The organism is Maricaulis sp. (assembly GCF_017642925.1).
Classification (GTDB): Bacteria; Pseudomonadota; Alphaproteobacteria; order Caulobacterales; family Maricaulaceae; genus Maricaulis.
Window position 1 is genome coordinate 1 of sequence record NZ_JAEPOL010000021.1, and the last position, 54334, is coordinate 54334.

The 54334-nt window shown below is 64.9% G+C and carries 59 protein-coding genes, 1 tRNA gene and 1 other RNA gene (1 of these 61 cut by a window edge); 35 read left to right on the forward strand and 26 right to left on the reverse strand.

Features of this window, described 5'->3' with window-relative positions; all coding sequences use genetic code 11:
• Positions 1–443: 443 nt before the first annotated feature.
• From JJ918_RS14805 to JJ918_RS14830, 6 genes are all read right to left on the reverse strand, one after another.
• Complete coding sequence (locus JJ918_RS14805) at positions 444–929, reverse strand: PaaI family thioesterase (RefSeq protein WP_291888975.1); 486 nt, start codon at positions 927–929, stop codon at positions 444–446.
• Positions 929–1426: an SspB family protein gene (locus tag JJ918_RS14810; RefSeq protein ID WP_291888978.1), complete on the reverse strand. Its 498-nt coding sequence runs from the start codon at positions 1424–1426 to the stop codon at positions 929–931. The genes JJ918_RS14805 and JJ918_RS14810 overlap by 1 nt, the downstream gene beginning before the upstream one ends.
• A 156-nt stretch (positions 1427–1582) precedes the next feature.
• Positions 1583–1957, reverse strand: a transfer-messenger RNA (tmRNA) gene (gene ssrA / locus JJ918_RS14815).
• 16 nt (positions 1958–1973) lie between these two features.
• Positions 1974–3032, reverse strand: a complete 1059-nt coding sequence (locus JJ918_RS14820; protein ID WP_291888981.1) for a DUF3667 domain-containing protein — start codon at positions 3030–3032, stop codon at positions 1974–1976.
• Positions 3033–3174: 142 nt separating this feature from the next.
• A complete protein-coding gene (locus JJ918_RS14825; RefSeq protein WP_291888984.1) occupies positions 3175–3546 on the reverse strand; it encodes a VOC family protein in 372 nt (123 codons plus the stop codon).
• Positions 3547–3687: 141 nt separating this feature from the next.
• The gene (locus tag JJ918_RS14830) at positions 3688–4140 is read right to left on the reverse strand and encodes a helix-turn-helix transcriptional regulator (RefSeq protein ID WP_291888986.1); all 453 of its coding nucleotides are present in this window, start codon (positions 4138–4140) and stop codon (positions 3688–3690) included.
• A gap of 288 nt (positions 4141–4428) precedes the next feature.
• On the opposite strand from JJ918_RS14830, the gene JJ918_RS14835 reads away from it, so the two are divergent.
• From JJ918_RS14835 to JJ918_RS14920, 18 genes are all read left to right on the forward strand, one after another.
• Positions 4429–5295, forward strand: a complete 867-nt coding sequence (locus JJ918_RS14835) for a thymidylate synthase (protein ID WP_291888989.1) — start codon at positions 4429–4431, stop codon at positions 5293–5295.
• A gap of 8 nt (positions 5296–5303) precedes the next feature.
• Positions 5304–5624, forward strand: a complete 321-nt coding sequence (locus JJ918_RS14840; RefSeq protein WP_291888992.1) for a MazG nucleotide pyrophosphohydrolase domain-containing protein — start codon at positions 5304–5306, stop codon at positions 5622–5624.
• Complete coding sequence (locus tag JJ918_RS14845; protein ID WP_291888994.1) at positions 5621–6145, forward strand: dihydrofolate reductase; 525 nt, start codon at positions 5621–5623, stop codon at positions 6143–6145. The genes JJ918_RS14840 and JJ918_RS14845 overlap by 4 nt, the downstream gene beginning before the upstream one ends.
• Positions 6146–6258: 113 nt before the next feature.
• The gene (gene hflK, locus JJ918_RS14850; RefSeq protein ID WP_291888998.1) at positions 6259–7410 is read left to right on the forward strand and encodes an FtsH protease activity modulator HflK; all 1152 of its coding nucleotides are present in this window, start codon (positions 6259–6261) and stop codon (positions 7408–7410) included.
• Positions 7407–8285: a protease modulator HflC gene (gene hflC, locus JJ918_RS14855; protein WP_291889002.1), complete on the forward strand. Its 879-nt coding sequence runs from the start codon at positions 7407–7409 to the stop codon at positions 8283–8285. Before hflK ends, hflC begins: the two co-directional genes overlap by 4 nt.
• Positions 8285–8473: a DUF2065 domain-containing protein gene (locus JJ918_RS14860; RefSeq protein ID WP_271185827.1), complete on the forward strand. Its 189-nt coding sequence runs from the start codon at positions 8285–8287 to the stop codon at positions 8471–8473. The genes hflC and JJ918_RS14860 overlap by 1 nt, the downstream gene beginning before the upstream one ends.
• A 107-nt stretch (positions 8474–8580) precedes the next feature.
• A complete protein-coding gene (locus tag JJ918_RS14865) occupies positions 8581–9972 on the forward strand; it encodes a Do family serine endopeptidase (RefSeq protein ID WP_291889005.1) in 1392 nt (463 codons plus the stop codon).
• On the forward strand, positions 9969–10895 hold the full coding sequence (miaA, locus tag JJ918_RS14870; protein WP_291889008.1) for a tRNA (adenosine(37)-N6)-dimethylallyltransferase MiaA: 927 nt from the start codon (positions 9969–9971) through the stop codon (positions 10893–10895). Before JJ918_RS14865 ends, miaA begins: the two co-directional genes overlap by 4 nt.
• A 1-nt stretch (position 10896) precedes the next feature.
• Entirely contained in the window at positions 10897–11406 is a 510-nt protein-coding gene (locus JJ918_RS14875; RefSeq protein ID WP_291889012.1) for a hypothetical protein, read from the forward strand.
• A complete protein-coding gene (gene ilvC / locus JJ918_RS14880; RefSeq protein ID WP_291889016.1) occupies positions 11399–12391 on the forward strand; it encodes a ketol-acid reductoisomerase in 993 nt (330 codons plus the stop codon). Before JJ918_RS14875 ends, ilvC begins: the two co-directional genes overlap by 8 nt.
• Positions 12392–12453: 62 nt before the next feature.
• Positions 12454–12978: a hypothetical protein gene (locus JJ918_RS14885; RefSeq protein ID WP_271185832.1), complete on the forward strand. Its 525-nt coding sequence runs from the start codon at positions 12454–12456 to the stop codon at positions 12976–12978.
• 60 nt (positions 12979–13038) lie between these two features.
• Positions 13039–13773 carry a TVP38/TMEM64 family protein gene (locus JJ918_RS14890; protein WP_291889021.1) on the forward strand — a complete coding sequence of 245 codons (735 nt, stop codon included), beginning with the start codon at positions 13039–13041 and terminating at the stop codon, positions 13771–13773.
• Between the two features lie 126 nt (positions 13774–13899).
• Positions 13900–14940, forward strand: coding sequence for a rod shape-determining protein (locus JJ918_RS14895; RefSeq protein WP_291889023.1), 1041 nt, complete (start codon positions 13900–13902; stop codon positions 14938–14940).
• A 35-nt stretch (positions 14941–14975) separates the two neighbouring features.
• Positions 14976–15968: a rod shape-determining protein MreC gene (gene mreC / locus JJ918_RS14900; RefSeq protein WP_291889026.1), complete on the forward strand. Its 993-nt coding sequence runs from the start codon at positions 14976–14978 to the stop codon at positions 15966–15968.
• Positions 15965–16486, forward strand: coding sequence for a rod shape-determining protein MreD (mreD, locus tag JJ918_RS14905; RefSeq protein WP_291889029.1), 522 nt, complete (start codon positions 15965–15967; stop codon positions 16484–16486). The genes mreC and mreD overlap by 4 nt, the downstream gene beginning before the upstream one ends.
• Before the next feature lie 12 nt (positions 16487–16498).
• Positions 16499–18376 carry a penicillin-binding protein 2 gene (gene mrdA / locus JJ918_RS14910; RefSeq protein ID WP_291889032.1) on the forward strand — a complete coding sequence of 626 codons (1878 nt, stop codon included), beginning with the start codon at positions 16499–16501 and terminating at the stop codon, positions 18374–18376.
• Positions 18376–19521, forward strand: coding sequence for a rod shape-determining protein RodA (gene rodA, locus JJ918_RS14915; protein ID WP_291889036.1), 1146 nt, complete (start codon positions 18376–18378; stop codon positions 19519–19521). The genes mrdA and rodA overlap by 1 nt, the downstream gene beginning before the upstream one ends.
• 168 nt (positions 19522–19689) lie before the next feature.
• Positions 19690–21042: a sodium-dependent transporter gene (locus tag JJ918_RS14920; RefSeq protein ID WP_291889039.1), complete on the forward strand. Its 1353-nt coding sequence runs from the start codon at positions 19690–19692 to the stop codon at positions 21040–21042.
• Positions 21043–21115: 73 nt separating this feature from the next.
• On the opposite strand, the gene pip is transcribed toward JJ918_RS14920, so the two are convergent.
• Positions 21116–22081 (reverse strand): prolyl aminopeptidase, encoded by a 966-nt coding sequence (gene pip / locus JJ918_RS14925; protein ID WP_291889042.1) that lies wholly within the window; start codon positions 22079–22081, stop codon positions 21116–21118.
• A 114-nt stretch (positions 22082–22195) separates the two neighbouring features.
• Between pip and JJ918_RS14930 the strand changes: the two genes are divergently transcribed.
• Both JJ918_RS14930 and JJ918_RS14935 read left to right on the forward strand, forming a co-directional pair.
• Positions 22196–22861: a hypothetical protein gene (locus JJ918_RS14930; protein WP_291889045.1), complete on the forward strand. Its 666-nt coding sequence runs from the start codon at positions 22196–22198 to the stop codon at positions 22859–22861.
• The gene (locus tag JJ918_RS14935; protein WP_291889048.1) at positions 22861–23466 is read left to right on the forward strand and encodes a class I SAM-dependent methyltransferase; all 606 of its coding nucleotides are present in this window, start codon (positions 22861–22863) and stop codon (positions 23464–23466) included. The genes JJ918_RS14930 and JJ918_RS14935 overlap by 1 nt, the downstream gene beginning before the upstream one ends.
• Here JJ918_RS14935 and JJ918_RS14940 read toward each other — a convergent pair.
• From JJ918_RS14940 to JJ918_RS14950, 3 genes are read right to left on the reverse strand one after another with little or no spacing between them, the layout of a single operon-like run.
• Entirely contained in the window at positions 23423–24520 is a 1098-nt protein-coding gene (locus JJ918_RS14940) for a hypothetical protein (protein ID WP_291889051.1), read from the reverse strand. The genes JJ918_RS14935 and JJ918_RS14940 overlap by 44 nt on opposite strands.
• Complete coding sequence (locus JJ918_RS14945) at positions 24520–25239, reverse strand: class I SAM-dependent methyltransferase (protein ID WP_291889053.1); 720 nt, start codon at positions 25237–25239, stop codon at positions 24520–24522. Before JJ918_RS14945 ends, JJ918_RS14940 begins: the two co-directional genes overlap by 1 nt.
• Positions 25233–26537 carry a glycosyltransferase family 4 protein gene (locus JJ918_RS14950; RefSeq protein ID WP_291889054.1) on the reverse strand — a complete coding sequence of 435 codons (1305 nt, stop codon included), beginning with the start codon at positions 26535–26537 and terminating at the stop codon, positions 25233–25235. Before JJ918_RS14950 ends, JJ918_RS14945 begins: the two co-directional genes overlap by 7 nt.
• A 121-nt stretch (positions 26538–26658) precedes the next feature.
• Here JJ918_RS14950 and JJ918_RS14955 point away from each other — a divergent pair, with 121 nt between their 5' ends.
• From JJ918_RS14955 to JJ918_RS14975, 5 genes are read left to right on the forward strand one after another with little or no spacing between them, the layout of a single operon-like run.
• Positions 26659–27831: an MFS transporter gene (locus tag JJ918_RS14955; protein WP_291889057.1), complete on the forward strand. Its 1173-nt coding sequence runs from the start codon at positions 26659–26661 to the stop codon at positions 27829–27831.
• Between the two features lie 10 nt (positions 27832–27841).
• Complete coding sequence (locus JJ918_RS14960) at positions 27842–28996, forward strand: MlaE family lipid ABC transporter permease subunit (RefSeq protein WP_291889060.1); 1155 nt, start codon at positions 27842–27844, stop codon at positions 28994–28996.
• On the forward strand, positions 28993–29769 hold the full coding sequence (locus JJ918_RS14965; protein WP_291889063.1) for an ABC transporter ATP-binding protein: 777 nt from the start codon (positions 28993–28995) through the stop codon (positions 29767–29769). The genes JJ918_RS14960 and JJ918_RS14965 overlap by 4 nt, the downstream gene beginning before the upstream one ends.
• Positions 29770–29771: 2 nt before the next feature.
• Positions 29772–30722 carry an MlaD family protein gene (locus JJ918_RS14970; protein ID WP_291889066.1) on the forward strand — a complete coding sequence of 317 codons (951 nt, stop codon included), beginning with the start codon at positions 29772–29774 and terminating at the stop codon, positions 30720–30722.
• Positions 30719–31369 carry an ABC-type transport auxiliary lipoprotein family protein gene (locus tag JJ918_RS14975; protein WP_291889068.1) on the forward strand — a complete coding sequence of 217 codons (651 nt, stop codon included), beginning with the start codon at positions 30719–30721 and terminating at the stop codon, positions 31367–31369. The genes JJ918_RS14970 and JJ918_RS14975 overlap by 4 nt, the downstream gene beginning before the upstream one ends.
• Positions 31370–31381: 12 nt before the next feature.
• Here the strand turns inward: JJ918_RS14975 and JJ918_RS14980 are convergent, their stop codons facing one another.
• Together JJ918_RS14980 and JJ918_RS14985 are read right to left on the reverse strand one after the other, a co-directional pair.
• Positions 31382–33391 (reverse strand): hypothetical protein, encoded by a 2010-nt coding sequence (locus JJ918_RS14980; RefSeq protein ID WP_291889071.1) that lies wholly within the window; start codon positions 33389–33391, stop codon positions 31382–31384.
• A 159-nt stretch (positions 33392–33550) separates the two neighbouring features.
• Positions 33551–33826: a hypothetical protein gene (locus tag JJ918_RS14985; RefSeq protein WP_291889074.1), complete on the reverse strand. Its 276-nt coding sequence runs from the start codon at positions 33824–33826 to the stop codon at positions 33551–33553.
• 144 nt (positions 33827–33970) lie between these two features.
• On the opposite strand from JJ918_RS14985, the gene JJ918_RS14990 reads away from it, so the two are divergent.
• Positions 33971–35152 carry a DUF418 domain-containing protein gene (locus tag JJ918_RS14990; protein ID WP_291889075.1) on the forward strand — a complete coding sequence of 394 codons (1182 nt, stop codon included), beginning with the start codon at positions 33971–33973 and terminating at the stop codon, positions 35150–35152.
• Here JJ918_RS14990 and maiA read toward each other — a convergent pair.
• Together maiA and JJ918_RS15000 are read right to left on the reverse strand one after the other, a co-directional pair.
• Positions 35149–35796 carry a maleylacetoacetate isomerase gene (gene maiA, locus JJ918_RS14995; RefSeq protein ID WP_291889077.1) on the reverse strand — a complete coding sequence of 216 codons (648 nt, stop codon included), beginning with the start codon at positions 35794–35796 and terminating at the stop codon, positions 35149–35151. The genes JJ918_RS14990 and maiA overlap by 4 nt on opposite strands.
• Positions 35793–36440 carry a fumarylacetoacetate hydrolase family protein gene (locus JJ918_RS15000; protein WP_291889079.1) on the reverse strand — a complete coding sequence of 216 codons (648 nt, stop codon included), beginning with the start codon at positions 36438–36440 and terminating at the stop codon, positions 35793–35795. Before JJ918_RS15000 ends, maiA begins: the two co-directional genes overlap by 4 nt.
• An 84-nt stretch (positions 36441–36524) precedes the next feature.
• Here JJ918_RS15000 and JJ918_RS15005 point away from each other — a divergent pair, with 84 nt between their 5' ends.
• The 4 genes from JJ918_RS15005 (at position 36525) to JJ918_RS15020 (ending at position 41524) form a co-directional block, all read left to right on the forward strand.
• Positions 36525–36998 (forward strand): MarR family winged helix-turn-helix transcriptional regulator, encoded by a 474-nt coding sequence (locus tag JJ918_RS15005; RefSeq protein WP_291889081.1) that lies wholly within the window; start codon positions 36525–36527, stop codon positions 36996–36998.
• A 201-nt stretch (positions 36999–37199) separates the two neighbouring features.
• Entirely contained in the window at positions 37200–37709 is a 510-nt protein-coding gene (locus tag JJ918_RS15010) for a hypothetical protein (protein WP_291889084.1), read from the forward strand.
• A gap of 29 nt (positions 37710–37738) precedes the next feature.
• A complete protein-coding gene (locus tag JJ918_RS15015; protein ID WP_291889088.1) occupies positions 37739–39754 on the forward strand; it encodes a TonB-dependent siderophore receptor in 2016 nt (671 codons plus the stop codon).
• Positions 39755–39826: 72 nt separating this feature from the next.
• Complete coding sequence (locus JJ918_RS15020; RefSeq protein ID WP_291889091.1) at positions 39827–41524, forward strand: methyl-accepting chemotaxis protein; 1698 nt, start codon at positions 39827–39829, stop codon at positions 41522–41524.
• A gap of 84 nt (positions 41525–41608) precedes the next feature.
• On the opposite strand, the gene JJ918_RS15025 is transcribed toward JJ918_RS15020, so the two are convergent.
• The gene (locus tag JJ918_RS15025) at positions 41609–42745 is read right to left on the reverse strand and encodes an alpha/beta fold hydrolase (protein WP_291889094.1); all 1137 of its coding nucleotides are present in this window, start codon (positions 42743–42745) and stop codon (positions 41609–41611) included.
• An 863-nt stretch (positions 42746–43608) separates the two neighbouring features.
• Here JJ918_RS15025 and JJ918_RS15030 point away from each other — a divergent pair.
• Complete coding sequence (locus JJ918_RS15030; protein ID WP_291889097.1) at positions 43609–43869, forward strand: hypothetical protein; 261 nt, start codon at positions 43609–43611, stop codon at positions 43867–43869.
• Positions 43851–44321, forward strand: a complete 471-nt coding sequence (locus JJ918_RS15035; RefSeq protein WP_291889100.1) for a hypothetical protein — start codon at positions 43851–43853, stop codon at positions 44319–44321. The genes JJ918_RS15030 and JJ918_RS15035 overlap by 19 nt, the downstream gene beginning before the upstream one ends.
• A gap of 19 nt (positions 44322–44340) precedes the next feature.
• On the opposite strand, the gene JJ918_RS15040 is transcribed toward JJ918_RS15035, so the two are convergent.
• Complete coding sequence (locus JJ918_RS15040) at positions 44341–45051, reverse strand: hypothetical protein (RefSeq protein ID WP_291889102.1); 711 nt, start codon at positions 45049–45051, stop codon at positions 44341–44343.
• A gap of 239 nt (positions 45052–45290) precedes the next feature.
• On the opposite strand from JJ918_RS15040, the gene JJ918_RS15045 reads away from it, so the two are divergent.
• The gene (locus tag JJ918_RS15045) at positions 45291–45971 is read left to right on the forward strand and encodes a hypothetical protein (protein ID WP_291889105.1); all 681 of its coding nucleotides are present in this window, start codon (positions 45291–45293) and stop codon (positions 45969–45971) included.
• Between the two features lie 101 nt (positions 45972–46072).
• On the opposite strand, the gene JJ918_RS15050 is transcribed toward JJ918_RS15045, so the two are convergent.
• Positions 46073–46148: transfer RNA gene (locus JJ918_RS15050), tRNA-Lys, on the reverse strand.
• 110 nt (positions 46149–46258) lie between these two features.
• On the reverse strand, positions 46259–47359 hold the full coding sequence (locus tag JJ918_RS15055; RefSeq protein WP_291889108.1) for a lyase: 1101 nt from the start codon (positions 47357–47359) through the stop codon (positions 46259–46261).
• A gap of 191 nt (positions 47360–47550) precedes the next feature.
• Here JJ918_RS15055 and JJ918_RS15060 point away from each other — a divergent pair, with 191 nt between their 5' ends.
• Entirely contained in the window at positions 47551–47889 is a 339-nt protein-coding gene (locus JJ918_RS15060) for an Hpt domain-containing protein (RefSeq protein ID WP_291889111.1), read from the forward strand.
• On the opposite strand, the gene JJ918_RS15065 is transcribed toward JJ918_RS15060, so the two are convergent.
• Positions 47886–48155, reverse strand: coding sequence for a chorismate mutase (locus JJ918_RS15065; protein WP_291889115.1), 270 nt, complete (start codon positions 48153–48155; stop codon positions 47886–47888). The genes JJ918_RS15060 and JJ918_RS15065 overlap by 4 nt on opposite strands.
• 199 nt (positions 48156–48354) lie before the next feature.
• On the opposite strand from JJ918_RS15065, the gene JJ918_RS15070 reads away from it, so the two are divergent.
• The gene (locus JJ918_RS15070) at positions 48355–48978 is read left to right on the forward strand and encodes a glutathione S-transferase family protein (protein ID WP_291889117.1); all 624 of its coding nucleotides are present in this window, start codon (positions 48355–48357) and stop codon (positions 48976–48978) included.
• Positions 48979–49133: 155 nt separating this feature from the next.
• Here JJ918_RS15070 and JJ918_RS15075 read toward each other — a convergent pair whose 3' ends face one another.
• The 7 genes from JJ918_RS15075 to pseI all read right to left on the reverse strand — a co-directional run.
• Positions 49134–49637, reverse strand: a complete 504-nt coding sequence (locus JJ918_RS15075) for a hypothetical protein (protein WP_291889120.1) — start codon at positions 49635–49637, stop codon at positions 49134–49136.
• Positions 49634–50191 (reverse strand): DUF1131 family protein, encoded by a 558-nt coding sequence (locus tag JJ918_RS15080; RefSeq protein WP_291889124.1) that lies wholly within the window; start codon positions 50189–50191, stop codon positions 49634–49636. The genes JJ918_RS15075 and JJ918_RS15080 overlap by 4 nt, the downstream gene beginning before the upstream one ends.
• A gap of 69 nt (positions 50192–50260) precedes the next feature.
• Positions 50261–51436 (reverse strand): VWA domain-containing protein, encoded by a 1176-nt coding sequence (locus JJ918_RS15085; protein WP_291889127.1) that lies wholly within the window; start codon positions 51434–51436, stop codon positions 50261–50263.
• A gap of 54 nt (positions 51437–51490) precedes the next feature.
• Entirely contained in the window at positions 51491–51859 is a 369-nt protein-coding gene (locus tag JJ918_RS15090; protein ID WP_291889129.1) for a VOC family protein, read from the reverse strand.
• A gap of 89 nt (positions 51860–51948) precedes the next feature.
• Positions 51949–52407 (reverse strand): hemerythrin domain-containing protein, encoded by a 459-nt coding sequence (locus JJ918_RS15095; RefSeq protein WP_291889133.1) that lies wholly within the window; start codon positions 52405–52407, stop codon positions 51949–51951.
• A gap of 76 nt (positions 52408–52483) precedes the next feature.
• Positions 52484–53374 carry a MoxR family ATPase gene (locus JJ918_RS15100; protein ID WP_291889136.1) on the reverse strand — a complete coding sequence of 297 codons (891 nt, stop codon included), beginning with the start codon at positions 53372–53374 and terminating at the stop codon, positions 52484–52486.
• A 51-nt stretch (positions 53375–53425) separates the two neighbouring features.
• A protein-coding gene (pseI, locus tag JJ918_RS15105) for a pseudaminic acid synthase (protein WP_291889139.1) crosses the window boundary here: on the reverse strand, positions 53426–54334 show its 3' portion. 171 nt of this gene lie beyond the right edge of the window; the window shows 909 of its 1080 coding nt (coding positions 172–1080); its start codon lies off the right edge, out of view; it ends in the stop codon at positions 53426–53428.

The window sequence follows — 54334 nt, forward strand, 5'->3', positions numbered from 1 at the left end:
CGCAGACGGTTTCCGGGATGGGAGGCATGAGCTCAGTCCCTTGTGCCCGGGAGCGTGCGGAGCTCGTCCGCGCCTGGTGGGTGACAGCATCAGGCTCCGGCGTGGCCATCTGCGGGGACACCGGCACAAAGCTCGACCGGAGCGTGCCTGCAGGTCTCGAGACGGAACCCGCAAGGGATCCGGGTAAATCTCCGCGTGCGGGATGCCTCGGGCATCACCACCAAACCTTCAAATCGGACACGATGTCCGCCGTGCATCCCGCACACCCTCTCATAGCTCCAGGGTTCTGCCCGTGGAGGATTTCGTGCTGAGTGCCATCACCACACACCGCTTTCCCCGGATTTATTCCGGGGGCTGGCGGCGTTTCAGATGCAGGCTCACCGGGCCCCGGCACAAGGCCGGGGAAAACAGAGAGAGTAAGGAGAGAAGAAAGGCTTGGAGCCCTACCCGGCCGCCTTTACCCGCCGGACCTGGCAGGTGGCGCTGGAGCGGGCGGCGATGTCGCCGGACGGGGTCCAGATCGTGCCTTCCATGAAGGCCACCCGGCCGCCGATCTTCGTGGCGACACCGCGGGCCCGGCAGGGCTCGACGGGCAGGGGGGCAAAGAAGCTGGTCTTGATCTCCAGCGTCGGCACGCCGCACATGAAACGCTCGGACACCAGCACAGCCAGCGACATCACCTCGTCGAGCATGGCCGTAACAATACCGCCCTGCACGGAGTTGCGCAGATTGGCGAGTTGCTGCGTGGGGTGGAAATCCGCTTCCAGCCAGCGCTCCTCGATCGAGAAGTCGGCCAGCCGGAAGCCCAGAAGCTTGGAGGCGTAGGGGTGATTGGCGCGTTGTCCGAGATAGTCGCGGATCTGGTCCGCCGTCATCGGCTCGCGCGGCGTCCCGGCCAGATCCGGGGCGACCAGATCGGGACCGGACATCACTTCTTGCGGAAGCTGTCCAGCGAGACGACTTCGGCGCCGTCGCCGCCGGGGGTCTTTTTCTCGCCCTTGCCGGCCTTGCCGCCGGCGGCGGCCTTGGGCTTCTCGGCCGGGGCGGCCTCGGTCTCGTCCTCGGCCGGGTCCTGCTCGAACTGCAGGTGGAAGCCGACACTGGGATCGTGGAAGCGCGAAATCGCCGAATAGGGCATTTTCAGATATTTCGGTACGCCGGAGAATTTCAGCGTCACCTCGAAACCCGTCTCGGTGACGTCGAGGTCCCAGAACTGGTGTTCCAGCACGATCGTCATTTCTTCGGGGTATTTTTCCAGCAGGGTCGGATCGATATCCACGCCCGGCGCCCGGGTGCGGAAGGTGATGTAGAAATGATGCTGTCCGGGCAGCCCGTCGGGGCCGGCCGCTTTCAGCAGAGCCTGACGGACCACGCCGCGAAGCGCGTCCTGCGCCATCAGATCGTAGCGCATCAGGTCCTTGGCCATGTCGATCTCCCCCGATCTCCCTGTCGAAAAAAGGGTACCCCAAGCCCGGGGCAGGTCAACGGATATCAACGGCTGGACTGCAGAAGGGAACCGGTGTGGTGAAAGACAGGCTAATCCGCTGCCGGCCAGCCATGCCGGAACATCCGCATGAGGATAAGTGGAGGCTTCTGTTGCCAGGCGCCTCCGAGCCCCGCCTGGACCGGCTAAAGGGTCCAGGACTTTAAGGCGAGATTACCCGCGCTGACTATGCAGCGAGAGCGACCTCTTCAGCAAAGTTGTCGTTGGCAACTTTCATAAGCGAGCCTGTAACGGGCCTCACCCGGGCGAAAGCAATCCCCTTTACCCGTCCGTCGATCCTGTTTCGGCCCCATGCCAGCCCGGCCACTTGCTGAAGGTGGTGCGGGGAAGGATATGGTGGAGCCGCCGGGTACTGCCCCCGGGTCCGGTCCGGTTATTACGAGCGCGTTTATCGCCATAGTCGGCAAGCCGACGCTGGTGAATATAGGCAGGAAATGTGGCGAGTTGAAGGGGCGGCTGCGGTTGCGGTTCAGGCCGCGCTGGCGCGCAGCAGGGCCAGGGTGAGGATGCTCATCGAGGTCAGATAGCCCGCCAGCAGCACCGGAAACCGCAGGGCCAGGCCCACCATGCTTGCCTTGTAGAAGCGGCGTTCCTGCCACAGGCTGAAGACCGTCATCGCGGCAAGCAGCGTGCAAATCGGCACAAGGCGCTGCAGGCCTGCGGGGATCTGCAGCATCAATGCGAGCACCAGCAGGAAAGGGATCATCGCCGTGTGCCAGTAGAAGGAATAGACGATGTGCTCGACGATCTTTCGCCGTGGATGAAGGAGCAGGTTGAGCGCTGCGAAGACCAGCACCATGGCGATGAAGGACTGGCTGAGAATGGCGCTGACCCGGTCCTCGAAACTGCCGGGCCTGCGGATCACCTCGATAAAGACCGGCGCAAGCCAGCCCCAGCCGAACGCCTGCAGCAGCGTATGATAACAGGCTGCATCTTCGGCGCGCAGAACGCGGCCGGGCGGTGTTTCGCCCCGCATGAAAGGGCGGACCATGAAGGTCGTGCCGCGGGCGTGGATCAGCATGCCGCTGGAGTCGAATTCGTCGGGACCGGGCAGGACACCGCACGTAAAGCCGCCGGGAATGCCGGATTCGCGGATAAGCCTGTCCAAGTTTTCAGCCTGTTCGCGCCGCGTGGCCGTCCATTCGGGCGTCTGGGCCCGGATCTCCGCCTCGCTGGGCGAAAACGCCACCCCGAACACGCGGATGCCTGCCAGCGCGAGTATCGCGAAGAAGGCGACCACCATGATCAGATAGAGACGGATCGGAGGTGTCAGGCCGGCTCTCTTGCCGCCGACATAGTCGGCTGCGACCTGTCCGGGGCGGGTGTAGAGGTGGCGCAGCGTGGTCAGTAGCCGGCCGTCCCAGGCGAAAAGCCCGTCGAAATATTCCGTCAGAAGGGAGACGGCCGGACGCCGGATATCGGTCGTGGACTGGCCGCAGGACGGGCAGAAGCGGTCATCCGTCACCGCACCGCAATTGGTGCAGTGCGAGAGTTCCGCGTCGCCATTGCCGCCCGGTCGGTCTGTCACGTTGCCCCCTGCCTCCATCGGTCCCGGCTGGCGACAATCAGGACGTGGAATGCTCTCGCGGGTCAAGCGGCGTGGCGCGCAGACAGAAAAAAGGCGCTGCCGGAAAACCGGCAGCGCCCTCGATCCATGCACCAGGCAGGCGTCAGCCCATCGTGAACACGTTCAGCTTGTTGCCGTCCGGATCGCGGAAATAGCCGGCATAGAAGCCGCTTTCGCCGCGCGGGCCGGCCGGGCCCTCGTCCTGGGCGCCCAGCTCGATCGCCAGCTTGTAGACCTTGTCGACCTGGGCGCGGTCCTTGGCCTGGAAGGCGGCCATGACACCGTTTCCGACCGTGGCGGTATTGCCGTCGAACGGCTTGGTCAGCGCGATGCCACAGCCGCCATTGGCCGTACCCCAGGCGATGAATGTGTCTTCCTCCATGAACCGGCCGGCACCGAATTCGGCGCAAAGCTTGTCATAGAAGGCGGCTGCGCGGGGCAGATCATTCGTCCCCAGTGTCACATAACCCAGCATGTCGATAGTCCTCCATTGCGGGGATGTTCCCCGATTGTTCCGTCGGGTAGGCTATCGCAACACAGTGCCGTGGCAAGCCGGAAACAACGTGCCGCCGGATCACTCCTGCCAGCACGGTGTCGGGAGGGGCCGCCTGCCGGTTCAGACGGTCGCGTGCTGGTTCTGGAAACGGGTCACGACTTCCACAATGACGGTGGTGGCAATGTGAGCCGCTGCGCCCACCGTCCACCAGATCGTCGCCCACAGCATGACGGAAGAGCCGGTGCCGATATTGATCCCGGTGAAAATGATCATGCCGAGCACATAGCTGGCGAGGTGGATCCAGAGGGAGAGCCGCAATCCGGCCGTCACCCTGGCGTTCTTGGTCCGTATCGTGCGGGCGGCTTCCTCCTCCGGGTCGACGCACAGCGCGAGGGCATCGACCTGGAAAGCCGCGGCCAGGGCGGTGAGGGAATCGCGGGAGGCCTGTTCGCCATTCTCGATCCGCTGCACGGTGCGAAGCCCGATCCCGGCCAGTTCTGCCAGATGTTCCTGTGACCAGTGCCGCTCCTCGCGCCAGCGTTTGATCTTCGCTGCGTCTGCCTTGAAAGCCATGTTTTTCTCCTGGAGGCTTGTTGTAATCGGATGAGCGGGATTGACCAGACCCGCGGCGGGTGCGCCACGCCTGCCTTGCGTCACGAGCCCGCCAACTGCCCGCCACCGGCCCGCCAGTTGCGTTTTGCAGGGCGTATCGAAGGCAGCGGGCAGCGAAGCGACCGGAAGTCTTGAGGCTTGGGCGGTTATCCCCGGCGCTGCGCTGCAGGCAGGCTCACGGGCGTGCTTCAAGCGGTTAGACTTGCAAGGTTCGAATCAGTCGAGTTGCGCGGATCGCAGGAGGAATTCATGGCGGACCTGGCCTTTGCGGATAGCCGGCCGGAAGCGGCGGGCGCGGGCAGCCTGCCCGGCTCGGCCGTGGAGCGTGCCTATCTCGATCTTCTGCGCGACATCCTCGAGACAGGTGCCGAACAGCACGACCGCACCGGTGTCGGGACGCGGGCCGTCTTCGGCCGGCAATTGCGCTGCGATCTGTCCGAAGGCTTTCCGCTTCTGACCACCAAGAAGGTGCACTTCAAGTCGATCGCGATCGAGCTGCTCTGGTTCCTGCGCGGCGAGACGAATGTGCGCTGGCTGCAGGAACGCGGCGTGACGATCTGGGACGAGTGGGCCGACGAGAACGGCGATCTCGGACCGGTCTACGGCAAGCAGTGGCGCCGCTGGGAAGGCCCGGACGGCACCGAGATCGACCAGTTGTCCAACATCCTCGAACAGATCCGCAACAACCCGTCCTCGCGCCGGCTGATCGTGTCGGGCTGGAACCCGGCCGATGTGCCGAACATGGCGCTGCCGCCCTGCCACACGCTCTACCAGTTCAATGTCGCCAACGGGAAACTCTCCTGCCAGCTTTACCAGCGTTCGGCCGACATGTTCCTGGGCGTGCCGTTCAACATCGCCTCCTACGCGCTACTCACCGCCATGGTGGCGCAGGTCTGCGGGCTGGAGCCGGGCGAATACATCCACACATTCGGCGACGCCCACATCTATTCCAACCATATGGACCAGGTAGAGGAACAGCTGTCGCGCACGCCGCGCCCGCTGCCGCGCCTGTCGCTCAATCCGGAGGCAAAGGACCTGTTCGCCTTCGAATACGAGGACATCACCCTCGAGGGCTACGACCCGCACCCGCGCATCGCTGCGCCGGTCGCGGTCTAGGGGGGCGCATGTCCGGACCTCTCACCGATCTGGGTGCGCAGATCGCACAGGTCTCCGACATCTATGCCCGCAATTACGGCATCGACCGGTCGGGCGACTGGTATCTGCTCAAGCTGCAGGAAGAGATGGGCGAGCTGACCCAGGCCTATCTCGATGCGACCGGCCGGTCGCGCCGCCCGGCCGACGATGAGGCCCGTGAGGCCCTGCGCCGGGAAATGGCCGATGCGCTGGGCATGCTGCTCCTGCTGGCGCGCTCCGAAGGCGTCGACCTGGACGCGGCGGTGCAGGAAAAGTGGCTCAGCTGGCTGGACAAGCCGGTCTCGGCATGACCGGCACGATTATTCCCAAAGTCTGCCTGGTCGCGGCGCGCGGCCGCAATGGTGTGATCGGTGCCGAAGGCGATCTGCCCTGGCGTCTGTCGTCCGACATGAAGCTGTTTCGCGACACGACGCGTGGCAAGCCGGTGATCATGGGGCGCAAGACCTGGGAGAGCCTGCCGCGGCGGCCGCTGCCGGGGCGGCTCAATATCGTTATCACCCGCCAGTCCGGCTATCAGGCCGACAGCGCGACGGTGGCCGGCAATCTCGGCGATGCGCTGGCTGCGGCATTCGCCCGGGCCAACGAGGATGGTTTGGACGAGGTCTGCGTCATCGGCGGCGCGCAGATCTACATGGCTGCGCTGGAGCTGGCCGACCGGCTCTACCTGACCGATGTTGATGCAGCGCCGGACGGCGACACCCGCTTCCCCGAAATCGACGAAACCGGCTGGAATGAAGTCCGCCGCGAGGCCCATCCTGCGGGTGAGGGAGATGATCACGCCTTCGTCTTCCGGCGTCTCGACCGCATCTGATACGCGCGAAAACGAGGGACGCTGCGTCTGCGTGTCCCGCTTGCCCGCTCTTGAACCCCGGCGCGCTTGCGTTCATGTAGGGCGCAAGACTAGCAAGAGGATCGATCCAGCCCATGCCGTGGAACGACAATCAGGGTGGAGGCGGCGGAGGCCCTTGGGGCTCCGGCGGAGGAAATAACAACAACCAGAACCCGTGGGGCGGACGCCGTCCCCAGGGTGGCGGCGGCGATGAAGGCCCCGATCTGGACGAGGTTGTACGCGACATGCAGCGCAAGCTGCGCGGCCTGTTCGGCGGCGGCAGCGGCGGCAATGGCGGCGGCAAGAAGGGCGGCGGTGGCGCCAGCGCCTTCGGCTTCGGTTTCATCCTGCTGGTCATCGTCGGCGTCTGGTTCATCATGCCGGGTTCCGGCTGGTACCAGGTCGGCCCGAACCAGGCCGGTGTCGTGCTGCGCTTCGGCGAATACTCCCGGACGTCCTCGCCGGGTTTCCACTTCAAGCTGCCCACGCCGATCGAAACGGTGACGCTGCCGGAAGTGACGACGACCAACACGATCACCATCGGCCAGGGCAATGAAGGCCAGATGCTCACGCGCGACGAGAATATCGTCGACATCGACTTCGCCGTGCAGTGGCGTGTCGATCTGAGCTATCCCGACGGTGTGCGCGACTATCTGTTCAATGTGCGCGATCCGGAAGCGACCGTGCGTGCTGTTGCCGAAAGCGCCATGCGCGAAGTGGTCGGTACGTCGGACCTGCAATTCATCATCACCGAAGGCCGGACCGAGGTGTCCCACCGGACACGGGCGCTGCTGCAGGAAACGCTGAACGAGTACAATGCCGGCATCGAGGTTCTGCAGGTCAACCTGCGGAATGCCCAGCCGCCGGAACGGGTGATCGACGCCTTCCGCGGCGTGGACGTCGCCCAGCAGGAAGCCGAGCGCGCCCAGCTCAACGCCACCGCCCACGCCAACAGCGTGATCCCGGCGGCACGCGGCCGCGCCGCCCAGGTGACCCAGCAGGCGCAGGCCTACCGGGACTCGGTGATCGCCGAAGCCCAGGGTCAGGCCGACCGCTTTGTCGCGATCTATGACCAGTACCGCCAGGCACCGAATGTCACACGGCGCCGCATGTATCTGGAGACGATCGAGGAAATCTTCCGCCGGTCGGACCTGATCGTGCTCGATGACCAGGCCGGGGCCGTGCCCTACCTGCCGCTCAACGAACTCGGCCAGAACCGCAACCGTACGCAAGGAGGCAATCAATGATCCGCACGCTCGGCATTATCATTCTTGCGGTTGCCGTCTTCATCGGCCTGCAGAGTGTCTACACGGTCTCGGAAACCGAACAGGCCCTGATCCTGCGCCTCGGTGAGCCCGTCGATGCGGTCAACGAGGTCGGCGAACCCGATCCGGGCCTGCACTTCAAGACGCCCTTCATCATGGAGGTACTGACCTTCGACAAGCGCAATATCGAGCTCGATCTCGATCCGGAAGAAATCCTGGCCTCGGACCAGGAGCGTCTCATCGTCGACGCCTTCCTGCGTTATCGCATCACCGATCCGCTGCGCTTCTACCAGACCTTCCGCGACGAGCGCGGCGCCCGCGTTCGCCTGCAGCAGATCATGGATGACAGCCTGCGCGGCGTCATCGCGTCGATCCCGTCCTCCGAAGTCATCTCCGGCCAGCGTGCCGAGCTGATGGACCGGGTGCAGACCGCGGTGGAAGACCAGGTCCGCACCGGCAGCTTCGGCATCGAGGTGATCGATGTGCGCATCCTGCGGGCCGATCTGCCGCAACAGATCGCCGAGAACGTCTTCCAGCGTATGCGCTCGGAACGTGACCAGGAAGCGGCCCGTATCCGCGCCGAAGGCGAGCAGCGGGCGGCCGAAATCCGCGCCAATGCCGATCGCCAGGCGGCGATCATCGAGGCTGAGGCGCGCGCCGAATCCGAACGGATCCGCGGTGAGGGCGATGCCCGCCGGAACGAAATCTTCGCCGAGGCCTACAGCCGCGACGAGGAATTCTTCGCCTTCTATCGCTCGATGCTGGCCTATCAGCAGGCGATGGGCGACGGCACGCCGATCGTGATTCCGCCGGACAGCGAGTTCTTCAACTACTTCCGGTCGGAAACCGGCCAGTAGTGTGGACGGTCCTGATCGCCGGGCTCGGGGTGGCGATCGCGCTTGAAGGCGCGGTCTACGCCCTGGCCCCCGGCGCGATGAAAGACGTGATCGCCAGAATTGGCGCGATGAGCCCGGACCAGCTTCGCCTGGCCGGGCTCACGGCTTTGTGTCTCGGCGTCGCCATCGTTGCTCTGGCGGTACGCTGACAACACCGCAAACTTCACGCCTGCATCACTGCGGTTGCAGCGGGGTACCGCGAAGCGGTATTCACCTTGTCCTGTATTCCGGTCCCGAAATCGAACGGATATTTGCAATGCGGCGTTTTCTTGTTGTCTTCCTGGTTCTCCTGGCCACTCCGGCGGTGCTGGCGCATCCGGCGCCTGACGGTTTTGCCGACCTCGCCGAGCGTCTTTCGCCGGCCGTGGTGAACATCTCGGCCGCCCAGCGGCTGGACAGCGGAGACGGCTTGCCGGAATTCCCCGAGGGCTCGCCGCTGGAGCGCTTCAACGACATTTTCGGCGATGCGCCGCGTATCGCCAACTCGCTCGGTTCCGGCTTCATTATCGACCCCGAAGGCCTGGTGGTCACCAATAACCACGTCATCGACGGGGCGGACGAGGTCGAGGTCGCCCTGCCTGACGGGCGAGTCTTTGCGGCTGAAGTCGTGGGGATCGATCCCGTCACCGACCTGGCCGTCCTGCGCATGGAAGTGAACGAGGCGCTGCCCCACGTCGATTTCGGCGACAGTGACACGGCGCGCGTCGGCGACTGGGTGATCGCGATCGGTAATCCCTTTGGCCTGGGCGGTACGCTGACGGCCGGTGTGGTCTCGGCACGCGGCCGCGATGCCGGCGGTCAGTATGACGACTACATCCAGACCGATGTGGCCATCAATACGGGCAATTCCGGCGGCCCGCTGTTCGACATGGCGGGCAATGTGGTCGGTGTGAACACGCTGATCCTGTCGCCGACCGGCGCCAGCGTCGGCATCTCGCTGTCCATCCCGTCCAATCTGGCGCGCCGCGTGGTCGACCAGCTGATCGAGTTCGGCGAGACCCGCCGCGGCTGGCTCGGCGTGAGCGTGCATCGCGTCACTCCGGAACTGGCCGAGAGCTTTGGCCTGAACACGCCTTATGGCGCCATCGTGTCGCGGATCGAGGAAGACGGTCCGGGCGAGGCCGCCGGCCTGCGCCAGGGGGATCTGATCCTGAGCTTTGACGGTGAGCGTGTCCGCGAGAGCCGCACCTTTCCGCGCATGGTCGCGGAGAGCGAGATCGGCCGCGAGGTCGAGGTCGAGATCATCCGCCGCGATCGCCGCATGACGCTGGACATCACGGTGGGCGAACTTGAGCGCGAGGGCGATGAAGATGCGGCGTCGGGCAGCGGTTCCGCCGGCGGCGTGGTCGATCCCTCCCAGGGCAATGCCAATGAAGTTCTCGGCATGACGCTGGCCGCACTCGACGCGCCTTCGCGCCGCCGCTACCGCGTCGATCCCGACGCCCAGGGCGTGCTGGTCACCGATGTCGACGCGTCCAGCGATGCCGCCGGCAAGATCCGCCCCGGTGATGTGATTGAGGAAGTGGAATTCACCCGCGTTGCGACCATCGCCGATATCCGCGAGATCGTTGCCGGCCACTCCGGCGGTCCGATCCGCTTTCAGGTCAATCGCGGCGGCCAGTACGTGCTGCATTCCATCCGGCCGTGACATCGCGGGCCCTGCTGATCGCGGGACCGACGGCGGCGGGCAAGACCGCCCTGGCAATTGCTGCGGCTGAGCGGCTGGACGGCGAGATCGTCAATGCGGATTCCATGCAGATCTATGACGGTCTGCATCTGATCACCGCGCGGCCGTCACCCGAGGAAGCCGCCCGTATTCCCCATCATCTCTTCGGCGTGGCCGACCCCGGCGAACGCTGGTCGGCGGGACGATGGGCCGAGGCCGCTCTGGCCACCTGCGCGGATATCCGGGCCCGCGGACGCACGCCCATCCTGGTCGGCGGGACGGGGCTCTACTTCCACACACTGACGGTTGGTCTGGCGCCTGTGCCGGAGATCGGACCGGCTGCGCGGGAGCAGGCGGCGGCGCTGTTCGAAGCGGGCGGTATGGAGGCGTTGCGCGATGAGGCGCGCCGTCTGGATCCGGCTGCCGAGGCGCGGATCGAGCAGGGCGATCGCCAGCGCCTGCTGCGCGTGGTGGAGGTCGGCTTTGAAACCGGCCGGGCTCTCTCCGACTTCCAGGTCGACACGCAACCGCTCCTGCCCCCGGACAGCTGGCGCGGCCTCGTCATCGAACCGGACCGGTCTGCGCTCTACGACCGGATCGACAGGCGTCTCGACGGGATGATGGAAGCCGGGGCGCTGGCCGAGGTTGAAGCGTTCGCGGCCCGCAATCTCGATCCTGACCTGCCTGCCATGAAGGCACTTGGCGTGCCACCGCTGATCGCGCATCTGCGGGGCGAGCTCGATCTCGACACGGCGGTCGAGACGGCAAAGCGTGACAGCCGCCGCTATGCCAAACGTCAACTGACATGGTTCCGTAATCAAACGGCCAGCTGGCCGCGGATAGTCTCGCTCGATCCGGCAGCGGCACAGGCCGAACTCGCCGGCATTCTGGACGAGGGGGACTGACATGCATCCAGCTACCATGATCAACGCGCTGACGGCACTGACCCTGACGGCGACACCGGCGATAGCCCAGGAGACGGCTGTCGATGCCATCATGCAGGCCGATCGCGATTTTGCGGCGATGGCCGCCCAGACCGGGCCCGGTCCAGCGTTCGAGGCCTATATGGACGATGTCGACGGGCGGCTGATCCGCGGTACGGCGGACGCGCTGGTCGGCTCGGCAGAGATACGCGGCTCGTTCGATGCCTGGCCGGAGGGCATCCTGCTGCACTGGGAGCCGCTGGAAGGCTTTGCCTCCGAGGGTGGCGATTTCGGTGTCACCTGGGGGCTGTGGTCGCTGCATCCGGATGGAGATCGTGCCAGCGCGCCGGCCGGACGCGGCACCTATGTCACCGTATGGCGGCAGGACGAGGCGGGGAATTGGCGCGGTTTGCTGGACATGGGGACGAATGATCCGTCCTATCGGCCCGGAGCACCGGAAGCCGATTCGCAAAGCGCCCCCGAGGATGACTGACCCGCTTTATACCAAAGACATCGATCTCGACCCGATCCGTAAATGCCGCCTGGCCATTCTGGGCTATGGCAATCATGGCCGATCGCACGCGCTCTGCCTGCGTGACAGCGGTGTGCAGGATATCCGGATCGCGCTGCGGGACGGCTCGCCGTCGCGCAGCAAGGCCGAGGCGGACGGGTTCGAGGTGGTCGGCCTGGACGAGGCGGCGCGCTGGGCCGATGCCATCGCGCTGCTCGCCGCCGACGAGGCGCATCGCCAGATCTGGGACCAGCATATCGCGCCGCATCGCAAACCCGGCCAGGCGCTGATCCTGTGCCACGGTTTCTCGATCCATTACGGGCTGATCGAGCCGCCCGCCGATGCCGACATCATCCTGGCCGCCGCGAAAGGGCCGGGCGGGGCGGTGCGCCAGGAATTCGAGAAGGGCAAGGGGCTGATCGGCTTTTGGGCTGTGCACCAGGACGCTTCCGGCCACGCCCGCGAGCTTGCCCTGGCCTATCTCGCCGGCATCGGATCCGGTGAGGTCGGCATTTTCCCGACAACATTCCGCGAGGAGACTGTGTCCGACCTGTTCGGCGAACAGGTCGTTCTCGTGGGCGGGATGGTTGCTCTAGCCAAAGCCAGTTTCGACCGGCTGGTTGCTGCGGGCGTATCGCCGCGCATGGCCTATATCGACTGCGTCCACGAGATCAAATATCTCGCCGACCTGATCCAGGCACGCGGAATTGCCGGCATGTATGAGGCGATCTCCGACACTGCGGAATTCGGTGCGCGCCAGATCGAGGATGCGATTGCAGGCCCGGAGCTCCGGCGCACCTTCGATAAGGCCATGGCCGCGATCGAGGATGGCAGTTTTGCCCGGCGCTGGGTCGAGACCTATGAGGCCGGCAATGCCATGACAGCGGACCGGGCCCGCGACCGTGAACTGCCGGTCGAGGCGGCCGGTGCTGAGCTTCGCAGCCGTATCTACGGTGACGCGAAATAGCCAAGCCGCTAATGGGGCTGTATTAAGCGGCTATTGTTTGTTTCTCGCTGCGGGGGCAGGACATGTCATTCAATCCGGTCAAGATCCGGCGATATGGTGAACCCAAGGAAGTGGTTGCGCGCGTCTTCGAGGAAGTGGGCGGCATCCCGAAGGTCATGGAATTGCTCGATCTGAGCCGCACGCGCGTCTATGCGCTGGCGGACCCGGACTCCAGCAATGAAATCTCCTACACCCGCATGGCCACGCTGACCGAGAACGGCGCGACGGCCGCGGCGCAGCATCTGGCTGCCCTGGCGGGCGGGATTTTCCTGCCGATCGAGAAGGCGGACGATGCCAACTGGCTGGCGCTGGCCGGCGATGCCAGCCGCTCCAATGCGCGCAATATCTCCGCGCTGATGGAGTCGCTGAGTGAGACCGAGCGCTCGCCCGGCCGGGTTGATCAGGACGAGGCTCGCGGCATTCTCAAGGTTCTGGACGAACAGCTCGCCGTGCTGGCCATCCAGCGCGCCAAGCTGGTGGCCATCGCTTCGGGCGAAGCCGTCGACATGGACGCGGAAATGTCCGACGGTGAGGCGGGTTCCAACTGATTTGCGCACGGCCCGGCCAGTGACCTGTCAGACGAACCGCGCCATACGGAACGGCCGAGCATGAACCGGATTTTCGATTTCATCCTGCGTATGGATGCGCGTGCAGCGCGGGCCATCGGCGTGTCGGTGGCCCTTTTCGTTGTGGTCGCCGTCATTTTCCTGATCGGGCGTTTCGTGCTGGAGATCGAGCCGGGTGCGGCCGGCAGCTGGTTCGGATCGCTGCAGGACCGCTGGTATGCCCTGCCTGTGACGATCGGCGTCTTTATCGCCCTGTCCTTCCTGGGAGCACCGCAGTTCGGACTGATGGCTGCAGCCATTGTCGCCTTCGGTCCGGTCACCGGCGCGCTCTACGCCTGGATCGCGACGCTGACGGCGGCATCGGTGAATTTCTGGATGGGGCGCGTCTTCGGCGCGCGCATTCTCAAACGCTATGGCGGCGACTGGGCCAACCGGATCTCGAGTTTCATCGGCCGCAACGGGCTGGTGGCGTCCATGGTCGTGCGCTGGGTCCCGTCGGGGCCCTTCATCGTCGTCAATATGGGCTTCGGCATTGCCCGCACGCCCTATTGGGCTTTCCTGCTGGGCACCGCCCTGGGCACCGGTCCCAAGATCATCGTGGTCGGCCTTGCAGGGCAGGGGATTCTGGCCATGCTGGGCGAAGGCCGGGTGCTGGTCGGACTGGCGCTGTTCGGCGCGGTCGGGGCCTGGTTCGGCATCATGCTGGTGGCGCGCAAATGGCTGCGCCGGAACCGGCCCGAGCCGGCGGCCGAGACCGAGGCAGCGACGCTCGATTAGCAGGCGCACCTGCCATGACATGTGTGTCCGCACGGTCGCACCCCTTGCAATCTATCGCGGAGCATCGCACAAGAAAAACAAGTTGCACCGCGGCTTTGCCGCCACACGTCTGAACGCGCCACGCTCATGCTCAACAGCCTTTTCGGTTTGCTCTCCGCGGATATCGCCATCGACTTGGGTACCGCGAACACGCTCGTCTACGTCAAGGGACGCGGTGTCGTCCTGAACGAACCTTCCGTCGTCGCCTACAAGGTGGAGAAGGGGCGCAAGCACGTGCAGGCCGTCGGCGCCGAGGCCAAGCTGATGCTGGGCAAGACGCCGGGCAATGTCGAAGCCATCCGTCCGATGCGTGACGGCGTGATCGCCGATTTCGACGTGGCCGAGGAAATGATCAAGCACTTCATCCAGAAAGTGCACAATCGCCGCGCCATGGTGTCGCCGCAGGTGGTGATCTGCGTGCCGTCCGGCGCAACGGCGGTCGAGCGCCGCGCCATCCACGAGAGTGCTCTGGGTGCCGGTGCCCGCAAGGTCTATCTGATCGACGAGCCGATGGCGGCTGCCGTCGGCGCCGGCCTGCCGATCGACGAACCGACCGGTTCGATGATCGTCGATATCGGCGGCGGCACGACCGAAGTGGCCGTGATGTCGCTGTCCGGCATCGTCTATTCGCGCTCGGTGCGGGTCGGTGGCGACAAGATGGACGAGGCGATCATCAACTATATCCGCCGTTCGGCGAACCTTCTGATCGGCGAGACTTCGGCCGAACGGATCAAGAAGGAAATCGGGTCGGCCATGCCGCCGGTGAAGGGCGAAGGCCTGTCGCTGGACATCAAGGGCCGCGACCTGATGAATGGCGTGCCGCGCGAGATCGCCGTCACCGAAGCCATGATCGCTGACAGCCTGTCCGAGCCGGTCGAACAGATCGTCGAAGCCGTCAAGCAGGCCCTCGAGGCGACGCCGCCGGAACTGGCGGCCGATATCGTCGACAAGGGGATCGTGCTGACCGGCGGCGGCGCCTTGCTGCGCAACCTCGATACCGAGCTGCGCGAACGCACCGGCCTGCCGGTGAGCCTGGCCGACGAGGCGCTGTCCTGCGTCGTGCTCGGTTGCGGCAAGGCCGTCGAGGACTTGCGGATTTGGCGCCCCATTCTCTCCGAAGCCGTGTAACCTCCGCCCTTGCGGGGGAGAAGGAGTGAGTCGCGGTGGCCACGAGGCGCTCGACACGACATGATGGCGAGCAGGGCGTCCGTTTCTCGCGGACCGTCTTCATTGCGCTTCTTGTTCTGTCCTGTGCGCTGATCGCCTTCGATCGCCCGCAATCGCGATCCGACACCTTCGCCCGTATCCGCGCCGGCTTTACCGACCTGACGGCGCCCGTGCTGGAACTGGCCGCCCAGCCGCTTCGCGCCATCAAGAATATCGGTCCCTATTTCCGCCGGCAGGGCGAGCTTGCCCAGGAGAACGCCGATCTGCGCCAGCAATTGATCGAGGCGCGCTACTGGGAAGATCTCGCCTATCGCCAGCGCGACCGGATCGAGATCTATGAAGACGCCCTCAATGTCGACACGCCTGCGACCCAGGACCGGATCGGTGCCTGGACCGTGGCTGACCCGCGTGGCCCCTTCGTCCGTGCCCGCCTGATCGGCCGCGGCGCCCAGTCGGGCATCGAGGATGGCTATCCGGTCATCAATCTCTACGGCCTCGTCGGACGGGTCTACGAGACCGGCCGCCATTCAGCCCGTGTGCTGCTGCTGACCGACCTCAACAGCCGGATCCCCGTGATGGCCGACCGGTCCAATGCGCGGGCCATTCTCGTCGGCGACAACTCGCCCTTTCCGCGTCTGGAATATGTCGGCCGGGCACCGGATATCCAGCCGGGCGACCGTATTGTCTCGTCGGGCGATGACGGCATCCTGCCGCGCGGTCTGCCTGTGGGCGAAGCGGTGGCCACGCGCGAGGGCGGATGGCGGGTCCGACTCTATTCGGACCAGGCGCCGATCGATTTTGTCTGGGTGTGGCCGTACCGCCGTGTGACCCCGCCGGACGAGGAGGTCAGCACCGACGAAGCCGGACTCCTCGACCCCGAAGAAGCCGGCCCGGCGACAGCCGAACCGGTCGCCGAGGCGGCGCCTGTGGGCGCGGACAGCGGCGATGAAGAAGGCCGCGCTGCTGTGGATCCGGAGGCCCAGCCATGAGAAAGCCGACCGACCGCAGCTCGATCTGGACCTCTGTTGCCCTGTGCGTTTTCACTGTCCTGCTGGCCCTAGTCACCCAGGCGGCACCGACGCGCCTGATCGACGGCATATCGGTCATGCCGACCTGGCCGCTGATGGTGATTTTCCTGTGGTCGGGTCTGCGCCCGCACTTCATGCCGCCGATCGTGATCTTTGCCGTCGGTCTCGCCCAGGACCTCCTGACCGGTGCACCGATGGGGGTCTGGGCCCTGTCCTATCTGGTCGCGCTGGCCGTCTGCCGCTTCCGCGGCGAGGACGGCATGCCGCGCGATCTGCCGCCGGTCCTGCTGCGTTTCGGCGCAACGCTCCTGCTGGCGCACGGTATCGCTTTCGCCGCCGGGAGCTTTGCACTGGAACAGATGGCCGACCTGCAGCTCTTGATCATCGAACTGGCAGCCACGATGCTGATGTTCCCGCTTCTGGCCTTCCTGGCGCTGCGAAATCGCCGCCCGGGCCGGTCCGGGTTCATCGGGGGCTGATCGCGAGGCAAGATGCGCGCTGACCGCCAGGAACAGGATCTGAAATTCACCCGCCGGGCCCTCATCATGTCGGGGCTGGGCGGACTGGCCTTTATCGGGCTGGGCGCGCGCCTGTATTCGCTGCAGATGCTGGAAGGCGAGCGCTACCGGCTGCTGTCCGAAGACAACCAGTTCAACTTCGATCTCCTGCCGCCGTCGCGGGGCCGTATCCTCGATCGTTTCGGCGTCGCGGTCGCCGACAATCGTGACAGCTACCGCGTGCTGCTGGTGCCCGAGCAGGCCGGCGATGTCGGGGCGGCCCTGGACCGGCTGTCACGCTTCATGCCCCTGTCCGACGCCGATCGCGAGCGGGTGCTGCGCGCGGTGCGCCGCCAGTCGCGCTATCGCCCGGTGACCGTGGCGGACGATCTGGACTGGCAGACGTTCTCGGCGATCAATCTCAATGCGCCGGATCTGGGCGGTGTGCGTCCCGATGTCGGCGAGGTGCGGTCCTACCCCTATGGCGCGGCCTTCGCGCATGTCATCGGCTATGTGCAGACGGCGAACGAGGACGATATCGCCGCCAGTCCACGCGAGGAGGAGGGGCTGCTGCTGCATCCGGGTTTCCGGGTCGGCAAGACGGGTGTGGAAGTCTCTCGCGAGCGCGATCTGCGCGGGGCCGCCGGTGCACTGAAGACCGAGGTCAATGCCCGCGGCCGCGTGATCCGCGAACTGCCCGAACAGTCCACGGCGCCCCAGCCCGGCCGGGATGTGGTCCTGACCCTCGACGCCGATATCCAGCGTTACGCTCATGAACGGTTGGGGCAGGAATCCGCTTCGGCGGTGGTGATCGACGTGAATACGGGCGAGCTCATTGCGCTTGTGTCCACGCCCAGCTTCGATCCCAACCTGTTTGTCGGCGGCATTTCCTCGTCGGACTACGCGGCTCTGCGGGCGAACGATCACAACCCGCTCTTCCATAAATCGATCATGGGGACCTATCCGCCGGGCTCGACCTTCAAGGCGGTTGTCGCTGCAGCGGCGCTGGAGCACGGCCTTGTCGATCCCAACGAGACGATCTTCTGCAACGGATCCACCATGCTGGGCCGGCGCGAGTTTCACTGCTGGCGCCGCCGGGGCCACGGACGCGTGAACCTGCACGAAGCGGTGAAGACATCCTGCGACATCTTCTTTTATGAAATGGCCGACCGGCTCGGGATCGACCGGCTTCACGACATGGCGGTCCGCTTCGGTGTCGGCGAACAGTTCGATATCGGCATTTCCGGCGTGCGTTCGGGCAATATGCCGAACCCGGCCTGGCTGCGTGCGCGCAGCAATGAGCCCTGGACGACGGGGCACACCTATAATGTCGGCATCGGCCAGGGCGCCGTGCTGATGTCACCGCTGCAGCTGGCGGTGATGACGGCCCGTGTCGCGTCCGGCCGGGCTGTCGAACCGACGCTCTACCGCAATGCGCTGGCCCGTCCGGCGCCGCATATCGGCGTGTCCGAACCGGCGCTGGCCCGCGTGCGGGCCGGCCTTCGCGGCGTGGTCGAGGAACCGGGCGGCACGTCCTATTCGCTGGGCGGGCTGGGCATCGAAGGCGTCGCCATGGCCGGCAAGACCGGTACGGCACAGGTCTATTCCATCACCGCCGAGGAGCGCGCGTCCGGCGTTCGCGATCAGGACGACCTGCCCTGGCGGCTGCGCGATCACGGGCTTTTCATGTGCTATGCGCCGGCCGACGATCCGAAGTATGCCGTGGTCGTCGTGGTGGAGCATGGCGGCGGATCGAGCGCTGCAACGCGTCCGGCCCGTGATATCCTGCGCCGCGTCGTCGCGCGCGACCCGTCGAGCCGCGCCGGCGTGTTTGCCGATCTTGCCGGTACTGACCGGCGCGGGGGCGCGTGATGGCGGTTTTTCGCGAGAGCGTGCCGCGCGACCTGCGCGGCAAGCTGATGGAGCTGAACTGGACCCTGGTCCTGCTTCTGGTTCTGCTGGGGGCGGCCGGTGTCGGCATGCTGTACTCGGTGGCCGGCGGCAGCTGGACGCCCTGGGCGGTCAATCATGCCATCCGCTTTTCGGCGGCTTTCGGCGGCATGATGGTGATCGCGATGTTCCCGCCGCGCTTCTGGATGGGCGTGGCCTACCCGATCTATGTCGTGGCGCTGGTCCTGCTGGCAGGGGTCGAGATTGCCGGTGTCACGATCAACGGGTCGCAGCGTTGGCTGGATATCGGACCGATACGGGTACAGCCCTCCGAAGTCATGAAGCTGGCCCTCGTGTTCGCGCTGGCACGCTTCTATCACGACCTGCCGACCGAGAAGGTCTCCAGCCTTGGCGGCCTGCTGGTTCCGGCCGCGCTGATCGGTCTGCCCGCGCTGCTGATCGCCAAACAGCCGGACCTGGGCACTACCCTGCTTCTCATCGCAACCGGCGGGGCAATCGTTTTCCTGGCCGGGCTGAGCTGGAAGATCATCCTGCCGGGCGCGATTGCCGCTGTCGTCGGTGCTGTCGGCTTCTTCCGCTACGGCCTGCACGACTACCAGCGCGAACGCATCATGACGATGTTCAATCCGGACGCCGATCCGCTCGGCGCGGGCTACCAGATCCTGCAGTCGAAGATCGCGCTGGGCTCCGGCGGGTTCACCGGCAAGGGTTTCATGGAGGGCACCCAGTCCCAGCTGGAATACCTGCCGGAAAAGCAGACCGACTTCATCTTTACGATCCTGGGTGAGGAATTCGGCTTTGTCGGCGGGCTCGTCGTCTTGTCGATCTACGCGCTCGTGCTGGCCAACACGATCGCCATCGCGATCAGCTGCAAGTCCACCTTCCTGCGGCTTTTGAGCATGGGCGTGGCGACGACGTTTGCGCTCTACGTGATCATCAATGTCGGCATGGTGATGGGGGCCCTGCCGGTGGTTGGCGTACCCTTGCCGCTGATTTCCTATGGCGGCACGGTGATGATGGCCGTGCTGGCCGGCTTCGGCCTGATCCTGGGCGCGCACATCCACCGCAACGCCGAACCGCCGCGAGGCGCGGGGCTGTTCGGCTAAGCAGCTGCGCCGCGGGCGCCGTCCCGGTGTATCGGCATATAGCTCTGCCGCGCACGTTGGTTGCGCTGGCGAAGCCAGCTTGACCTGATCGGGCCGTTGGGGAAGTGTGCGCGACAATTTTTCGCAATTCGGGCGCGGGGGGCCGCGCCCAGGCAGGGGAGAGTTTTCATGGCGGTTACGCCCACGGGGACGCATGCGCACTGGTCGTCGCGCTTTGCATTCATCATGGCAGCGGTCGGGTCCGCGGTTGGTCTCGGCAATCTCTGGCGCTTCCCGTTCATGACGGGGCAGAATGGCGGTTCGGCCTTCGTGCTGATCTATATCGGCTGTGTGATCCTGTTCGCGCTGCCGGTGCTGATGGCGGAAATCGCCATCGGCCGACACGCCCAGCAATCGGCGATCTCCTCGACGCGCAAGATGGCGCTCGAGGCCGGCAAGTCGGGCAACTGGTCGATCGTGGGTTGGGTGTGTACCGCGGCCGGCTTCCTGATCCTGACGACTTATTCCGTCATTGCCGGCCAGGTCATGGCCTTCTCGGTCGCCGGTTTCGCCGGTGGTTTCGGGACGGATGAAGGCGCGACCATGTTCTACAATGGTCAGGGCATTCAGCTGTTCTGGCACGTCCTGTTCATGGGCCTGACGGTCGGTATTGTCGCCCAGGGTCTCAAGGGCGGGATTGAACGCGTCGCCACGCTGCTCATGCCGCTCTTCTTCGTTGTTCTGCTGGGTCTGACCATCTACTCGCTGGTCAACGGCCACGCGGCTGAAGCTGTCGCCTATCTCTTCCGCCCGGACTTTTCGGCGGTTTCGGGCCAGACCTTCGTGCAGGCGCTCGGCCAGGCTTTCTTCTCGGTCTCGGTCGCCTCGGCAATCATGATCACCTACGGCTCCTACCTGTCCAAAGATGCCAATATCGGTTCCTCCTCGCTGACCATTGCGTCGGCCGACACGCTGGTCGCCCTTGTGGCCGGCCTGATGATCTTCCCGATCGTCTTCATGGTGGGTATCGATCCGGGTGAGGGCCTCGGCCTGATCTTCTCCGCACTGCCGGCCGTTTTTGCCGACATGCCGGCGGGCAATATCATTGGCGGTTCCTTCTTCGCACTGGCGCTGATCGCCGCGGTGACATCATCGATCTCGCTGCTGGAAGGCGTCGTGGCGTTCGTTGACGAGCACGCGAATTTCGGCCGTGCACAGACGGCGGTGCTGGTCGGCTTCTTCGCCTTCATGATCGGTGCGGGTGCGGTCTACTCGCCGGAGTTCGGCGGCAATTTCGTCGACTGGCTCTCGGGCAGCCTGCTGCTGCCGCTGGGCGGTTTCCTGGTGGCGGTTTTTGCCGGCTGGGTGATCCCGAAGGCGCTGCTGCGTGACGAGCTCTCGCACACCGGCAAGGGGTTGTTCGAGTTCTTCCACTTTGCGGTGCGCTGGATCGTGCCGCCGGCGATCTTCGTGATCCTGGCACTGGGCATGGATGCCCAGTTCAATAATGGTGCCATTGGTGCCATGCTGGGGCTCAGCTAGAGCCTCATAACGGCATCATTGAAGTAACACGGGGTCGCATCCATCCGGTGCGGCCCCGTTTTCTTTTGAGGGATCAGCTCATGCGGTCGGCAAAGGCGTCGGTCGCGCGCACCAGGGCATCGACGACGCCCGGTTCGCCTGCGGCATGACCGGCATCGCCGATCATCTGCAGCCGCGCCCGCGGCCAGGCCCGGGCCAGCGACCAGGCCGAGCGCGGCGGGGTCACCATGTCGTAGCGGCCCTGCACGATGACGCCGGGCAGATGGCTGAAACGGCCGACATCCTCCAGCAGCACGCCGTCGCGTTCCAGAAAGCCCTTGTGGACGAAATAATGCGTCTCCAGCCGGGCCAGCGCGTCGGCGCGGATCGGGTCGGCAAGCGGGGCAGAAGGATCGCCGGTCATCGAGATCAGGGCGCTTTCCCAGCGCGCCCAGGCGAGGGCGTCAGGCCGGCGGCGAATAATGTCCGGCTCGGCCAGGCGCTCGTAATAGGCACGCACGATATCGCCGCGTTCTTCCGGGGCGAGCGGATCGACCAGGCGTTCCCAGGCGTCCGGGAACAGCATGTTGGCGCCCTGGCGGTAGAACCAGTTCAGCTCCAGATCGGTGCACAGGAAGACGCCGCGCAGGACGAGGCCGAGGCAGCGGTCCGGGTGCTGGCGGGCATAGGCGATGGCCAGTGTCGCGCCCCAGGAGCCGCCGAAGACCAGCCACTTGTCGACGCCCATGCGTTCGCGGATGCGCTCGATATCGTCGATCAGGTCGGCGGTGGTGTTTTTCTCCAGCCCGCCATGCGGTGTGGAGCGGCCACAGCCGCGCTGGTCGAACAGGATGATGCGATAGCGGCGCGGGTCGAAAAAACGGCGCAGGGCGGGCGAGACCCCGCCGCCCGGACCGCCATGCAGGGTGATCACGGGCAGGCCGTCAGGACGGCCGCATTCCTCGACATGAAGCTCGTGTCCGCCGCTCACCGGCAGGCGGAATGTCTGCGTTGCGTGGATCGGCGGATACAGCAGTCGGCGGGAGTAGGCGGCGTCCATTCCAGTCCTGTCCTGTTAGCGCGGCGTAAACGCAATAAACCATAGCCTAGACCCTCATGTCCCTATATCATCTTTCACCTTGGGGCTAATCAGAGACTGTTGGGAAAACACCGCGTGATGACCGGACTTCGGCGCTTCCTTGTGGCATTGGCCGCGTGTTCCTTCGTCGCGGGCTGTGCCAGTGCCCCGATTTCCGTCTCGTCCCGCTTTGCCGGAACCGGTGAAGCCTCGCCGCAGCAGGCCAGCGTCAGCCGGACGGCCGCCGATTTCGAGGATGTCGCCCGGGCGCGCGGCTGGATCCGCGAAGCCGGATCGATGGAAACCGCCATGTCCTGGATGGGCCGCCTGGCGGGCCAGTCGGACGAAGACGCCAGCGCTGACCGCGCGCCTGTTGCCCGCTATCTGGAAGCCAATGAAACCGCGCTCGACGCGCCCGGTTTTGCAGCCCATTTCCTGACCGACATGACCCTGGCCTGGGAACTGGCCGGCGCGGTCGACAACGCAGCGGCTGATCTGGTCGGCCAGGGCGGCGGTGTATCGCGCAATGCCCTCAGCCGCAGCATCGGCGATGTCGAGACGGTTGCGGCCCGGGCCCGCGATACGCTGGATCTGTTTGATGCGGTGCTGGCCAACATGCCGGTGCCGGCAGATGACGAGCTGGCCAGCCAGCTGGTGGCCGAGCGGGACCTCTTTGCCGTCCGCACCGACAGCCTGCGCGAGCGCGTCGACGAACTGGTCGAACTGCGCCGCAGCAATGCGTCTGACGACAGCCTGTCCTGATGCTCGATCCCGATAGCGTAAAGGGCTTTCTCGCTCCCGAGGAAGGCGCGGATCTCGCCGCCTGTGCACGCGAGGCCGGACGGCTCGGCCCGGTGCTGGAGATCGGCAGTTATTGCGGCAAGTCGGCGCTCTATCTGGGACCGGCGGTGCGCGAGGCGGGGACGGTGCTGTTCACGCTCGACCATCATCGTGGCTCGGAAGAGCACCAGAAGGGCGAAGAGTATCACGACCCGGATCTCTACAATGCCGAACTCGGTGCGGTGGAAACACTGCCGGCCCTGCGCGAGACGCTGTTCCGGGGCGGTCTGGAAGACTGTGTGATCCCCGTGATCGGCAAGTCGGTGGCCGTGGCTGCCCACTGGACCACGCCGCTGGGCATGGTCTTCATCGATGGCGGACATTCCATGGACGCGGCTTTGGCGGATTATCGCGGCTGGAGCGGACGCATCCTGCCGGGCGGATTGCTGGCCATTCACGACGTCTTCCCGAACCCGGAAGACGGCGGCCGTCCGCCCTACGAAATCTGGAAGCTGGCCTGTGCCTCCGGCCTGTTCGAACCGGTCAGGCGGACAGGAACGCTGGAAGTGCTTCGGCGTCTGGCCTGACCGGATATTCCACCACCCAGTTGCGCACCAGCAGCCCGGAGCCCGGGGTGAGGGCGTCCAGGGCATCGGCCGCCATGATCAGCGCGCCGGCGGTCCAGCTGGGGCGCTCATAGGGCCAGACGACTTCCTCGACGAATTGCCAGCCCATCCAGTAGCCGCCGGACTTGGCTTTCAGCGGCGCGAGATCGGCGATCAGCGTGCGGGCCTGGTCGCGCTTGCCGGCGGCGAGGCAGGCCAGGGCCAGCTCGGCGGTTTCGGCTGCCGTGACCCAGGGCTCGTCTGAAACGCAACGGCAGCCCAGCCCCGGCTTCACAAAATCGGTCCAGCGGGCATAGAGGCGGGCGCGGGCGGCCTCGCCGGTCAGCACGCCGGCGAGAACCGGATAATACCAGTCCATTGCATAGCGGCGGCGATCCGTACCCTTGCGGTCGAAGCGGGCATCGTTCTCGCGCAGCACTGCGCCCAGCTTGCGCCGGGCCTGGGCCCAGTGATCGACCGGGGCCTCCATCAGGCGGCCCATCAGGATGGCGCATTCCAGCGATTTGTAGAGCGAGGCATTGCCGGCGCGCAGCGAGTCGATTGTCTCCAGCGGCTCGTCGCCATCGCGGGCACGCCAGACGATATCGCCCTGCAGGGTCTGGTGGGCGAGGATGAAGTCCATCGCGCGCTGCACCATCGGCCAGTAGCGCGGCAGGTCCGACAGGGCGCCCATGGCGAGCAGGGTGCGCAGCACGGTGACGGCGGCATAGCCGGTGAAGTTCGTGTCGCGGGCGGTGTCCGGCGTGCCGGGGACGAGATGGCGATTGGTATCGTCCAGCGGGACCGAGGCCCCCAGATCGCCGGTCCAGCCGCCATCGGCCTCCTGGCGGTCGGCAAGATGGTCGAGGGCGCGGCGCGCGGCGGCTTCGCGGCCGGCGATCGCCAGCCCCATCGCGCCTTCGCCGTGATTCCAGGCGTCCCAGATACCCGCCTCGATCCAGGGAATATCGCCGCCGGGACGCTGCAGCGCCTCGATGTGCCGGGCACAGGCGCGGATGTCGACCAGGCCCGCCATTACGCTGTCTTCCGGAAGTACATGACGACGGATTTGCCCATCACCGGATCGAGCACCGCTTCCATCGCCCGCGTCAGCCAGGGCCGGTCCAGCAGGTCCCACTCCAGGAATTTGCGATAGATGCGGACGAGTGTGCTGGTCTCGCGGCTGTCCCACAGCGCGCATTGCAGCCACCAATAGGGGCTGTGCAGGCTGTGCGCCCAATGTCTCAGATAGCGCCGGAAACCGTGTTTCTCGACCTGGGCTTTCAGCGCGTCCGGCCGGAAGATGCGCACATGGCCGCCCGGTGTGCGCGGATAGCCCGGCGCCAGCCACCAGCAGATTGCCTCCGGCCAGTAGCGTGGCACCGAGGCGACGAAAATGCCGCCGGGTTTCAGAAGGCGCGAAATCTCCGACAGGAAGCGGTCCGGATCGGGCACGTGTTCGAGGACTTCGGAACAGATGATCCGGTCGAAGCTTCTGTCGGGGAAGGGCAGGGCCTCCCCGTTGGCGGTCGCCAGCACGGCATGGCGCAGCGGCGAGGCCGGCTCGGGCGGCGGCAGTTCGAAGAATTTGTCGAGCGCGATGACGACATCGTCATGACACAGGTCGACGCCCACGGCGGTGACCGGCGTCTCGTCCCAGTAGAGGCCGTGCAGGTGGCGTCCCTGGCCGCAGCCAAGGTCGAGCACGCGCTGGCCTGCATCCAGGTCGAGCGCTTTGAGGCGGACGGTCAGCATGCGCGGGCTTTCCCCCGTTCGGCGAGCGCTTCGGCATAGAGCCGCGAGGCGGCCAGGGCGTGGGACGACCAGTTGAACTCGGCGCGGGCACGGGCACTGGCCCGCTCGCCCAGCTGCGCGGCCTCGGCCGGTGCATCGAGCAGGCGGGCGAGATTGGCGGCCATTGCCTCGGCATCGCCGGCCGGCGAGACGAGACCGGCATCGCCGACCACTTCAGGCAGGGCACCGCCATCGCTGGAGACGACAGCCGCGCCGCAGGCCATGGCTTCCGCGGCGGGAAAGCCGAAGCCTTCGAACCGCGCCGGGCAGGCGACAATGTGGGCGCGGCGATAGAGGTCTGCGACTTCGGCGCGGGTGAGGTCGCTGGAGGTGGAGACGCGCTGCGACAGGCCGTGTGCGGCCAACCGGCGCTTGGCCGGTCCGTCGCGCAGCTGTCCGACAATGTGCAGCCGGGCCTTGGGCCGTGCTGCGGCAACGCGCGCGAGTGCGTCGATCAGCACGTCGAGACCCTTGATGGGCACATCGGCGCTGGCCGTTGTCACGATCAGCCCGGTCTCGCGCGGAATGGACGGATCCGGCCGGAAGACATCATGGTCGATACCGTTATAGGCGACACGAACGCGGTCCGGGGCGACGCCATAGCGTTCGGCATGGGTGTCGCGCGCGGCTTCGGACACGGCGAGATGCCGCTGCAGGCGGCGGGCGGTGCGCGCCTGCATCCCCACAAACCGGTACCAGCGCCGGGTCAGCAGCGCCTTCCACCAGGCGTCGCTGGCGGCCAGGGCATAGTCGTGATCGATGGCGATGGGATGGTGCAGGGTGGTGATTACCGGCAGGCGGCGCTCGATCCGCAGGAAGGGGGTCGAGAGCGTCTGGTTGTCGTGCACGACATCGTATTCGCCGGCATTGTCGGCGAGATAGCGGTCGAGGCGGCGGCCAAAGGCATAGAGTTCGCCGAAAGCGCCGGAATTGTGCGCCAGCCATTCCGACAGATCGGCCCAGGAGGTCAGATGCTTCGCACGCAGCGCCATGAAGGCATTGTCTTCCGCAAACAGGTCGAGCGAGGGCAGGCGTACCAGGTCGATGCCGGGATCGAGTTCGGGATAGGGCGGACCGGAGGCGACAGTGACCTTGTGGCCCAGCGCAGCCAGTCCGCGCGTCAGCTCGCGGATATAGACACCCTGACCGCCGACATGCGGATGCGAGCGATAGCCGGTGACGAGCACACGCAGCGGCCGGACGGGATCCGCGTCCGGTGTGTCTTCCAGCTGTGTGGAAACAAGGGTATCTCGGCCCATGACGCGTGATTCCGGCGGTGGTGTTCGAACCGCGAACCTATAGAAGTGAACATTGTTCGCCAAGCGTGCCATACCAGCCTGCTGCATGGCAGGATCCGCAGCGCCACGCCAGGAAGGCAAGATGATCCGCACGCCCGCATTCCGCTTCGCTGCCTATTACGGCGCCTTCTACCTGACGCTGGGCTGTTTCCTGCCCTATTTCCCGCAATGGCTGGACGGGCGCGGGCTGTCGCCGGAATGGATCGGCTGGATCGTTGCGGCCGGCATGGCCGGGCGCACGCTGGTCTCGCCGGTCGGCGCGCGCTGGTCTGACCGGGCGGTGCGGCGGCGGGATCCGATCCTGGTCTTTGCCATTGGCTGTGTCGTGGTGTTCGGTCTGCACGGACCGTCATCCCTGCCCTGGGTGCTGCTGGTCCTGTCCTTCCTGTCCGGCGCGCTGCTGTTCGGACAGATCCCCGTGATCGATGCCTTCGCCATGCGCGCAGCCCGCGACGACCGCTTTGCCTTCGGACCGGTGCGGGCTTTCGGGTCGGCGATGTTCATCGTCGCGAATTTCTCGGCCGGCGCTCTTATCGACCGTTTCGGCACGGAGAGCATTCTGGCCTGGCTGATCCTGGGGGCGGGCCTGCTGGCACTGGCTGCGTCCTGGTTGCCAGAGGGGCGCCGGCCGGACACGCACAGCGCCGATCATGCCCGGCTGGGGCATATCCTGTTGATGCTGGGCGGCCCGTTGGGGATCGCGCTTCTGGCTTCGGCCATGGTGCAGGCGGGGCATGGCTTCTACTACGCATTTTCTGCCAAGGCCTGGAGCGAGCAGGGCCTGTCGGGAACCGCGATCGGGGCGCTGTGGGCCACCGGTGTTGCCGTCGAGATCGGCTTTTTATGGCTGTCCGGGCGCGGCCTTCTGGGACGTGCAAGCCCGGCCATGCTGATCGGGGCCGGGGCCGTTGCATCGATTCTGCGCTGGGGACTGACCGCGTTTTCCCCACCGCTCTGGGCGCTGTTCGCACTGCAATCCTTGCATGCGCTCACCTTCGCCGCCACCTATGTCGGGTTCCTGCGGTTCGCGTCCGACCATGTTCCCGATGAGCATGCTGCGCTGGCTCAGGCACTCAACTCCGCCCTGTCCGGCGGAGTTGTGATGGCCGCGGCCTCGGCGGTGTCGGGATATTTCTATGCCCGGATCGGCGCGGGCGGGTTCGCATTGATGGTGATTCCGGCCGTGTGTGGCCTGGTTGCCGCAGTTCTGCTGCACCGCTTCCAGGCACTCCCGCGGACGGAGAAATTCGACTAGGGTCAGGGGCATGAGGGGAGAAACTGTCATCACTGCTGACCCGGCGGGCCTGACCGTCCGGGAGGACGGGCGACGCACCGTGCTGGAGCCGAGCGGCGACTGGCTGGTCGATACCGTCGGTGTGCAGGACGCAGCCATTCGCGCCGTCGAGGAGAACAGCGAGCCGGGCGATATCGTCATCGACCTGGACGGGCTGGGCCGGATCGACACGGCCGGCGCCTATCTGCTTGGCCGGGCGACACGCCGCTGCAGCGAACCCGATGGCGATATTCATTACCGCGGCGATCATCCCACGGCCCGGCGGCTGATCGAGGAAGTACGCTCGCGTACCACGATCTGCCAGCCCGAAAGCGAACCCGTCTTCGGCTTCATGGGGGCCACGGCACGGATCGGCGCCGGTCTGGAAGCGGCCTGGATGGAGGCCGTCGATACGATGGCCTTCTTCGGCCGCACCGTGACAACGGGGCTGCGCATGGCGGCCCAGCCCTGGCGTTTCCGGCTGACACCGACGGTCTGGGCGATGGAAGAGGTGGGGGTGAATGCCCTGCCGATCGTCGCCGTCCTGTCCTTCTTCATCGGCGCGGTCGTCGCCTATATGGGCGCCAACCTGCTGCGCAGCGTCGGCTTTTCGGTCTTTACCGTCGAACTCGTCGGCATTGCCGTGCTGCGGGAATTCGGCGTGCTGATCACCGCGATCATGCTGGCCGGCCGGTCCGACAGTGCCTTCACCGCCTCGATCGGGGCGATGAAGATGCAGCAGGAAATCGATGCCATGCGCGTGCTGGGCCTCGACCCGTATGAAGCGCTGGTCATGCCACGCGTGGTCGCCTGTGTGCTGATGACGCCGCTCCTGACCTTCGGGGCGATGATTTCCGGAATCTTCGGCGGCATGCTGGTCGCCTGGTCCGCCCAGGATATCTCGCCGACCCTGTTCATCACCCGTTTCCATTCGGAACTCGACTGGAGCCATTTCTGGGTCGGCATGTCGAAAGCGCCGGTGTTCGGCCTGGTCGTGGCGATCATCGGCTGCCGCCAGGGCATGCAGGTGCGTGGCGATGTGGAATCGCTCGGGCGCCGGGTGACGGCGTCGGTGGTGCAGTCCATCTTCACCGTCATCGTGCTCGAGGCCCTGTTCGCCATGATGTATCTGGAGCTGGGCATATGAGCGGAGAGGACGTTCTCATCTCCGTGCGTGGCCTGCGTACCCAGTTCGGCGATCACGTGGTGCACGACGATCTCGACCTGGACATCCGCCGCGGCGAGATCCTGGGCGTCGTCGGCGGTTCGGGCACCGGCAAGACGGTGATGATGAACGCCATTCTCGGTCTCATGACGCCGGCGGCCGGCGAGATCCGGCTCAATGGCCGGCTGTTTGACGAGATGAGCACGGCCGAGCGCCGCCGCGTCGACAGCCGCTGGGGCGTGCTGTTCCAGAACGGCGCCCTGTTCACCTCGCTGAACGTGCTGGAAAACGTCATGGCGCCGCTGCGCGAGCATGTCGACATGCCGATCTCGCTGATGGAGGAGATCGCCGGCATGAAGATCGGCCTGGCCGGGCTGCAGCCGGAAGCCGCGACACGCTTTCCCGCGGAACTGTCCGGCGGCATGCGCAAACGTGTGGCGCTGGCGCGGGCGCTGGCGCTGGACCCGGAAATCCTGTTTCTCGACGAGCCCACGGCGGGGCTCGATCCGATCGGCGCGGCCGCCTTCGACAGCCTGGTGCTGGAATTGTCGCGGGCGCTGGGCCTGACCATCATGATGATCACCCACGATCTCGACAGTCTCTACGCGATCTGCGACCGGGTGGCCGTACTCGCCGACAAGCGGGTGGAGGTTGTCGCTCCGCTCCGCGAACTGCTGGACCATCCGCATCCGTGGATCCAGGAATACTTCCACGGTCCGCGCGGCCGCGCCGCGCTGGCCGGAAAGGAGATTTAGGCATGGAAACCAAAGCCCATCACGCGCTGGTCGGCCTGTTCACCGTCCTGCTTGCCGCCGCACTCGGCTTCTTCGCCCTCTGGCTGGGCAAGGTCTCCTTCGACGAGGATTATGCGCTCTACGATATCGTGTTCGACGGGCCTGTCCGCGGGCTGCGCGAGAGCGGCGAGGTGCGCTTCAACGGTATCCAGGTCGGCGAGGTGATCGAGCTGGAACTGGACGAGCAGAGCCGGGTGATCGCCCGGGTCCGCGTGCTCGCCCAGACGCCGGTCAGGGTGGACAGTTTCGCCCAGCTCGAACCGCAGGGTCTGACGGGCCTGTCCTATATCCTGATCTCGGGCGGCTCGCCGAATGCCCAGCGCCTGCTCAGCCCGCCCGGCCGCCAGCCGCCGAAAATCTTCGCCCGGCGTGCCCAGCTGGAAGGCCTGTTCGAAGGCTCCGAAGACGTGCTCGATGCGGCCCAGACGGCGCTGTTCCGCCTGTCGGCCCTGCTCAGCGAGCAGAATGTCGACGAGGTGTCGGAGACCCTGTCCAACCTGCGCGCCCTGACCGAGCGGCTGAGTGCCGAGGATGCCCTGATCGCAGACATGCGCCAGGCGATCGGCCGGATCGATACGGCGGCCGGCGACATCTCGGCTGCGGCCAATTCGCTGGAGCAGTTCGGCACCACCGCCGAGCGCTTCCTGGTCAATGACCTGACCCCGGCGGTCAACGAGACCACGCTGGCAGCCCAGGCGGTCAACCAGGCGGCCGTGAATACCGACACCATGATCCGCACGATTACGCCGCCGCTGGAGGACTTCGCCGACAGCGGGCTGCAGGATCTCAACCGGGCCTCGTCCGACCTGCGCCGCCTGATCGCGACGCTGGAGCGCATCGCCCTGGAAATCGAGAGCAATCCCGGTGCCTTCGTCGCCGGCTCGCCCCGTGAAACCGTGGAGGTCCCGCAATGAGCGGAACACGTTTCCTCAAGCCCGCGCTGATCGCGCTGGGCCTGCTGCCGGTGGCAGCCTGTGTCTCGCTGCTGCCCGAGAGCGATCCGGTCTCGGTCTATCGCCTGTCCTCGCCGGAGCCGCGCGAATGGAGCGGTAATAGCGATAACTGGACGATCATCGAGATCGAGATGCCGCAGGCGCCGCGCGGCCTGTCCGGCGACCAGATCGCACTGGTCCGCGACGGGCAGAGCCTGGCCTATGTCCATGGCGCACGCTGGATCGCTCCGGCGCCCGGTCTGCTGCAGAGCCTGGTGATCGACACGTTCAACGCCGATCAGGCGCGCCTGGCACCGGCCCGGCCGGAAGACGGGGTGCGGGCCGATTACGAGTTGCACCTCGATCTGCGCCAGTTCGAGGCGGACTATGATCACGGCGACAGCGCTGCGCCGACCGTCCATGTGCGTATCGCGGCGCGGCTGGTGGCCGAGCACGGCCGCCGCTTTGTGGGCGCGCGGGTGTTTTCCGCGGAACGCCGGGCGACGGACAACCGGACCGGGGCCATCGTCGATGCCTTCGATGCGGCCGCGATCTCGATCAGCCGCGATATCGCCGCCTGGACCGCCATGGCAACGGAGATGCAGGACAGCGAAGCCGGCGGCGAATAGCCCCCGCCGGGGTCAGGTCTGATCGTCGGAGCGCTTCTTGCGGTCAGACGGCGACGGTGCGCCGTCCTCGTCCTGGGGCATGTTGGACAGCAGGTCCTTCCAGCGCCAGCCCGGATCGCCCTGGCCCCGCCGTCCGCCGCGTTCGGGGAAGCCGACACTGTTGTCGCCGCGCGGACGCTCCTCGGCCGGTACTGCCGGTGTTTCGCCATCCTGGGCGGAGGCGTGCTTCGCGTCCGGATCGGCGGCAGTGGTATCCGGCGCGGGCGACGAGCGCCGCCGCTGCAGCGGGTCCGGCAGCTCGTTGGCACCGAGATCGGGCACGCGCCGGCCGCCGGCCACACTGCCCATGCGCAGCATGAAATCGCTCAGCAATTCGTAATTCTGCCGGATGCGGGCCTGGAAGGCGGCGTCGATTTCCTGCGCTTCCTCGGCGGCGGCCATGGCCGCGGCATTCAGCCCGTCCAGCCCGCGGCGCAGGGCGTCGGCGGCTTCCTGGGCCCGGTCGCGCGCCATGACGGGCATTTCCGCCAGACGCTGCGTCATGGTCTCGATCTGGCGTTCGACCGACTGGCTCTCGGTGCGGGCGGTTTCCAGCACGGCCTCGAGACGGCGGCGGACCGAGTCGGCGGCATCGTCGGCGGCCCGCGATGCACGCTGGGTGAGTTTCTCGGCTTCGGCCAGGCGGGCCTCGAAGGCCTCGTCCGAACGGCGGGCGGCTTCATAGGCCGTCTCATTGGTCTTCTCGACCTTGGAGGAGACGATGTCCGCCTGTTTCTCAATCGCCTCGATGGCGGCTTCGGAAACCTCCTTGGCCTCCTGTGCGGAGGCGATTAGGCGGGCCAGGGCGGCCTCGTGTTCGCTGGCGGCGTGTTCGGTCTCCGAACGGACCCGGCCGGCCATGTCGTCGGCCCGCGCCAGAGCGGCATCGACCGCCTCGCGGAAAGCCTCGGCACCGGAGGACGCCGCCGACTTCAGCGCACCGGCGCCTTCCTGGGCGGTCCTGGCCATGACTTCCAGCTCGGCCTTGTGGAAGTCCAGCGCGGCAGCGATCTTTTCCTGCTCCTGGCGCAGCGCCTCGCTGGCCTCGCTCAGGCGCTGGCGGTGTTTCACATAAGCCGCGTCGAGATTTTCCGAACGTTCCTTGAGACCGTTAGACAGGTCGCGCAGATGGTCCGCGCGTTCGGTGATGACAATCGCAGCCTGGTCGCTGCGCTCGACGATCGCCGTGCCGGCAGCATCCAGATCGCTCAGGCTGGCGCGGATACGCTTCTCGCTGTCGCTGGCCTGGGAGGCGGCGAGCTCGGCGGCTGCGGCGACCATTTTCGACTGGTCCGAGATCGCGGCGGCGATCAGGGCCGCCTTGTCATCGAGCGATTCCGAGACCTCGCCGAGGCGCAGGCGTTCGCTGCGCAGATCCTTCAGCAGGCCTTCGGCGCGGTCGCGCGCATCGGTCGCCGACTGTTCCAGCGTATCGGCATGGTGCGCGATGACCTCTTCCATGGCAGCAAGACGGGCAAGGGCGCTTTCCAGCGCGGCATTGATCCGCTCGACCTCGTCGGACACGGCGTCGGACAGGCTCTGGACTTCATGTTCGGCATAGCGCGCCGGTTCAACGAGCTTGCGCAGGGCGATCTCGACGCGCCGCGTATTGCGGCCGCTGCGGACGACTTCCCGCGCCATCAGGCCGCTCATGATGAAGAGCAGGGCCGGAGCAATGGCGAACACCGAAAGACCGGTCAGCTGGCCGAAACCGTATCGCGCCAGCGCGTCCAGCGACTGGATGCCCAGATATCCCCAGATGAAAGCGCCCGCGGCGCCGATCCACAGCAGTGCGAACGTATTGCCCAGCCAGACCATCCAGTTGCCGCTGGACTTGCCGCCGGCATCGTCCCATTGCGGGTTCTGTGAGGCCTGGGTGGACAGCGCATGCGACTGCGCCGTGGCGACCGGTGAATCCTGAGCGTCATCCGCCATATTCATCTCCGCCAGTTCGATTGTCTGGTCCTGGGTGTATCTGGTCATTCCGCGCCCGATTGGCTGCCTGTACCCGGCGCCGGATCAAGCCCTGCGCGCGCCGGATTGTTCATTATGGCAGAGAATAGGCGCAAATGCGCGCCGGACACACAGATAATCTATGCGGAACCGGTATTTGCCGGGAAAACCTGCGGTCGATGGCGGGGATCAGCTGCGGTAGGACTGCGGCGGCTCGGACACCAGGCGCGGTGTCTCATCGATCCGGAACAGGCTGCCCGCTGCATCCGCGCAATCGCTCAGCGATGTCGCATTGTAACCCACGCCCTGGAAGGCATAATCCTGACCGGTCACATAGACGGCGGAGATGGTCCGGTACTCGGCCGGGCCGACCGCGGCACAATCGACCGCTTCGACCTCGATACCGACGGACGACAAGGCCGCCAGCGCGAGCCATTCAATCAGCGAAGCGAGAAACTGGATCATCCCAAACGTGCACCCTACGATCCGATTCAACCCCTCACGAGGGTATGACGCGTTATATCCAAGACGCGTTCATGGAAGATGGGAATTTTGTGAATTGTTTGTAAGCAAGGTGGCGGAAATGCGGCAGGGGCAGCTCGATCATGAATGAGCGCGACGGGCATGGATGAGCGCGACGGGGCAGGGCTGCGCCGGCTTCTCGGGCTTTGCGCCTTCGGCCTTCTGCTGGCCAACCTGCCGGGCATGGCGGGCGTGTGGGCCTCCGCCGACCTGCCGGAGATCGGCGGCCGGACGCTGGGCGCTGCCGGCGCTGTGGCCTGGTGGACAGGTCAGACCTTCGTCTCATGGACGTTCAATATCGTGCTGATCGCTGCGTTCGGGGGCTGGCTGGCCTGGCAACAGGACCGGGGCTTGCGGGTGCCGCTGGGCTGGATGCTCCTGCTGGGACTGGTTCTCGCCTATTTCATCTGGTTCGGAGAGCTGATCTCGATCCTGGCAATCGCAAGCATGATTGCCTTGCCGCTGCGCGCCATGCAGCCGGCATCGCGCCTTGTTACGGCGCTGGTCCTGGTCGGCGGGACGCTGCTGATCGTGGTGGCGGGATCGGCCGTGACCGCGCTCCTGCCCGATACGATGGAGCCCGGCCAGCTGCTGGGTTTCGGCGCCGAACAGGTCGCCGAAGCCGAAGCGGCACACCGGGCCGGCTATTTCGCGCAACTGCCCCGCAACATGGCAACGGCGCTGCAATGGCATCTCATGGAGGTCGTTTTTCTCGGCGGCGGTGTTCTGGGGCTGGCAATGATCGGCATGCTGGCCCTGGAAACCGGATTTGCCGGCGGGCGGTGGGCACCGATGCATTATGTCCTGGTCGCGGCCGTCTGCCTGGGCCTCGGCCTGCCGCTGACCGGATGGGCCGCTGCGGCGGCTCTGGCGCGGGACTTCGCCCCGTCCGGCTTGTGGCAGAGCAATGGCGCCCATGCGGCTGGGGCCTTGCTGTGTGCGGCCGGGTTCGCAGCGCTGATCGTCCTGGCGGGCAATCAGGCCCGTCTCGCACCGGTGACCCGACTTCTCGAACAGGCCGGTGAGATCTGGCTGAGCCTCTATACCGCCCAGCTCCTGATCGGGCTTGTCCTGTTCTCCTTCCTGCCCGGCCTGTCGCTCTATGGACGGCTGAGCCCGGCCGGGCTGGCGTTGACCGGTTTGCTTCTGTGCGTCGTGCAGGCGCTCGCGGTCTGGGCCTGGAGCCGCTCTTTCCGGACCGGCCCCGTCGAGTGGCTGCTGGACGGGCTGTTCCGCCGGCAGTTCGGTCCGCTGCGCCGTTTATCTTAAGCCTCGGCGTCGGGCTGGTTTTCCGGTTCGGCGTCCCGGAAGGCGGGCAGGGCCCGCGCCGCCTCGTCTGCTGCCAGCAGGGTGGGGCAGTTAGAGATATCGGCGCCCCACCGCCGCGCATTGTACATTTGCGGCACCAGATAAACCTCGGCGAGACCGGGAGCATCGCCGTGCAGGAAGGGCGTGGTGCGCGGGTGAGTGGCCACCATTGTTTCCAATGACTGCAGCCCCGAACCGATCCAGCGCTGCGCCCAGGCCTTCATGCCCTCCGGGCCCTGGCCCAGATCGCCGGCAATGGCCTTCAGGATGCGCAGGTTCTGCACCGGATGGATATCGCAGGCGATCACCGACGCCCAGCCGCGCACGAGGCAGCGCGCTTGCGCGGATGAAGGCAGCAGGGCCGGCTGCGGCCAGGTCTCCTCGATCCATTCCAGGATGGCCGGCGATTGCAGCAGGCGCTGGCCGTCGTGTTCCAGCACGGGCACCAGGCCCTGCGGCTGCACGCGCCGCCAGTCCTCGCTGTTCTGCTCGCCGTCCTTCAGATTGATCGAGACCTGCTCATAGGCAACGCCCTTGAGGTTGAGGGCGATGCGCAGGCGATAGGCGGCGCTTGAGCGCCAGTAGCCATAAAGCGTCGTGGTCATGAGCGGGCCTCCGGGATGGAGAATTCCAGCACCGGCAGGCCGGCGATCTCCGCCTTGACCGTGTCGCCCGCCTTGAGCGGGCCGACGCCGGCCGGCGTGCCCGTGAAGACGAGGTCTCCGGCGCCGAGTGTAAAAAAGCGGCCCAGTTCGGCCAGAAGCGCATCCGGTGCCAGGATCATCTGGCCCAGATCGCCCGACTGCCGGGGCTCGCCATTGACCGACAGGCCGATCGCACCGGACGCCGGCGGCGGTCCGGCGCGCAGGGTACCGACCGGCGCGCTGTCGCGGAACGCCTTGGCGATTTCCCAGGGCGCGGATTTTTCCTTCAGCCGGGCCTGCAGGTCGCGCTTGGTCAGATCCACCCCGACGCCGCTGGCGACGACCGCCCCGTTCTCGCCGAGGGCCAGTACCAGCTCGACTTCGTGGTGCAGATCCGCGGTCTCGGCCGGATAGGCGATGGTGCCGGCCGGTGTGACGGCGTCGGCGGGCTTCATGAAGAAGATCGCTTCCGCCTTCGCCCCCATCTCCTTTGCGTGATCGGCGTAATTGCGGCCGATGCAGAAGACACGGGCAACCGGGAAGGAACGGCTGTCGCCGTCGATGGCAAGGCGGGGCCGGGCAGGCGGCGTCACGAAGTCGGTCATGACGCTTGAGATAGCGCGAGCCGTGCCCTGTCGTCGAGACAACAATCGCTTGCGGCCTGCGGCCCTGTGTTGCACGACTGCAGCATGACCCGTCCGACCGTGCCCGATACTCCGTCGCACCTGCGCCTGCAGGATTATCTGCCCTATCGTCTCGCCGTCACATCCAACCTCGTCAGCCGGCTTGTCGCCCGCGCCTACCAGGACCAGTTCGGCGTGACGATCTGGGAATGGCGGATGATTGCGATCCTGGGCGAGGGCGTGCCGATGACGGCCCAGGCGATCAGCGACAGTGCGGCCATGGACAAGGTATCCGTGTCACGCGCCGTGCGCAGCCTGGAAGAGCGCGGACTGGTGGAGCGCGAGAACCACGCAGCCGACCGGCGGTCACGCATGTTGCATCTGACGGCCGACGGGCGGCGTGTCTACGACGAGATTGCACCGGTCGCGCTGGCGCAGGAAGCGGCCTTGCTGAGCGAGTTCTCGGATGCGGAGATCGAGACGCTTGCGGGTTTGCTGGACCGGTTGCGGCAACGCTCCAGCGTGCTCTCCAGCACATGACAGAATGAAACTCGCCTGAAGGTTGATTTTGGTAATCTATACTTGTTTTTCCATGATCAGTTTGAGAATAGGAAGCATGGTTATCGAAAGCTGTAATAATCTATGAGCTTTTGAAATCTTTCCGTTAAGGCCTCGATTCTAGGACTAGCCCCGACGACGCCACGTGGCGTTCCCCAAAGACAAAGGGCAGGGGCCTTACATATGCGTTTTCTGATTCTGCCGGTACTCGCCGGCGCTCTCATTTCATCTCCGGTTTTCGCCGAAACCTCGCAGCGTGACCTTGAAGTGATCGGCCGCGCGCTGGGCTTCATGGAAGGCGTCAGCGGGTCAGACCGGACTGTTGCCATCGTGTACGACGCCGGCAGCGAAGCCGAAGCACAGGCTCTGGCCGGCGCCATGTCCGGCGGCCTGTCGGCTGGCCGCGTCACGCTGAATGCGCGCCTCGTTCCGATGGCCGATGCGGGCAGCCTGTCCGGCGCTCACGCCGCGGTCCTGCTGGGCTCGGCGTCCGGCGATGCCGGCGTCTTCTCCGCCGCCAGCTCGGCCGGCGTGATGACCGTTTCCACCGATATGGGCTGCGTTGAAAGCGGCCAGTGCGTGATGGGTGTCCAGAGCGCCCCGTCGGTCCGCATCGTCGTCAATCGCGGTGCCGCCGACGCCTCGTCGGTCTCCTTCGCGGCCGCCTTCGCGATGATGATCGAAGAAATCTAGACCGGACAGGATCCAGAAGAGTTACGACCATGAAAAAGCAAATTCTCACCACTTCCATTTCTGCACTGGTGGCCGGTCTTGCCTGGCAGGCCGGCGCTTCGGCTCAAACCCTCGACTACACGGCGATGAGCGAACTGTTCGGCGAACCGGTCACGGCCGGTGCCACGGGCGCCCCGCAGCGCGCGTCCGACGTTCCCGCCACGATGGTGATCATCACCGGCGAGGACATCCGCCGTTTCCCGGAACGCGATATCCCGGGCATCCTGCGTCACTATGCCGGTATGGATGTGACCCGCTATGGCTTCGGCGACGGCCAGGTCAATATCCGCGGTGCCGCGACCGGCTATACGCCGCGCCTCCTGGTGCTGGTGAACGGCCGTGAAGTCTATCTCGACAGCTATGGCTACACCGCCTGGGCGACCCTGCCGGTGCAGCTGGACGAGATCCAGCAGATCGAGGTTGTGAAGGGCGCCCAGTCGGCACTCTACGGCTTCAACGCCGTGTCCGGCGTGGTCAATATCATCACGCGCAATCCGGAACTGGGCAATTACGCCACTGCGCATGTCGATGGCGGTACGGACAGTTACACCGACCTGTCGCTGGTTGCGGCCTACGGCTTCGGGGATCGCGCCTCGGTCCGCTTCAGCCTGGGCTCGACGCGCGCCGACGAGTTCGGCGGCTATCCGGGCAATACCGGTGCGGCCGGCTTCGGCGATGTCGAATTCTCCCGCGACACGCTGGCGCTGGAAGGCCGTTTCGCCCTGACGAACAAGGTGAACCTGACCACCGAGTTCACGCATTCCGAAGTGAACCAGGTGGAAAGCACCAGCATCGCGCTGGCTGCCGAGAGCGAATACGAGATCACCTCCTATCGCGCCGGTGTCGAAGCCGATACCGATCTCGGCTTCCTGACGGTCTCCGGCTTCCGCAATGAGGTCGAGGTGCTCTACAGCTTCGGCCTGAACGAGACCTCGCTGACGGCCTTTGCGGTCGAGGACCTGTTCAAGGTCGGCACGCGCAACACGATCCGCCTGTCGGCCGAGTATCGCGACGGCGAGTCCAACTCCTTCCCGGCCCCGGGCAATGGCGATTTCGGCTATGAGACCCTGGCCGCGTCGGTGATGTGGAACCGCAAGTTCTCCGACAGCATCGAGCTGACCCTGGCCGGCCGCTACGACCATGTGGACTGGAGCCGTGACGGCGATCTCGATCCGGCGCTCTACCCGTTCTCGCGGGAAGACTATGACGTCACGATCGAGGAATTCAGCTACAATGCTGCGCTTGTCTGGCGTCCGGAATTCGGCGGCACGATGCGCTTCTCGACGGGCCGCGGCGTGCTGGCGCCGACGATGTTCGACATCGGTTTCGGCCTGCCGGTAACGGTGGGCGGCAATACGCTGGTCATCTCCGGCGACCCCAATATCGAACCGGCCATCGTGACCAATTACGAGATCGCCTATGACCGGGCCCTGTCGCCGACGGTCGATCTGCGGGCTGCGGTCTTCTACCACGAGACCGAGAAGGACCGCGGTGCCTTCGGTCCGGTGCCGGATCTCTTCCCGCCGGCCGTGAATGCGCCGGTCTTCCTGTTCGGCAATCGCGGCGATACCGCGACGACCGGTGCCGAGGTCACGCTCGACGGCAATCCGGAAGGTCCGTGGAACTGGTCGGTGAACTACACGCTCCAGTCCGTCGAGGACGATCTTTCGCCCTTCGGCGTCAACACGGTGCGTGACTATGAAGGCGCCACGCCGAGCCATCTGGCGAATGCCCGTGTCGGCTGGACCGGCGAGCGTTTCCGCGCCGATGTGCTGGTCAATTATGTCTCGAGCACGGATGTGCCGATGCAGCCGGTCTTCGGTGCGGTGTCGCGCGTGTCTGTTGACGATGTGATCTCTGCCTCCTTCCGCGGCGAATACGTCATCAACGATCACCTGTCGGTCGCGCTGAACGCCCAGAACGCGAATTTTGGCGATGGTGAGCAGACCAATGCCAATACGTTAACTGAATCGCGGTTCTGGTTGTCACTCCGCGCAGGTTTCTAGCGGTAATTGCGTCCCGCCGCACACAGTGCGGCGGGACGGCTATCCGGTGGGCACCGGAAGAGGAGAGGGAATATGGGCAAGGCATCTCGTTTCAGTCTTTCGATCGCGCAATCCTTTGCGGTCGCGCCGATCGCGGCCATCCTGGCGCTGACCGGCGTTGCGGGTTTGGGGACCTGGGCGCTGCTCAATGCGTCGCACACCCAGGATGAAGTCATCGGCGACATGAATGCCGGCCTGCGGCTCACCGAATTCCAGGCCCGGCTGGAAGCCATCAATGCCGATGTGCTGAGCATCGTCACACGCCAGGCCGCCGGTGACAGCGTTGACGTTCTGGCCGGCTTCGAGGCCGTGGCCGGACGGGTGGACGGTCTGTCCGACAGTATCGAGACCCTGCGTCCCTTTGCCGAAGAGGCCGGCCGCGGCGACACGATCAACGAGCTGGTCGAACAGCTCGCACTCTACAAGGATGCGCTGGACTTCGTCGGCCAGATGCTGGAACTCGATTTTGCCAGCTCGGTCGCTTTCCTGCAGCCCTTCGACGAAGTGTTCGACGGTATCAATGCCGATCTTACGGCCCTGGCCGCACACGCGGCAGAACTCTCCGAGCAGGACGTTGCGGCCGCGCAGCGCACATCGAACACCTCGATTGCGATCTTCCTCTCGCTGGCCGTGATTGCCGGTGCGGGCCTGATTGCGGTTTCCGTTCTCTTCGGCCGCCGGACCGCGAAGTCCGTGCGGACGATTGCAGATGCGACGGAAGTCCTGGCGACTGGCGACTACTCGCTCGATATCGACGCACTGCAGCGCTCGGACGAGCTGGGTGCTGTGGTGGAAAGTCTCAAGCGCTTCCGCGACAACGGCCTGAAAGCCGAGCAGCTGGAAGCGGATACGCGTGCCCAGGCGGAATCCAATGAGCGCCGTGCCGCCCGCCTGAACGAGCTGGCGCACAGTTTCGATGCCGATGTCCGGGCGATGCTGCGCGAAGTCAGCGAAGCGTGCAGCGGCATGGCGGCCATCGCCCAGCAATTGTCGCAGGCCGCATCGGAAGGCTCGCAGCAGAGCGACCAGATGGCATCCTATGCCTCCGAAGCATCCTCGAATGTTGAATCCGTGGCGGCTGCGGCAGAAGAATTGTCAGCCTCGATCGCGGAAGTGACCCAGCAGATCCAGGGGTCCTCGACGATGGCGTCGCAGGCCGACGAGCGTGCCAAGAGCGTGCGCACGGTGGTCGGCAATCTCGGCGCCGCGGCGCAGGAGATCGGCCAGGTCGTCCAGCTGATCAACGACATCTCCGAGCAGACCAATCTTCTCGCCCTGAACGCGACCATCGAGGCCGCCCGTGCGGGCGAGGCCGGCAAGGGCTTCGCGGTCGTGGCGTCGGAAGTGAAATCGCTGGCGGCCCAGACCGCCCAGGCCACCGACGATATCCGCGAACGCATCCAGGCGATCCAGGATGCGGCGGCAACCTCGTCGGCCTCGATCGAGGACGTGACCCGCGCGGTCGGCGAAATCAGCCAGACCTCTGCCGCGATCGCGGCGGCTGCGGAAGAGCAGAGCGCCTCGACGCGGGAAATCTCGTCGTCCGTGTCGCAGGCCGCCACCAGCGCCCGCTCGGTTTCGGAAAATGTCGAGGCGGTGTCGCGCTCGGCCCGTCAGACCGGCGAGGCGTCGCAGGACGTGCTGCAGGCCGTGCAGACCGTTTCCGAGCGCGCCGAGCGCCTCAACAAGACCGTGGAAAGCTTCCTGACGGAGGTTCGCAAGGCCGGCTGATCTCCCCCCTCCTGACGCCGCCTTGCAACGTTGAAGGCCCGGCACCGGCTCCCCTCCCGGTACCGGGCCTTCTTGTTTTTCGGCTCAGCGCTCGCCCAGGGCGCGGGCGGGCAGGTAGATGATCTGGGCCGCCAGATCGGTCAGTACGCCGATACCGGTCGAGCGTACATGGGTCGACTCGCCCATCAGCGCATCGTTCAGAACGCCGCTGGAGGACAGGCGCATCAGGGTGGGAGAGCTGGCGAAAGTAGTGTGATTGATGAAGCCGCGGCCATCGGCAAGCGGTGACAGGTCCAGTACGGCGACGCCGAGTTCGTTCAGCTCATCCCGATAGGCACCGGATCCGATGCGCGGATGTCCGCCGCCACGAAGCTGCTGGGACAGGAAGAGCGCGCGGTCGCGGCTGGAGGAAAACACCGCCAGGTGCTGGGGCGGCGGGTCGAGCGAGGCCAGCTGCATGCGGAACACGTCGAAGTCGATGTCCGGGGAGGCGAGCAGAACCGGGTCGATCTTTTCCAGCACATCGCTGCGGCCCCGCAGGCTGAGCTCACGCAGGGCCTCCATCGTCACCAGCGCGCCCATGGAATGGGCCAGGATCGTGATGCCCATGGTCTGGGTGTCGGCCAGCATGACCAGCGTTTCGGCCAGCCCGTCGCGGGCAAATTGCGCACTGTCGCGGTCATAGAGATAGGCCGGAAGCCGTCCGGCCGAGGGCCAGGCATAATGGACGCCGACACCGGGAATGCCGAAATCATTGAGAACCTGCGCGTTGAGATAAAGCCCGTCGGAGAAGGGCGTATTGAAGCCGTGCACGAAGAGGAAGATGCGCCGCTCGTCCAGTGCGATCGGGGCCAGGGCCTCATCGATCCGGCTGATGAAGTCCGATCCGTCCGCGAGGTTTTCGAACCCCGTCAGCGCAAACTCGCGGGCGGGGTTGGCGCGCCGGGAGGGCAGGCTGACGCTGCCCGGTTCGCGATTGTGCGGAACCCAGACACCGGCCTCTGCGAAATAGAGGGCGTCCCCGCGGCCGGGACCGAAGCGGACCGCCGGATCGTCTGACGGGGTGCGCGTCGTGGCGATGAAAACGGTTTCGTCGCTGCCCTTGGCTTCGCCCGGGTCCACTACCGGCAGGCGCGCCGGATTGGAGGCGCAGGCGGCCGTCATCGTGAGGACGGCAAGCACGATGCCCAGCAGGCGGGCTGGCGATGCAGGAGAGGACATGCGGCACTTTCCCCGGGGGCAGAGCAGGCGATGCCGCATCCCTAGGCATTTGCGCGTGCCGTGGCAACGTCAAGCCGGACCGCGCGGGGACGGGATAACCCGGTTTCCCGGGAAAGCGAGGAAGAGTGTTGGTGCGCCCACAAGGGCGATTTGCCTCACCGCTGAGTTTCCCAGCAATAGCAAATATCTATAGATCTCGTCGCAATATAGGAGACCCTTCGGTCACTTCGGGTAGTGAAAACCACTTCTGAATCAGGGCGTATAATTTTGCATCGTTGGTTGTGTCTTACACACATGATGCAAAGGGGGTGCCCGGCGATGACTTGGGGGGTCTTTGAGATGATCCTAGGGGGCTATGGGGGGAACCCGGCTCGCTCGGTTATCAAGAAGGGGTCACAGGGTTTTCGGGAAATCTAGTGTCCCCACTCCGCCAGAAGCCCAATAACTAGCGTGACCCCTAAGCTCAACCAGGGCACGATTTTGGGAATACGCCAGTCATCCGCCTTGAATACGAGCGTGATGGTGCCGACGAACGAGAATGCGAACAGTACGTATAACCAATCCATCACGCCAACCCGCTTCGACTCACGCGAAATAAACCTAACGGAAGGCGCGATACAAACAGCCCGTTTTGCGCGAAGCCACTACCCCAGGGTTATTCCATCCCCACACATACCTGCCGGCTTTCTACCTCTACTCAAATCATGTGCCCGAAAGCCGTAAGAAGGCGCCGCGAGGCAAACGAAAGAGGCACCTCACAGCCTTACATGGCATAATAGCGTCAAGCTAGATTCGGTTATGGATTTTCATGTTCCGCTTTTGTTCGGTGCATGGTACCGATGTGATCGAAAGGAGGATTTAGAATGAAAGATAACTACAACCGCTCAATCACCCTTCACTGCGAAACTTGTGGTGGAACGGACTTCCGCCACGATGATGAAGACGATAGCTCGCCTGTGACGTGCGCTGGGTGCGACCGGGAATATCTTCGGTCAGAGCTTATCGAACTCAATTACGAACACATCGAAGCCGAAAAACAGGAGATGCTGTCCGAAATTCAAAAGGACGTTAAAGACGACATAAAAAAGATGTTTAAGAGGTCAAAGTGGATATCAATCAAATAGGAGTTGCAATCGCCGGTCTTTCGTTGATCGGCTCGGCCGTCACTTTCGTTCGTGGTGAAATTAGAGCGCGAAACCAAAAAGATTTCGAGCGTGTGCAACACGAACTTAATGAGCAACTTCTTGCGCGAGAACGAGAACTCGATGCGAATATGAAATCTGCTGACCTGTCAGCCAATCTCATCAAGGTGGATAAGTTTAGCTACCGCGTGAGAGTATTCAATAGAGGTGCTACCGCTGCAAAAAACGTCAGATTGGAAGTCGAAGAAGGATCAGAATTGATTGATAGCAGATTTCTGAAAAGCATGTTTCCGTATGAAAAGCTCGACAAACATCAAAAAGTCGACGTAAGGTCGAACGTTATATTTTCTAAAAAAGACAAACACATATTAAAAATAATATGGGATGACGACTCTGGAAACAACAAGCGATCTACTGTATATCTATCCATTTAAATGCGGCGTCTTTTTAAACCTAATCTTGGTTCTCGCCGCCTTCTGTGCCTCGCTCCTCCCGCCACCGCCTCATGGCTTCCTCTTGCAGTTCTATCTGCGCCTGTCGATCTTCCGAGGTGTACGTATCAACTTTTAGCGTTCGACTGCCGTTTGCAATACGATCCCAAGCCTCTCGAAATCTCTTGAACTCCTTAGCAAGCTCGATCTCAGGACTCGCCCCTCCGAGCCACGACACGTTTTGCCAACCGCCCATATCAATTTCGTATGCCATGGTTAGCTTTTGCGAACTACTCGGATGCCTCTTCCAGCTGATATTTGCTGCAAATTTCTTCCCCACTGCATCGTTGAAATGACACTGAGTTGTACGAATCGCCTGACCTGGCCGGAGAACACTAAGATGGCTCAGCGGGATATTGGCGCCAGGCTTTAACTCTCTATGTCGAGGCAGAGGCGGGTCAAACTCGACCTCAATATCAAAAGCCGGAGCGTTCCCCGTATTTTGAACCACCAGCTCCAAATAGATAATCGACCACTTGTTCGGCTCAAGTGAGGCGACGACTTGGGGCTGTGAAGATGCACTAGCGAGTCTCCAGGTCACTACGGCCAAAACGGCGGTAAGTGCAGCGAGTATCACCGTCGCCCCCGCAGTCACCCACGCCGACCAGTCGGGGCCAACAATAGCCAGAGCCTGGCTTGCCTCGGTTGTCACAGGACTTGCTATTTCGATCATCCGATCTCCTAGGGCTTCAATAGGTGCGGTCCTTAGTGCGCCGCCCGACATCGGGACCTATCGGGCGTCGAACTCGGGGAGAGCTTCGGTGTCCGTCAGGGTGAGCATCTCGAACAGCTCTGCCCATGTCCAAAGGATCGCTACGCGGCCGCATATACGTTGAAGCTATCGGGAGAACTTGAGATCGCCAATCCGCTCAAAATCGAGACACAAAGCTGTATCCATGGAGGGTAGCGCTCATGCCGCAAGGAGATGAACGACTGGCCGCGATACCGTGCATCAATCCTGAATCTTCGATTTATGAAGTGCTTGGCGAATTCATTGTCGATTTCGCGATCATGGAGAACATGCTCAGGCAGCTTCTTCTAGCGGCAGTCGAGGCCGAAATTCAGGCGGGTTACTTTTTGGTGGGACGCATGGATGCGGGGGCACTGTTGCCGAAGATCCGTGCGACGTTGACTCAAAAGCGAGCGGGCTCGGATCATTTTGGGAAGTTTCTGTCAGACTTGAAGCAAGTGACGGTGTTCAGAAATCTTGTGGTTCACAAGGCGCCGACGCCTGATCACAATGACAATTCTATTACCTACTACAATTTTGGCGACACCGTTGCGGGACCGGCGGGAGAGAAGACATATAGCGCCGCGTTTGTGCGCCACATGTCATACTACGTGAAGTGTGCGAACTCAGACCTCATAGAGGCGCGGTCCTCTTACGAGGCAATCTCGAAGGTCGGATCGCCAAGAAATGTTCGGCGGGAGTTCCCCAAAGGGCCTCCTAAATACTCCGATCAACCCTGCCGTCCGATTCCCACAGTAACACCGCCAACTCAGTACGATCCGTCTCAGGTGGGATGGCACAAGCCGACTACAGACCTGACCGAGGAGCCTTATCGATGGGCATTTCGGGATGACGAGCGTTAGCGTGACTGCCCTATTTTTTGCCCTATTAAATTCTCTGCTGTGAGCCGGGCTCCGGCGCTATCATGTTGTTTTTGTATGGAAAAAATATTGACCGGTAGAAGTGGTGCGCCCACAAGGATTCGAACCTTGGACCCGCTGATTAAGAGTCAGCTGCTCTACCAACTGAGCTATAGGCGCGCCGGTCGGGAGCGCGGAAAATACGCAGGATCGTGACAAAATCAAGTCACTCCTTACGCGCCACGCACATGGCAGGCATGCGCGTGGCGCAGGGCTGGGCGGGCGGCCGTCTATTCGACCTGCGCCCGCCCGATCGTTCCCATATCCGAACCGAACCAGATTTCACCGGTCTGCGGCAGGTATTGCATGTGGCGCACGACGCCGCCGCCCGACGGGACGGCCGTCACCGAGAAGAAGCTTTCGCTGGCCGGATCGAAGCCGACGAACCAGTTGGGATCGACACCCGTTTCGACGAACCAGATCCGGTCCTGGCCATCGACGGCGAGGGCGTAGGGGCGGGCATTCTCGCCCGAGGGCATTTCCCACTCGGTCGCGCTGGCGCTCTGCGGGTCGTAGACGCCGAGATAGCCGCCATTGTAGTCGCCATACCAGATGCGGCCGTCCGAGGTGATGCCGATACGGCGCGGACGGCTGTCCTCGCGCGGCAGGTCATGCTCGGTCAGCGTCATGGTCTGCGGATCGATCGAGGCCAGCTTGTAGGTGCCGAACAGGGCAACCCAGACCGTGCCGTCCGGCGCGATCTTGATGCCATAGGGGCGGGCGCTTTCAGTCGGGACCGGCAGGATCTGCACCGTGCGCTCCGACACGTCGAGGAAGCCGACCGAATTGGCTTGCTGGCTGGAGAACCAGATGTCGCCATTGGCATCCCAGACGAGGGTGTGCGGGTCGCGGGCCGTGTCGGCCGGCGTGTCGATGAACTCGAATTCGCCCGTCTCGACATCATAGCGGCCGATATGGGCGTCGCGATTGCCGGCGTACCAGACGTCGCCGTCCGGCGCGACGATCAGATTGTGCGGCCCCGCGCCTTCGCGCAGGTCGATCCGCTCCATCTCGCCGGACGCGACATCAAGGCGGGCAATGTAGGAATTCTGCTGGCCGACGAACCAGACGGTCTGGCCGTCCAGCGTGTAGGGATCGCGCGGGCGGCCTTCCCACGGCACCTCCCATTCCTCTATGTCGATGCTGGCGGTCGCGGTCTCTTCACTGGTCGGCTCCTCGGCGGCGGGCTCGACCGGCGTGGGGTCTTCTGCTGACCGGCTCTCCTGCAGGCTTCCGGCAGTGTCGTCATCCGCTGGCGCGGGCGCATCCTCTGAGCAGGCCATCAGGGCCAGGCTGGCGAGGACGGCAAGCGGCGTGAGTATGTGGCGCATAGGTCTTCTCCCGTTTGCGGCGAACACTAAAAGCGGGAGGGCGTTGGCTGCAAGGCGAATCGCTCCGCGCCAGGGCGGAAAATTCGCCTCCTGCGCGAACCTCAATGCGCTGTTCACCCTGACCGCAATTCGCGGAACGGACCGTCCGGCGATGAAGTCCGTTGTTAAGACTGGCCGTATAAAAGGGCCGCATGCTTGCTGACAGGAAATTCTCCGACCGGCCCTTGTTCGATCAGGCGCATCTCGACCGCTATACCGGCGGGGACGAGGCGCTGACGGCCGAACTGCTCGGGCTCATGTGCGAACAGGTGGCCCGCTGCATCGGGCTGATGGCCGATGCGCGTGACGAGACGGCCTGGCAGGCAGCGACGCATACGCTGAAAGGGGCCGCGCGCGGCGTTGGCGCTTTTGCGCTGGCGGATGTGTGCGAAGCGGCCGAGCACCAGCCGCAATCGGCCTGGCCGGGAGCCCGGCTCGCCATCGAGCGCTGCTTTCAGGAAACCGAGACGGCGTTCCGCGCACCGCGCTAGCGCGTCTTGTCCCAGATCTTGAACTCGTAGGCGATGGAGCGCTCGACAAGTTCGCGCCAGACCGGCTCGGCAATGTCGAGCGACAGTCCGACGCGGCTCGCCTCTGCCTTCACCTTCGACACGACATCCTCGATCCGCCATTCATCGCGCACGGCGTCGCGGTCCGGCTTGATGCGGGCGGCCGCTTCCATGTAGCGCGCACGCCTGGCGATCAGGCCGACGAGCTCCCGGTCGAGCGCGTCAACGCCGTCGCGGACCTCGGCCATGGTGCGGCAGTCTTCCGGAGAAAGGGGAGATGTCGAGACTGAGCTCATCGGGCAACCCTGCGAAGTTTCGACCCTTATAGGCGGGCAGGCCGCCAGCCCCAAGCCGCCAGCTGCCAGAGGTGGTGAAAACCGGCCCGGCAGGGCTCGCCATCGCCGCGGGCGGCGCTATGGTGCCATCTAGCACGAGGGAGTCCCTGTCATGTCTCAACCCGTTCGGATCTATGGCGACCGGCGCAGCGGCAATTGTCTCAAGGTGAAATGGACCGCGGATTATCTCGGTCTGGACTATGACTGGCACGAGATCGACGTTGTGAAGGGCGAGACCCGGTCCGACGACTTTCTCGCCATCAATCCGGCCGGGCAGGTGCCGTGCCTGGAACGGTCCGACGGGCGTATCCTGGCGCAGTCGAACGCGATCATCTTCCACCTCGCACGCGGCTCGGCGCTGATCCCGGAGGACGATTTCGACCAGGCGAAGATGCTGGAATGGATGTTCTGGGAACAGTACAGCCACGAGCCCTTCATCGCCGTCCGCCGCTTCCGCAGGGCCTTCATGAACACGCCCGACGAAGAGATCGACCCCGATCTCATGGCGAAGGGCCGGCGGGCCCTGGGCGTCATGGAAATGCGCCTCCTGTCGCGCGACTTCATCGTGCGCGACCAGGTGACCCTCGCCGACATCGCCCTGGTTGCCTACACCCGGGTCGCGGATGAGGGCGGCTTTGATCTGGACGAATTCCTCGGTGTGCGGGCCTGGGTGGCGCGGGTCGAGCAGGAAATCGGCATCGACATGGATGACGGCCGCATGAGCCCGCTGGGCTAGGCTGAACGAGCGGTTTAAGGGTGCCGGACCGGACTCGGACGCGATCCGGCACCCGTTCCGGCCTGTCTGGGGGCAGGTCCGGAAAATCTATGCGCTCTCAACAGGCGCCGTTCAGTGCGCCTTTTTATGCGAATGATTTTCAAAGTCAATAGAGGTCAGCCGGGACCGAAAGCAACCCAGCCGATTTCATACAGGATGCTGTCCCGTATGACGGCCTCGTCGGGAACGAGGCCCTCCAGATCGCTTATGCAGGTGCGAAACCAGTAGACCGGCCCGTCCGGTTCGCCGGCCTGTTTGCAGAAAAGGTCCGCTTCGCGGCCCGGGATCTCATTGGTCGCGAAGCAGTCGTCCGGGCGCAAAAGCGTGTCACCGAAGCGGCTGCCGACATGCCAGGCATTGGCAATGCGTCCGGCTTCCCGGACGCGGATGGAGACGATGCCGGGCACATCGTCATGACCGAGGAAGTCGAGGGTCGAAGCGTCTTCACCGGGCGGGGTGGCCGCAATCCGGCGTGCGCCGGGCGGACTGCCGGGATCGGGGTCGACGGTCCGGAACGTGTAGCCCGGCAAATGTGCCGCCAGGCTCTCTTCGCGGAAGGGCGTCTCATACGTGAAGGGGCCCAGCGCCGCGCGCGACCACATCCACGTATCGGCCGTCATTTCCCGACTGTCCGCCAGACAATCTCGTAGACGCTCCCGCCGGCGATGATGTCGGCCGGCGGCAACATTCCGTCGGGTCCAGCATAGTCCACCGATATCCAGTAGGACAGGCCTGCCATGTCCGGATCGTCGCAATGCACGTCGCCGGACCGCTCTTCCATGCCAGCCACGCAGAGCGGCCCGACAAGACCCGCCTCGCCGGCACTGTCACCAATATCGGCAGAGGCCTCCACCAGCCCGCCGGTGCGTATGCGTACAGCCAGCAGGCGTTCGCCTTCACCGACGAAGACGATCTCGGCCTCGCCGCCGGTGCTGCGCCGGGCCTCGATGACCGGGTAGGCCATGCCTTCCGACCAGGCTTCGGCCTCGACCACGTTGAAGGCAGGCAGGAGGCCGGCCAGCGTGTCGCGGTCAAACGCGGTGCGGGCGGTGACGGGGCCGATCTGGCTGTTGGATACGCTCCAGCGTTCCGCGGCTTCACCGCTGCTGCAGGCCGTGGCGGCCAGCACGGCGGCCGCGATCGCGGGCAGGATGCGGATGGTTGAAATCGTCATGAGGCGCCCCCCTTGCGCGTCCGTTACCGGTCTGGATTGCACAGGGCAGGCCCGGCATCAAGCGCCGGACTAGCGCGCCAATTCCTTCATGGCCTCGTCGACGCCCTCCAGCGTCAGCGGGAACATGCGGTCGGCACCGATGATCTCCTGCACGAGGCGGGTGGAGTAGGAATGTTCCCACCACTTCTGCGGCGTCGGATTGATCCAGATCAGGTGAGGCCAGGTGTCGACAATGCGCTGCAGCCAGGTGGCGCCGGCTTCCTCGTTCCAGTGCTCCACCGAGCCGCCTTCATGGGTGATCTCGTAAGGCGCCATGGCGGCGTCTCCGACAATGATCACCTTCCAGTCGTGCGGGTATTTGTGCATCACATCCATGGTCGGCACGGTCTCGGTGCGCCGGCGCAGGTTGGACCGCCATACGCCCTCATAGGGGCAGTTGTGGAAGTAGAAATATTCCAGGTTCTTGAAGGTCGACCGTGCTGCCGAGAACAGTTCCTCGCACAGCTTCACATGCGGATCCATCGAGCCGCCGACATCGAACAGGGCGAGCACCTTGATCGCATTGCGCCGCTCCGGACGCATCACGACGTCGAGCCAGCCCTGGCGGGCGGTGGCGCTGATCGTGTTGTCCAGGTCCAGCTCTTCATGGGCGCCGTCGCGGGCAAACCTGCGCAGCCGGCGCAGGGCGACTTTCAGATTGCGGGTGCCGATCTCGCGGTCGCCATCCAGATCCTTGTAGCGGCGCTGCTCCCAGACCTTGGTAGCGCGCTTGTGCTGGCTCTTGCCGCCGATGCGTACGCCGGCCGGATTATAGCCGGAATGGCCGAAGGGCGAGGTGCCGCCCGTGCCGATCCACTTGGAGCCGCCTTCGTGACGCTCTTCCTGCTCCTCGAGACGCTTCTTTAGCGTCTCCATCAGCTCGTCGAAATCCATGGCCTTCAGCTCGGCCATTTCCTCCTCGGTCAGAAGGCGCTGCATCATGGCTTCCAGCCATTCGTCCGGGATTTCCTTCTCGCCGAACATCTGGGTCAGCGTCTCCACGCCCTGGAAGACGTGGGCGAAGACCATGTCGAACTTGTCGAAATCCTTCTCGTCCTTCACCAGGGCCGCGCGGCTGACGGAGTAGAAATGGCCGATCTCCGGCTCGATCACGCCCTTGTCGAGCGCTTCGAGCAGGGTGAGGTATTCCCGCGTGGTGACGGGAATCCGAGCAGAGCGCAGTTCGGTGAAGAAGTGATGCAACATACCGCGCAAACTAGGCGGGAGCTGTCGCGGGCTCAATAGGCGAGGGCGGAGGCGTCAGTCTTCCAGGTTCTGGCCGAAGGTCACCAGCACGCCGAACGGGTCGAGAATGGCGAATTCGCGATAGCCCCAGGGCTTGTCTTCCAGACCGCCATTGGGGTGGATGCAGCCGGCGGCGAGTGCCTGTTCATGGATGCCGGTGATGTCGTCGACATCGACCCGGCAGGAGGTCCACTCGCACACCTCCTTGCGATCGGTGGTGAAGAAGTGCAGCTCGGCGCCATCGCGCGTGACGCCGCCATAGCTGGGCGGATCCTCCCAGGCCCAGGCGGCAAAGCCCAGCTGTTTGAAGAAGGTCAGGCTGTCCGCCACTTTCAGCGAGGGCAGGACCGGAATGGCCCGCGTCAGTCTTGTTCCGGTGGTCATGCCTGTCTCCCGCCTCCACATGCGCGCCCGATCCGAGCATGCACGGAGAGGCGGGACCAGTTAATTCGGCGACAGGCCGCGTGGGCCGGTTAGTCGACCGGCGTCAGGGCCGGTTTGACGACCTTCTTGCGGCTGTCGAAGCGCTGGCCGAGATCCTCGGCTTCCTTGTCGGAGAGGTCCTTGCGGGCAAGCGTGAAGAACTCGCCTTCCTCTTCCTCCATGTGGTGGTCGAGCAGTTCGGCCAGGGCGTGGAATTTCTGGCCCCACTCGACATTGTCCTTGGGCATGGTGTCGAGCTCCTCGATCAGCGAGTTGATCATGTGGTGCTCGTTCTTGGCCTCCAGGCTCTCGTCCTCGTCACCCTTCTGCTCCAGCTTGGCGTAGAAGGTGGCTTCCTCGACCTTGTTGTGCGTCCACAATTCCAGCTTGAACCGGTCGAACAGCTCCTGGCGCGTCTTGGCCGCGCGGTCGGTCGTGTCCTCGATCTGGCCGATCAGGTCACGGGCCTTGTCATGGTCCTGTTTGATCCGGTCGAAAATGTCGGTCATGGAAACCTCCTCGCGCGTGTTGATCGATATGCAAGCAACGCGCGCGAGGAGGAGATGTTCCGTTTGGCCGTACGGTCTAAGCCGCGCCAGGGCCCCGCGGACCGCCGCCGGGGCCGCCGGCGCCACCCGGGCCGCGGCGGGCCATGAAGGCGAGCTTTTCGAACAGCATCACGTCCTGCTCGTTCTTCAGGAGCGCGCCGTGGAGCGGCGGGATCAGCTTGCGCGGATCGCGTTCGGTCAGCACGGCCGGGTCGACATCCTCGACGAGGAGGAGTTTCAGCCAGTCCAGCAGTTCGGATGTCGACGGCTTCTTCTTCACGCCCGGCACGTCGCGGATGTCGTAGAAGAGTTTCAGCGCATCGGCGAGCAGACGGCCCTTCAGGCCGGGGAAGTGGACCTCAACGATCTTCTTCATCGTGTCCTCGTCGGGGAAGGCGATGAAGTGGAAGAAGCAGCGGCGCAGGAAGGCGTCCGGCAATTCCTTCTCATTGTTCGAGGTGATGATCACGACGGGGCGGGTCTCCGCCTTCACCGTCTCGCCGGTCTCGTAGACATGGAACTCCATCTTGTCGAGTTCCTGCAGGAGGTCGTTGGGAAACTCGATATCGGCCTTGTCGATCTCGTCGATCAGCAGCACCGAGCGCTCCGGCGCGGTGAAGGCTTCCCACAGCTTGCCGCGGCGGATGTAGTTGTTGATGTCGTGGACGCGATCATCGCCCAGCTGGCTGTCGCGCAGGCGGGCGACGGCGTCGTACTCATAGAGGCCCTGGCGGGCCTTGGTGGTCGACTTGATGTGCCACTCGATCAGCGGCATGCCCATGGCGCGCGCGACCTGTTTGGCCAGCTCGGTCTTGCCCGTGCCCGGCTCGCCCTTGACGAGCAGCGGACGCTCGAGAGCCACTGCAGCGTTGACCGCAGCGCTCAGTTCGTCGTCAGCGACGTATTGATCTGTACCTTCGAAACGCATGACTGCCGACTTAGCGCGTCTGGGCGTCGCCGTGTAGTCCCGCCATACCGATTATTTTGATGCGGATGCAGATCGGTTCCAGTCGACCATGTCCATGGCCAGCGGTTCGCCGCGCTTAAGGGCACGTGTCGCCGGCCGGCCGATCACCTCGCCATACCATTTCGGCGCCAGCCCGTGACCGGGTCGGATCGAGCGCACATGGTCCGGCGTCAGGGGCTCGCCGGCCTCGATATCCTTCACGACATAGAGCGAGCGGCGATAGATCACCGAGCCGCGCTCGCAGCCGGCCAGGTCGTAGCGGACGCGGCCGAGGGCCTGGAAGGCGGCGGTGCAATCCTCCACCAGGCGCGTCATCTCGCCCGGCTCCAGCGAAAAGGCGCTGTCCGGGCCGCCGTCGGCGCGCGACAGGGTGAAGTGTTTCTCGATCACCCGGGCACCCAGGGCGACGGCCGCGACGGCGCAGGCGGTGCCCGGTGTGTGGTCGCTGAGGCCCGGGATCGCGCTGAAGCTCTCGCCCAGATGGGCCACGGTGCGCAGATCGGCTTCCTCGATCGGCGCGGGATAGGAGGACAGGCAGTGCAGCAGTGCCAGGCCGGTATTGCCATGCTCGCGCGCGGTGCGGACCGCGTCGTGGATCTCCGCCAGGTTTGCCATGCCCGTCGACAGGATGATCGGCTTGCCGGTCTGCGCCACGCGGGCGATCAGCGGCAGGTCGGTCACCTCGAAACTGGCGATCTTGTAGGCCGGTGCGTTGAGGCTTTCGAGCAGGTCGACGGCGGTGTGGTCGAACGGGGTTGAGAAGATCGGCACGCCCAGTTCGGCCGCGCGGGCAAACAGGGCTTCATGCCATTCGAACGGCGTCTCGGCCTCGCGGTAGAGCGCGTGCAGGGTGCGGCCCTTCCACAGACCCTCCTCGATCCGGAAACCGGGGCCGTCATGATCGATCGTGATCGTGTCGGC

Excerpts from the sequence above, each read along its gene's own strand:
- JJ918_RS14805 (WP_291888975.1), bottom strand. The coding sequence starts at position 929 with ATGTCCGGTCCCGATCTGGTCGCCCCGGATCTGGCCGGGACGCCGCGC.
- JJ918_RS14810 (WP_291888978.1), bottom strand. The coding sequence starts at position 1,426 with ATGGCCAAGGACCTGATGCGCTACGATCTGATGGCGCAGGACGCGCTT.
- JJ918_RS14825 (WP_291888984.1), bottom strand. The coding sequence starts at position 3,546 with ATGCTGGGTTATGTGACACTGGGGACGAATGATCTGCCCCGCGCAGCC.
- JJ918_RS14830 (WP_291888986.1), bottom strand. The coding sequence starts at position 4,140 with ATGGCTTTCAAGGCAGACGCAGCGAAGATCAAACGCTGGCGCGAGGAG.
- JJ918_RS14835 (WP_291888989.1), top strand. The coding sequence starts at position 4,429 with ATGGCGGACCTGGCCTTTGCGGATAGCCGGCCGGAAGCGGCGGGCGCG.
- JJ918_RS14840 (WP_291888992.1), top strand. The coding sequence starts at position 5,304 with ATGTCCGGACCTCTCACCGATCTGGGTGCGCAGATCGCACAGGTCTCC.
- JJ918_RS14845 (WP_291888994.1), top strand. The coding sequence starts at position 5,621 with ATGACCGGCACGATTATTCCCAAAGTCTGCCTGGTCGCGGCGCGCGGC.
- hflK (WP_291888998.1), top strand. The coding sequence starts at position 6,259 with ATGCCGTGGAACGACAATCAGGGTGGAGGCGGCGGAGGCCCTTGGGGC.
- hflC (WP_291889002.1), top strand. The coding sequence starts at position 7,407 with ATGATCCGCACGCTCGGCATTATCATTCTTGCGGTTGCCGTCTTCATC.
- JJ918_RS14865 (WP_291889005.1), top strand. The coding sequence starts at position 8,581 with ATGCGGCGTTTTCTTGTTGTCTTCCTGGTTCTCCTGGCCACTCCGGCG.
- JJ918_RS14875 (WP_291889012.1), top strand. The coding sequence starts at position 10,897 with ATGCATCCAGCTACCATGATCAACGCGCTGACGGCACTGACCCTGACG.
- ilvC (WP_291889016.1), top strand. The coding sequence starts at position 11,399 with ATGACTGACCCGCTTTATACCAAAGACATCGATCTCGACCCGATCCGT.
- JJ918_RS14885 (WP_271185832.1), top strand. The coding sequence starts at position 12,454 with ATGTCATTCAATCCGGTCAAGATCCGGCGATATGGTGAACCCAAGGAA.
- JJ918_RS14890 (WP_291889021.1), top strand. The coding sequence starts at position 13,039 with ATGAACCGGATTTTCGATTTCATCCTGCGTATGGATGCGCGTGCAGCG.
- JJ918_RS14895 (WP_291889023.1), top strand. The coding sequence starts at position 13,900 with ATGCTCAACAGCCTTTTCGGTTTGCTCTCCGCGGATATCGCCATCGAC.
- mreD (WP_291889029.1), top strand. The coding sequence starts at position 15,965 with ATGAGAAAGCCGACCGACCGCAGCTCGATCTGGACCTCTGTTGCCCTG.
- mrdA (WP_291889032.1), top strand. The coding sequence starts at position 16,499 with ATGCGCGCTGACCGCCAGGAACAGGATCTGAAATTCACCCGCCGGGCC.
- rodA (WP_291889036.1), top strand. The coding sequence starts at position 18,376 with ATGGCGGTTTTTCGCGAGAGCGTGCCGCGCGACCTGCGCGGCAAGCTG.
- JJ918_RS14920 (WP_291889039.1), top strand. The coding sequence starts at position 19,690 with ATGGCGGTTACGCCCACGGGGACGCATGCGCACTGGTCGTCGCGCTTT.
- pip (WP_291889042.1), bottom strand. The coding sequence starts at position 22,081 with ATGGACGCCGCCTACTCCCGCCGACTGCTGTATCCGCCGATCCACGCA.
- JJ918_RS14935 (WP_291889048.1), top strand. The coding sequence starts at position 22,861 with ATGCTCGATCCCGATAGCGTAAAGGGCTTTCTCGCTCCCGAGGAAGGC.
- JJ918_RS14940 (WP_291889051.1), bottom strand. The coding sequence starts at position 24,520 with ATGGCGGGCCTGGTCGACATCCGCGCCTGTGCCCGGCACATCGAGGCG.
- JJ918_RS14945 (WP_291889053.1), bottom strand. The coding sequence starts at position 25,239 with ATGCTGACCGTCCGCCTCAAAGCGCTCGACCTGGATGCAGGCCAGCGC.
- JJ918_RS14950 (WP_291889054.1), bottom strand. The coding sequence starts at position 26,537 with ATGGGCCGAGATACCCTTGTTTCCACACAGCTGGAAGACACACCGGAC.
- JJ918_RS14955 (WP_291889057.1), top strand. The coding sequence starts at position 26,659 with ATGATCCGCACGCCCGCATTCCGCTTCGCTGCCTATTACGGCGCCTTC.
- JJ918_RS14960 (WP_291889060.1), top strand. The coding sequence starts at position 27,842 with ATGAGGGGAGAAACTGTCATCACTGCTGACCCGGCGGGCCTGACCGTC.
- JJ918_RS14965 (WP_291889063.1), top strand. The coding sequence starts at position 28,993 with ATGAGCGGAGAGGACGTTCTCATCTCCGTGCGTGGCCTGCGTACCCAG.
- JJ918_RS14970 (WP_291889066.1), top strand. The coding sequence starts at position 29,772 with ATGGAAACCAAAGCCCATCACGCGCTGGTCGGCCTGTTCACCGTCCTG.
- JJ918_RS14975 (WP_291889068.1), top strand. The coding sequence starts at position 30,719 with ATGAGCGGAACACGTTTCCTCAAGCCCGCGCTGATCGCGCTGGGCCTG.
- JJ918_RS14980 (WP_291889071.1), bottom strand. The coding sequence starts at position 33,391 with ATGACCAGATACACCCAGGACCAGACAATCGAACTGGCGGAGATGAAT.
- JJ918_RS14985 (WP_291889074.1), bottom strand. The coding sequence starts at position 33,826 with ATGATCCAGTTTCTCGCTTCGCTGATTGAATGGCTCGCGCTGGCGGCC.
- JJ918_RS14990 (WP_291889075.1), top strand. The coding sequence starts at position 33,971 with ATGAGCGCGACGGGCATGGATGAGCGCGACGGGGCAGGGCTGCGCCGG.
- maiA (WP_291889077.1), bottom strand. The coding sequence starts at position 35,796 with ATGACCACGACGCTTTATGGCTACTGGCGCTCAAGCGCCGCCTATCGC.
- JJ918_RS15000 (WP_291889079.1), bottom strand. The coding sequence starts at position 36,440 with ATGACCGACTTCGTGACGCCGCCTGCCCGGCCCCGCCTTGCCATCGAC.
- JJ918_RS15005 (WP_291889081.1), top strand. The coding sequence starts at position 36,525 with ATGACCCGTCCGACCGTGCCCGATACTCCGTCGCACCTGCGCCTGCAG.
- JJ918_RS15010 (WP_291889084.1), top strand. The coding sequence starts at position 37,200 with ATGCGTTTTCTGATTCTGCCGGTACTCGCCGGCGCTCTCATTTCATCT.
- JJ918_RS15015 (WP_291889088.1), top strand. The coding sequence starts at position 37,739 with ATGAAAAAGCAAATTCTCACCACTTCCATTTCTGCACTGGTGGCCGGT.
- JJ918_RS15020 (WP_291889091.1), top strand. The coding sequence starts at position 39,827 with ATGGGCAAGGCATCTCGTTTCAGTCTTTCGATCGCGCAATCCTTTGCG.
- JJ918_RS15025 (WP_291889094.1), bottom strand. The coding sequence starts at position 42,745 with ATGTCCTCTCCTGCATCGCCAGCCCGCCTGCTGGGCATCGTGCTTGCC.
- JJ918_RS15030 (WP_291889097.1), top strand. The coding sequence starts at position 43,609 with ATGAAAGATAACTACAACCGCTCAATCACCCTTCACTGCGAAACTTGT.
- JJ918_RS15040 (WP_291889102.1), bottom strand. The coding sequence starts at position 45,051 with ATGATCGAAATAGCAAGTCCTGTGACAACCGAGGCAAGCCAGGCTCTG.
- JJ918_RS15045 (WP_291889105.1), top strand. The coding sequence starts at position 45,291 with ATGCCGCAAGGAGATGAACGACTGGCCGCGATACCGTGCATCAATCCT.
- JJ918_RS15055 (WP_291889108.1), bottom strand. The coding sequence starts at position 47,359 with ATGCGCCACATACTCACGCCGCTTGCCGTCCTCGCCAGCCTGGCCCTG.
- JJ918_RS15060 (WP_291889111.1), top strand. The coding sequence starts at position 47,551 with ATGCTTGCTGACAGGAAATTCTCCGACCGGCCCTTGTTCGATCAGGCG.
- JJ918_RS15065 (WP_291889115.1), bottom strand. The coding sequence starts at position 48,155 with ATGGCCGAGGTCCGCGACGGCGTTGACGCGCTCGACCGGGAGCTCGTC.
- JJ918_RS15070 (WP_291889117.1), top strand. The coding sequence starts at position 48,355 with ATGTCTCAACCCGTTCGGATCTATGGCGACCGGCGCAGCGGCAATTGT.
- JJ918_RS15075 (WP_291889120.1), bottom strand. The coding sequence starts at position 49,637 with ATGACGGCCGATACGTGGATGTGGTCGCGCGCGGCGCTGGGCCCCTTC.
- JJ918_RS15080 (WP_291889124.1), bottom strand. The coding sequence starts at position 50,191 with ATGACGATTTCAACCATCCGCATCCTGCCCGCGATCGCGGCCGCCGTG.
- JJ918_RS15085 (WP_291889127.1), bottom strand. The coding sequence starts at position 51,436 with ATGTTGCATCACTTCTTCACCGAACTGCGCTCTGCTCGGATTCCCGTC.
- JJ918_RS15090 (WP_291889129.1), bottom strand. The coding sequence starts at position 51,859 with ATGACCACCGGAACAAGACTGACGCGGGCCATTCCGGTCCTGCCCTCG.
- JJ918_RS15095 (WP_291889133.1), bottom strand. The coding sequence starts at position 52,407 with ATGACCGACATTTTCGACCGGATCAAACAGGACCATGACAAGGCCCGT.
- JJ918_RS15100 (WP_291889136.1), bottom strand. The coding sequence starts at position 53,374 with ATGCGTTTCGAAGGTACAGATCAATACGTCGCTGACGACGAACTGAGC.